This window comes from Paenibacillus sp. SAFN-054 (genome assembly GCF_051966755.1).
Classification (GTDB): domain Bacteria; phylum Bacillota; class Bacilli; order Paenibacillales; family Paenibacillaceae; genus Paenibacillus_AQ.
Genome location: NZ_JBQCKS010000006.1, coordinates 1 through 57,671 on the forward strand (window position 1 = coordinate 1; position 57,671 = coordinate 57,671).

Annotated in this window: 47 protein-coding genes (1 of these 47 running past the window's edge); 15 read left to right on the forward strand and 32 right to left on the reverse strand. The window is 52.2% G+C overall.

What is annotated here, in order from left to right; all coding sequences use genetic code 11:
- Window positions 1–462: 462 nt before the first annotated feature.
- Window positions 463–1,104, reverse strand: a complete 642-nt coding sequence (locus ACTHPM_RS23100; RefSeq protein WP_440397585.1) for an NAD(P)-dependent oxidoreductase — start codon at window positions 1,102–1,104, stop codon at window positions 463–465.
- Window positions 1,105–1,310: 206 nt separating this feature from the next.
- Here ACTHPM_RS23100 and ACTHPM_RS23105 point away from each other — a divergent pair, with 206 nt between their 5' ends.
- Window positions 1,311–1,745 carry an Rrf2 family transcriptional regulator gene (locus tag ACTHPM_RS23105; RefSeq protein ID WP_440397584.1) on the forward strand — a complete coding sequence of 145 codons (435 nt, stop codon included), beginning with the start codon at window positions 1,311–1,313 and terminating at the stop codon, window positions 1,743–1,745.
- Window positions 1,746–1,875: 130 nt separating this feature from the next.
- On the opposite strand, the gene ACTHPM_RS23110 is transcribed toward ACTHPM_RS23105, so the two are convergent.
- Complete coding sequence (locus tag ACTHPM_RS23110; RefSeq protein ID WP_440397583.1) at window positions 1,876–2,763, reverse strand: AraC family transcriptional regulator; 888 nt, start codon at window positions 2,761–2,763, stop codon at window positions 1,876–1,878.
- Window positions 2,764–2,864: 101 nt separating this feature from the next.
- Between ACTHPM_RS23110 and ACTHPM_RS23115 the strand changes: the two genes are divergently transcribed.
- The 4 genes from ACTHPM_RS23115 to ACTHPM_RS23130 are packed head-to-tail and all read left to right on the forward strand — an operon-like array spanning window position 2,865 to window position 7,056.
- On the forward strand, window positions 2,865–4,028 hold the full coding sequence (locus ACTHPM_RS23115; protein ID WP_440397582.1) for a Gfo/Idh/MocA family protein: 1,164 nt from the start codon (window positions 2,865–2,867) through the stop codon (window positions 4,026–4,028).
- A 25-nt stretch (window positions 4,029–4,053) separates the two neighbouring features.
- Window positions 4,054–4,911 (forward strand): sugar phosphate isomerase/epimerase family protein, encoded by an 858-nt coding sequence (locus ACTHPM_RS23120; protein ID WP_440397581.1) that lies wholly within the window; start codon window positions 4,054–4,056, stop codon window positions 4,909–4,911.
- Complete coding sequence (locus ACTHPM_RS23125) at window positions 4,908–5,987, forward strand: Gfo/Idh/MocA family protein (RefSeq protein WP_440397580.1); 1,080 nt, start codon at window positions 4,908–4,910, stop codon at window positions 5,985–5,987. The genes ACTHPM_RS23120 and ACTHPM_RS23125 overlap by 4 nt, the downstream gene beginning before the upstream one ends.
- 46 nt (window positions 5,988–6,033) lie before the next feature.
- Entirely contained in the window at window positions 6,034–7,056 is a 1,023-nt protein-coding gene (locus ACTHPM_RS23130) for a Gfo/Idh/MocA family protein (protein ID WP_440397579.1), read from the forward strand.
- Window positions 7,057–7,225: 169 nt separating this feature from the next.
- On the opposite strand, the gene ACTHPM_RS23135 is transcribed toward ACTHPM_RS23130, so the two are convergent.
- On the reverse strand, window positions 7,226–8,536 hold the full coding sequence (locus ACTHPM_RS23135; RefSeq protein WP_440397578.1) for an S-layer homology domain-containing protein: 1,311 nt from the start codon (window positions 8,534–8,536) through the stop codon (window positions 7,226–7,228).
- A 402-nt stretch (window positions 8,537–8,938) separates the two neighbouring features.
- The gene (locus tag ACTHPM_RS23140) at window positions 8,939–9,208 is read right to left on the reverse strand and encodes a NifU N-terminal domain-containing protein (protein ID WP_440397577.1); all 270 of its coding nucleotides are present in this window, start codon (window positions 9,206–9,208) and stop codon (window positions 8,939–8,941) included.
- Between the two features lie 235 nt (window positions 9,209–9,443).
- On the opposite strand from ACTHPM_RS23140, the gene ACTHPM_RS23145 reads away from it, so the two are divergent.
- Window positions 9,444–10,208 carry an SGNH/GDSL hydrolase family protein gene (locus ACTHPM_RS23145; RefSeq protein WP_440397576.1) on the forward strand — a complete coding sequence of 255 codons (765 nt, stop codon included), beginning with the start codon at window positions 9,444–9,446 and terminating at the stop codon, window positions 10,206–10,208.
- Between the two features lie 50 nt (window positions 10,209–10,258).
- Here ACTHPM_RS23145 and ACTHPM_RS23150 read toward each other — a convergent pair whose 3' ends face one another.
- The 10 genes from ACTHPM_RS23150 to ACTHPM_RS23195 all read right to left on the reverse strand — a co-directional run bounded on the left by ACTHPM_RS23150 (window position 10,259) and on the right by ACTHPM_RS23195 (window position 25,974).
- Complete coding sequence (locus ACTHPM_RS23150) at window positions 10,259–12,700, reverse strand: glycogen/starch/alpha-glucan phosphorylase (protein ID WP_440397575.1); 2,442 nt, start codon at window positions 12,698–12,700, stop codon at window positions 10,259–10,261.
- 27 nt (window positions 12,701–12,727) lie between these two features.
- Window positions 12,728–13,831, reverse strand: a complete 1,104-nt coding sequence (gene glgD / locus ACTHPM_RS23155; RefSeq protein WP_440397574.1) for a glucose-1-phosphate adenylyltransferase subunit GlgD — start codon at window positions 13,829–13,831, stop codon at window positions 12,728–12,730.
- Window positions 13,832–13,876: 45 nt separating this feature from the next.
- Window positions 13,877–15,052: a glucose-1-phosphate adenylyltransferase gene (locus tag ACTHPM_RS23160; protein ID WP_440397573.1), complete on the reverse strand. Its 1,176-nt coding sequence runs from the start codon at window positions 15,050–15,052 to the stop codon at window positions 13,877–13,879.
- A 567-nt stretch (window positions 15,053–15,619) separates the two neighbouring features.
- Window positions 15,620–16,762, reverse strand: coding sequence for a YecA family protein (locus ACTHPM_RS23165; RefSeq protein ID WP_440397572.1), 1,143 nt, complete (start codon window positions 16,760–16,762; stop codon window positions 15,620–15,622).
- Between the two features lie 288 nt (window positions 16,763–17,050).
- Window positions 17,051–18,931, reverse strand: a complete 1,881-nt coding sequence (gene htpG / locus ACTHPM_RS23170; RefSeq protein WP_440397571.1) for a molecular chaperone HtpG — start codon at window positions 18,929–18,931, stop codon at window positions 17,051–17,053.
- A 216-nt stretch (window positions 18,932–19,147) separates the two neighbouring features.
- Window positions 19,148–20,203 (reverse strand): peptidyl-prolyl cis-trans isomerase, encoded by a 1,056-nt coding sequence (locus ACTHPM_RS23175; RefSeq protein WP_440397570.1) that lies wholly within the window; start codon window positions 20,201–20,203, stop codon window positions 19,148–19,150.
- A gap of 16 nt (window positions 20,204–20,219) precedes the next feature.
- The gene (locus ACTHPM_RS23180; protein WP_440397569.1) at window positions 20,220–22,226 is read right to left on the reverse strand and encodes a right-handed parallel beta-helix repeat-containing protein; all 2,007 of its coding nucleotides are present in this window, start codon (window positions 22,224–22,226) and stop codon (window positions 20,220–20,222) included.
- Window positions 22,227–22,410: 184 nt separating this feature from the next.
- Window positions 22,411–24,051 (reverse strand): extracellular solute-binding protein, encoded by a 1,641-nt coding sequence (locus ACTHPM_RS23185; RefSeq protein WP_440397568.1) that lies wholly within the window; start codon window positions 24,049–24,051, stop codon window positions 22,411–22,413.
- A 54-nt stretch (window positions 24,052–24,105) separates the two neighbouring features.
- Window positions 24,106–25,002, reverse strand: coding sequence for a carbohydrate ABC transporter permease (locus tag ACTHPM_RS23190; protein WP_440397567.1), 897 nt, complete (start codon window positions 25,000–25,002; stop codon window positions 24,106–24,108).
- A gap of 24 nt (window positions 25,003–25,026) precedes the next feature.
- A complete protein-coding gene (locus ACTHPM_RS23195) occupies window positions 25,027–25,974 on the reverse strand; it encodes an ABC transporter permease (protein ID WP_440397566.1) in 948 nt (315 codons plus the stop codon).
- Window positions 25,975–26,358: 384 nt separating this feature from the next.
- Between ACTHPM_RS23195 and ACTHPM_RS23200 the strand changes: the two genes are divergently transcribed.
- Together ACTHPM_RS23200 and ACTHPM_RS23205 are read left to right on the forward strand one after the other, a co-directional pair.
- The gene (locus ACTHPM_RS23200; protein WP_440397565.1) at window positions 26,359–27,792 is read left to right on the forward strand and encodes a response regulator transcription factor; all 1,434 of its coding nucleotides are present in this window, start codon (window positions 26,359–26,361) and stop codon (window positions 27,790–27,792) included.
- Window positions 27,789–29,606 carry a cache domain-containing sensor histidine kinase gene (locus tag ACTHPM_RS23205; RefSeq protein WP_440397564.1) on the forward strand — a complete coding sequence of 606 codons (1,818 nt, stop codon included), beginning with the start codon at window positions 27,789–27,791 and terminating at the stop codon, window positions 29,604–29,606. Before ACTHPM_RS23200 ends, ACTHPM_RS23205 begins: the two co-directional genes overlap by 4 nt.
- Before the next feature lie 96 nt (window positions 29,607–29,702).
- On the opposite strand, the gene ACTHPM_RS23210 is transcribed toward ACTHPM_RS23205, so the two are convergent.
- The 7 genes from ACTHPM_RS23210 to ACTHPM_RS23240 all read right to left on the reverse strand — a co-directional run bounded on the left by ACTHPM_RS23210 (window position 29,703) and on the right by ACTHPM_RS23240 (window position 43,198).
- On the reverse strand, window positions 29,703–31,022 hold the full coding sequence (locus ACTHPM_RS23210) for a D-arabinono-1,4-lactone oxidase (RefSeq protein ID WP_440397563.1): 1,320 nt from the start codon (window positions 31,020–31,022) through the stop codon (window positions 29,703–29,705).
- Window positions 31,010–32,203, reverse strand: a complete 1,194-nt coding sequence (locus tag ACTHPM_RS23215; protein ID WP_440397562.1) for an amino acid deaminase/aldolase — start codon at window positions 32,201–32,203, stop codon at window positions 31,010–31,012. Before ACTHPM_RS23215 ends, ACTHPM_RS23210 begins: the two co-directional genes overlap by 13 nt.
- 376 nt (window positions 32,204–32,579) lie before the next feature.
- Window positions 32,580–33,986 (reverse strand): alpha-L-fucosidase, encoded by a 1,407-nt coding sequence (locus ACTHPM_RS23220; RefSeq protein WP_440397561.1) that lies wholly within the window; start codon window positions 33,984–33,986, stop codon window positions 32,580–32,582.
- A gap of 64 nt (window positions 33,987–34,050) precedes the next feature.
- Window positions 34,051–39,567, reverse strand: coding sequence for an S-layer homology domain-containing protein (locus tag ACTHPM_RS23225; protein WP_440397560.1), 5,517 nt, complete (start codon window positions 39,565–39,567; stop codon window positions 34,051–34,053).
- Window positions 39,568–39,683: 116 nt separating this feature from the next.
- Window positions 39,684–41,375, reverse strand: coding sequence for an extracellular solute-binding protein (locus tag ACTHPM_RS23230; protein WP_440397559.1), 1,692 nt, complete (start codon window positions 41,373–41,375; stop codon window positions 39,684–39,686).
- Window positions 41,376–41,438: 63 nt separating this feature from the next.
- Window positions 41,439–42,329 carry a carbohydrate ABC transporter permease gene (locus tag ACTHPM_RS23235; RefSeq protein WP_440397558.1) on the reverse strand — a complete coding sequence of 297 codons (891 nt, stop codon included), beginning with the start codon at window positions 42,327–42,329 and terminating at the stop codon, window positions 41,439–41,441.
- Between the two features lie 23 nt (window positions 42,330–42,352).
- Window positions 42,353–43,198: an ABC transporter permease gene (locus tag ACTHPM_RS23240; protein WP_440421691.1), complete on the reverse strand. Its 846-nt coding sequence runs from the start codon at window positions 43,196–43,198 to the stop codon at window positions 42,353–42,355.
- A gap of 354 nt (window positions 43,199–43,552) precedes the next feature.
- On the opposite strand from ACTHPM_RS23240, the gene ACTHPM_RS23245 reads away from it, so the two are divergent.
- Both ACTHPM_RS23245 and ACTHPM_RS23250 read left to right on the forward strand, forming a co-directional pair.
- Window positions 43,553–45,796 (forward strand): helix-turn-helix domain-containing protein, encoded by a 2,244-nt coding sequence (locus tag ACTHPM_RS23245; RefSeq protein WP_440397557.1) that lies wholly within the window; start codon window positions 43,553–43,555, stop codon window positions 45,794–45,796.
- Window positions 45,797–45,958: 162 nt separating this feature from the next.
- Window positions 45,959–46,585, forward strand: coding sequence for a DUF3298 domain-containing protein (locus ACTHPM_RS23250; RefSeq protein ID WP_440397556.1), 627 nt, complete (start codon window positions 45,959–45,961; stop codon window positions 46,583–46,585).
- A gap of 95 nt (window positions 46,586–46,680) precedes the next feature.
- Here ACTHPM_RS23250 and ACTHPM_RS23255 read toward each other — a convergent pair whose 3' ends face one another.
- Window positions 46,681–47,181, reverse strand: coding sequence for an RDD family protein (locus ACTHPM_RS23255; protein WP_440397555.1), 501 nt, complete (start codon window positions 47,179–47,181; stop codon window positions 46,681–46,683).
- A 237-nt stretch (window positions 47,182–47,418) separates the two neighbouring features.
- Between ACTHPM_RS23255 and ACTHPM_RS23260 the strand changes: the two genes are divergently transcribed.
- The gene (locus ACTHPM_RS23260) at window positions 47,419–47,994 is read left to right on the forward strand and encodes a DUF4256 domain-containing protein (protein ID WP_440397554.1); all 576 of its coding nucleotides are present in this window, start codon (window positions 47,419–47,421) and stop codon (window positions 47,992–47,994) included.
- Window positions 47,995–48,175: 181 nt separating this feature from the next.
- Here the strand turns inward: ACTHPM_RS23260 and ACTHPM_RS23265 are convergent, their stop codons facing one another.
- From ACTHPM_RS23265 to ACTHPM_RS23285, 5 genes are all read right to left on the reverse strand, one after another.
- Entirely contained in the window at window positions 48,176–48,619 is a 444-nt protein-coding gene (locus ACTHPM_RS23265; RefSeq protein ID WP_440397553.1) for a hypothetical protein, read from the reverse strand.
- A gap of 18 nt (window positions 48,620–48,637) precedes the next feature.
- The gene (locus ACTHPM_RS23270) at window positions 48,638–49,378 is read right to left on the reverse strand and encodes a polymorphic toxin type 30 domain-containing protein (RefSeq protein WP_440397552.1); all 741 of its coding nucleotides are present in this window, start codon (window positions 49,376–49,378) and stop codon (window positions 48,638–48,640) included.
- A gap of 8 nt (window positions 49,379–49,386) precedes the next feature.
- Window positions 49,387–49,716: a hypothetical protein gene (locus ACTHPM_RS23275; RefSeq protein WP_440397551.1), complete on the reverse strand. Its 330-nt coding sequence runs from the start codon at window positions 49,714–49,716 to the stop codon at window positions 49,387–49,389.
- A gap of 194 nt (window positions 49,717–49,910) precedes the next feature.
- Entirely contained in the window at window positions 49,911–50,309 is a 399-nt protein-coding gene (locus tag ACTHPM_RS23280) for an Imm10 family immunity protein (RefSeq protein ID WP_440397550.1), read from the reverse strand.
- A 362-nt stretch (window positions 50,310–50,671) separates the two neighbouring features.
- On the reverse strand, window positions 50,672–51,610 hold the full coding sequence (locus ACTHPM_RS23285) for an aldo/keto reductase family protein (protein ID WP_440397549.1): 939 nt from the start codon (window positions 51,608–51,610) through the stop codon (window positions 50,672–50,674).
- Between the two features lie 153 nt (window positions 51,611–51,763).
- Here ACTHPM_RS23285 and ACTHPM_RS23290 point away from each other — a divergent pair, with 153 nt between their 5' ends.
- Window positions 51,764–52,108: a winged helix-turn-helix transcriptional regulator gene (locus ACTHPM_RS23290; protein WP_440397548.1), complete on the forward strand. Its 345-nt coding sequence runs from the start codon at window positions 51,764–51,766 to the stop codon at window positions 52,106–52,108.
- Window positions 52,109–52,127: 19 nt separating this feature from the next.
- Here ACTHPM_RS23290 and ACTHPM_RS23295 read toward each other — a convergent pair whose 3' ends face one another.
- The 4 genes from ACTHPM_RS23295 to ACTHPM_RS23310 form a co-directional block, all read right to left on the reverse strand.
- Window positions 52,128–52,493 (reverse strand): glyoxalase, encoded by a 366-nt coding sequence (locus tag ACTHPM_RS23295; RefSeq protein ID WP_440397547.1) that lies wholly within the window; start codon window positions 52,491–52,493, stop codon window positions 52,128–52,130.
- 201 nt (window positions 52,494–52,694) lie between these two features.
- Window positions 52,695–52,982 (reverse strand): hypothetical protein, encoded by a 288-nt coding sequence (locus ACTHPM_RS23300; RefSeq protein ID WP_440397546.1) that lies wholly within the window; start codon window positions 52,980–52,982, stop codon window positions 52,695–52,697.
- 56 nt (window positions 52,983–53,038) lie between these two features.
- Window positions 53,039–53,485: a HEAT repeat domain-containing protein gene (locus tag ACTHPM_RS23305; protein WP_440397601.1), complete on the reverse strand. Its 447-nt coding sequence runs from the start codon at window positions 53,483–53,485 to the stop codon at window positions 53,039–53,041.
- 31 nt (window positions 53,486–53,516) lie between these two features.
- Complete coding sequence (locus ACTHPM_RS23310) at window positions 53,517–53,702, reverse strand: DUF3934 family protein (RefSeq protein WP_440397545.1); 186 nt, start codon at window positions 53,700–53,702, stop codon at window positions 53,517–53,519.
- Window positions 53,703–53,948: 246 nt separating this feature from the next.
- On the opposite strand from ACTHPM_RS23310, the gene ACTHPM_RS23315 reads away from it, so the two are divergent.
- Both ACTHPM_RS23315 and ACTHPM_RS23320 read left to right on the forward strand, forming a co-directional pair.
- Window positions 53,949–54,527 (forward strand): TetR/AcrR family transcriptional regulator, encoded by a 579-nt coding sequence (locus tag ACTHPM_RS23315; protein ID WP_440397544.1) that lies wholly within the window; start codon window positions 53,949–53,951, stop codon window positions 54,525–54,527.
- Between the two features lie 116 nt (window positions 54,528–54,643).
- Window positions 54,644–55,768: a cytochrome P450 gene (locus ACTHPM_RS23320; protein ID WP_440397543.1), complete on the forward strand. Its 1,125-nt coding sequence runs from the start codon at window positions 54,644–54,646 to the stop codon at window positions 55,766–55,768.
- 136 nt (window positions 55,769–55,904) lie between these two features.
- Here ACTHPM_RS23320 and ACTHPM_RS23325 read toward each other — a convergent pair whose 3' ends face one another.
- Entirely contained in the window at window positions 55,905–57,383 is a 1,479-nt protein-coding gene (locus tag ACTHPM_RS23325; RefSeq protein WP_440397542.1) for a methyl-accepting chemotaxis protein, read from the reverse strand.
- Between the two features lie 283 nt (window positions 57,384–57,666).
- On the opposite strand from ACTHPM_RS23325, the gene ACTHPM_RS23330 reads away from it, so the two are divergent.
- Window positions 57,667–57,671, forward strand: partial view of a hypothetical protein gene (locus tag ACTHPM_RS23330; RefSeq protein WP_440397541.1) — the start only. 175 nt of this gene lie beyond the right edge of the window; only the first 5 of its 180 coding nucleotides appear in the window; the start codon lies at window positions 57,667–57,669; its stop codon lies beyond the right edge, outside the window.

Genomic DNA, 57,671 nt, shown 5'->3' on the forward strand with positions numbered 1-57,671 from the left:
GATGATCTCGCGGTCGGTTTCGTTACCGAAACCTGTATCTCACTCGTTGTTCAGTTTTCAAAGATCAAATTCTTTCATTTTCGAAGCCGCTCAGTTAGCTCAGCAGCAACTCTTATATAATATCATGTTCTTTCGAGCTTTGCAAGAACTTTTTTTCAACTTCTTTTTTCAAGCTCTTTTTTATTTCATTTCCGATCGATTATCATCGGCCGGATTTATAATGTACCACGATTAAACATACAGTACAAGCGACAAAATTTTACATATTGTATTTTCTGCAATGGGCTCTAAACCCATGAATCAATCCTATACAACAATGGGTCCGGGCACTTAGCCCCGGACCCATTAGATATCTAAAACAGATATTGACCTCAAGCAAGAGACTCGCTTCTTCTATATAAGGATAGAACGAATTCCCGAAGTGATGAGATTTATCTTTTCGTTCATAATATTCTATTCGAATTAGTTCTTCTCGCCGACCACCGTAAAGCGTTCGTTTACATGTTTAGGGTTCTCGATCTCATCCACTACGGCAATGGCATAGTCCGCGTAACTGATATAACTCTCTCCACTGGAGTTCACAAGCAAATAGTCCTTGCCTGCACGATAGTCCCCCGTTCTTTTGCCTTCAGGATCAAAAAATGCCGAAGGGCTCAGAAATGTCCATGTAATGCCTTCTGATTTCTGAAGATCCTCCAGGTTTTTGCCCTGATTGGAGGCGGTCGGGTAATAAAGACTTGGGAAATCCGGCGTATCCATGACCTTCAGGGTCTTGGCTTCGTCGGCATACAGGCTGCCCGCCCCACCGACAACGAACAACTTCGTTTGAGGAGCCCCTTTTAAGGCTTGAATAAGCACCCTGCCTGCTTCCACGTGCAGATGTTCTTCCCCTGGCGGCGCCTGGAAGGCATTCACCACAACATCAAATGTTTTCAGATCCGATGCGGTTAACTTGAATATGTCCTTCTCGACAACTAAAGAATGCTCGCCTTGGAGTCTGGAAGCGTCCCTGACGATAGCCGTCACCTCATGTCCGCGATGAACAGCCTCTCGATAAATCAAGCTCCCCGCTTTGCCGGTTGCGCCGATCACTCCGATTTTCATTATGTTTTCCTCCCCTTTGTTCACTGCTGACGGCATTGCATACTCCATCTGCATATGACAACCTGTAACCATTAAATTTACATGTAATCATGATAGTTACACTTTGTTGTTTTGTCAACCTTAACCGCCGGGGATTCGCTTGTGTCGGTAGTATGAGCATGTTATAAATGAATATATTCGTGTAGGAAGAAAGAAGGGAATCAACCGTGTCCATCAGCAGCAGATTCTCTGTCGCGATACACATTTTGTGCTTGCTGGCAATCAATAAAGAGAAAACAATGAACACTTCCGAACACCTTGCCGGCAGCGTCAATACCAATCCCGTCGTCATTCGAAAAGTCATGAGCATGCTGAAAGCAGCCGGTCTGGTTCATGTCCGGGCAGGCGTAGCAGGAGCCGAACTTGCCAAAGGGCTGTCGGAGATTACGCTTCTGGAGGTATATAAAGCCGTGAACGTCGTGGCCGAGAATGATTTGTTCAGCTCCCACGAGCATCCCAATCCGGAATGCATTGTCGGCAGAAATATTCAGCAGTCCCTGATCAAGCCGTTTTCCGCTGCCCAAAGAGCCATGGAGCATTCGCTCGAGATTGTAACCCTTGCCGAGGTAGTTCAGGACATTTTGGATACCGATAACGTATAACATTATTCATAGAGAATAGAGCTTTAGCAAAAGGCCGACTGCAAATGCAGCCGGCCTTTTCATATGGATCATGCGATCTCATCTATTTAATAGTATTACTGCACTGCTTTTGCAAGCCGGGCTGTTCCTCCTAACGCGTGCAGGCTCTATATGCCGAAGGCGACAGCCCCGTGTGTCCTTTAAACAGGCGCGAAAAGTACGCAAGCTGCATCCCGATTTGGTCGGCTATATCCGAGATGGCTGCATCCGTGTAGGAAAGGAGACGTTTAGCCTCCTCCATCCGCTTGCGCTGGACGTAATGCATCGGCGTGACGCCCATGATCTTTTTGAAGTACGGGATAAAATAGTTCGGGTGCAAATGCACGATTTCGGCCAGCAGCTCGATTTCCATCGGTTCATGCAAATGGTTGTGGATATAAGCCAGTACGTCGCCGAGCTTGCTTGATTCGGTCTGCTGCGAAAAGTCCTTCCAAAAATCCGTATATCCTCCGTCCTCCAGACAGCTCGCAAGCATCGTCAGCAGACAAGCCTGCGTGCGCAGAACCGAAAACGGCCCTCCCTTATGAAAAAGCTCCACCAGCTCCTTGAAGGTGCGCTCGATGAATGTTGGATCGCGGGCATCGCATATGTAGAGTTTGCTGTCCGCAGAAAAAAGGGGCCACTCCCCTACCTGTGCGTCAAAATGGCAAAAGTAACGCGAATAGGGATGATCCGGCTCCGTTACAGCCATCTGGCTGGTGCCTGCCGGCATGATCATCATCTGATTCGGTTTCGGCTTATAGGTGACGCCGTTCAAGACAACCGAACCGCTGCCGTCCGCAATAAAATACAACCGATGAAAAGACGGAGCGATCTCGGTCCGATTCCACCCGGGAAACCCTTCCCTGTACTGGGCATAGCTGATATTTAACGTCAGGCTTTCCGGCAGCCGTCCGGTCGGGTCAAGCGACTGTTCTATCTCTATCCCCTCCTTGTGCTCACTCCCTCTATTGTAACATTCGATATTTATACAAAACACCTTAATTTTGTGCAAAAGCCTCTTAGTCTAATTCATTCTCACAGGCTTCGTTTCAAGCTAAGCTAAGGGGGAATAGCAGACCAGAGAGGTGGAATTCCGGCATGGAAAAAGTACGCTTTGGCATTATCGGAATCGGAAACATGGGTTCTCAGCATGCATTAAGTTTAAGTGGGGATATACGCGGCGCCGAGCTGACTGCCGTATGCGATACGAATCCCGAACGAAAAGAATGGGCAAAGAATCATCTGCCTGCATCCGTGCAGTTTTTTGATACGCCGGAAGCCTTCCTGGCTTCCAAAGCGATGGACACGGTGCTGATTGCAACTCCGCATTATGATCATCCGGGCATGGCAATTCAGGCATTTGAAAACGGTTACCACGTACTGGTTGAAAAACCTGCCGGCGTATACACCCAAGCGGTACGGGAGATGAACGCAGCTGCGGCCAAGTCAGGCAAGCAGTTCGGCATCATGTACAACCAGCGGACCAATCCGCTATATGCCAAGCTGCGCGACTTGATCCAGTCCGGCGAGCTTGGAACCGTCAGAAGAACCAACTGGATTATTACGAACTGGTACCGCTCACAGAGCTATTACAATTCGGGCGGCTGGCGCGCCACGTGGGCGGGCGAAGGCGGCGGCGTGCTGCTGAACCAGGATCCCCATCAGCTGGATCTATGGCAGTGGACGACAGGCATGATGCCTAAGCGCGTCAGAGCGTTCTGCCAGTTCGGCAAATACCGGAACATCGAGGTCGAAGACGACGTGACGGCATACGTGGAGTACGAAAACGGAGCCACGGGCGTGTTCGTGACGACGGTCGGTGAAAGCCCGGGGACCAATCGTTACGAGATCAGCGGCGACAACGGCAAAATCGTGATCGAGGACGGCAAGCTGACCTTCTGGCGCCTGCGCGTACCGGAGCCTCAGTTCAACCGTGAATATACGGGCGGATTCGGACAGCCGGAGTGCTGGACATGCGATATTCCGGTACCCGCCGGGAACGGGCCGCAGCATAAGGGCATCCTCCAAAACTTCACGAACGCTCTTTTGCATGGCGAGAAGCTGCTGGCACCCGGCGAAGAAGGAATCCTCGGCCTGACCATTTCGAACGCGATGCACCTGTCGGCCTGGACCGATGACTGGGTGGATTTGCCGCTGGACGAAGAGCTTTTCCACGAGAAGCTTCAGGAGAAAATCCAAAATTCCACCTTCCGCAAAGAAGCAGCTGCGCAGACCGTGCTTGACGTCAAAGGAACGCACTAATCCGATTAGAGGAGGAATATATACGATGAAACTTTCCGTATTTACCGTAGTCACGCCGGACCTCACCCCGGAAGAATTGGTGAAATCGGCCCGGGCCGCCGGACTGGACGGCGTCGAATGGCGATTCAAGGAGGTGCCGGCAGCTTTATCGGATGAGAAGCCTTCTTTCTGGGGGAATAACCTATGCTCGATCGATCCGTCCTTATCGGAGCCCGAGCTCCTTAAGTTCAAGGAAATCACGGCGGACGCAGGCCTGGATATGGTCAGCATCACGCCTTACCTGAACGACCTAAATCTCGAAGCCACCGAGCACGTATTCCACACGGCCCGCCTGCTCGGGGCCAAGATGATTCGGGTCGGCGCCGCCCCTTATGACGGTACGCGGCCATATTCCGAACTGTACGAGGCTACGTCCCGCTATTTGAAGGAAGCGGAACGGATGGCGAAGCAGTACGGAGTAAAGGGAATTGTCGAAACGCATCACAAAACCATTGCGCCAAGCGCGAGCCTGGCCCATCGGCTCGTTAGCGGTTGCGACCCCGATCACATCGGCGTGCTGTTCGATCCAGGCAACATGGTGCATGAAGGATATGAGCATTTCCGGATGGGCATGCAGCTGCTCGGGCCGCATCTTGCGCATGTTCATGTCAAAAATGCGCATTGGGTTCAGGATGGCCGCCGCGAGGACGGGACAGCCAACTGGCGTTCAGAATGGGCGCCTATGCGGGAAGGTATCGTGAACTTCGATACCATGCTTCGGGATCTGAAGAGCGTCGGCTACGACGGCTACCTGGGCATTGAAGACTTCAGCGGGCAGTTCGAATCCAAAGAGCTGCTCCTGCAGTTCGGCGACTTCATGCGTGAAAGGATGCAGGCGCTATGAACCAATCCAAACAGGACGGAATGAATTATGCGCCGCAGGGCAAGCCCAACCATGTCGTGCAGCCCGGGGAGTTCGTCTTCGCGGCAGCTGCGCTGGATCATGGTCATATCCAAGGCATGACCAAAGGTCTGATCGAGGCAGGCGCCCAGCTGAGATGGGTCTATGACCCGGATCATGACAAGGCCGCTTCCTTTGCGGCCAAGTTTCCTGGAGCGAAGGCCGCGGATACGCTGGAGCAGATTCTTGAGGACCCCGAGGTGCGCCTCGTGGCAGCCGCTGCGGTTCCCTCCGAGCGCTGTGGGCTGGGACTTCGGGTGATGGGCGCAGGCAAGGATTATTTTACCGATAAGACCCCCTTCACATCACTCGAGCAGCTGGAATCTGCCAAGGCGAAAGTGAGAGAAACCGGCCGCAAATACATGGTATATTTCAGCGAGCGGCTGCATGTCGAATCTGCCGTGTATGCAGGCCAGCTGATCCGTGAAGGCGCGATCGGACGCGTGCTTCAGGTCACCGGATTCGGTCCGCACCGCCTGAGCGCATCCTCAAGGCCGGAATGGTTTTTTCAAAAGGACAAATACGGCGGTATCCTTTGCGACATCGGCAGCCACCAGATTGAGCAGTTCCTGTTCTATACGGGATGCAAAGACGCGAAGGTGCTTCATAGCAAAATTGCGAATTACAACCATCCGGAATATCCGGAGCTGGAGGATTACGGAGACGCCACGCTTGTGGGCGATAACGGAGCCAGCCAATACTTCCGCGTCGACTGGTTCACGCCGGACGGCCTTGGAACCTGGGGCGACGGCAGAACGTTCATTCTCGGTACCGAAGGTTATATCGAGCTCCGCAAGTACATTGACGTTGCCAGGGAACAAGGCGGTGACCACGTGTATCTGGTCAACCAGGACGGCGAACGGCATTTTGCGGTTCACGGGCAGGTCGGCTATCCGTTCTTCGGCGAGCTGATTCTCGATTGCCTGCACCGTACCGAGACGGCCATGACGCAGGAGCATGCCTTCAAAGCCGCCGAGCTGTGCCTGAAAGCCCAGGAAATGGCGGTCCGCATCTCTTAGTCTTTCGCCATGCCTACGCCAAATTCAACAGACAGGACGGGATAACATGAGCATAACTGGAGCAGCTTTGATCGGGTGCGGGGCCATTTCGCCCCTGCATGCGGACGCGATCACGGAACTTGGACATGCGAAGCTCCGCCTTGCGATCGATACGGACCTAAAGAAGGCGCAGAAGACCGCGGAACGCTATGGCTGCGAAGCGGCTGCCGATTATCGGATGGTACTGGAGAGGGACGATATTCAGGTGGTGCATCTGTGCACCCCCCATCATCTCCATGCGGAAATGGCCGTGGAACTGCTGGCGGCAGGCAAGCATGTCCTGACCGAAAAGCCGATGGCCGAGAATGTGGCTTCAGCCAAGGGTATGCTCGAAGCCGCGCAAACCAGCCAAGCTCAGCTGGGCGTTACGTTTCAGAACCGGTACAACGCCGCCTCGCAAATGATTCATGAGTATATTGCTTCCGATCTATTGGGCAAGCTCGTCTGCATGAAAGGCATCGTTACCTGGCACCGGGATCAGTCCTATTACGGGAGTGCGGCATGGAGGGGCAAATGGGCCACCGAAGGCGGAGGAGTTCTGATCAACCAGACGCTGCATACCCTGGACCTGCTGCAGTGGTTCGGAGGCTCTATTGCCTCCGTAAAAGGCAGCGTTACGGCGGATTGTCTCGGCGATATGATCGAAGTGGAAGACACCGCGCATGCTTGCATCGATTTCACCAATGGAGCAAGGGCGCTCTTTTACGGGACGAACGTCTATCGAACGGATTCTCCCGTGGAGCTTGAAATCGTGTTCGAGAACGGAACCTTGCAGCAGCGCAGGGATACCTTGTATCTCTGGAAGGACGGCAAGGAAACGCGGCTGTGCGAACCGCCGGCGGCCCCACAGGGAGGCAAGTCGTATTGGGGGACCAGCCACCAGAAGCTGATCGCCGACTTTTACCAGCATATCGAGGAAGGGCGCCCTTTCTGGATCAATGCGGAAGAAGGCATGAAAGCGCTCCGGCTGATTACCGATTTATATGACGATACCCGAAGCCGCCAAGGCCTGCGATTTCCTCCTGCATAAGTTCAGGTATGGCAAGACCTCAGCAGCAAACGGAAGCACAATACCCTGGCCATAAGCCCGGCAACCCTATATTTAATCGTACAAAAAGCTCCCAAACAGACGGCCTGCCAAGCAAGGGTCTGTCGGGAGCTTTTTATCGTGTATAGCATGAAGGAGGTCTACCCCCGGATTACTTCTTCGCCGCGACCGAGAACACGACCGTTCTCTGCGCGTTATCCACGAGTGCATTGACCGTATACCCGCCCACGTTCGCTTGTTTGGATGCAAGCGCGCGTCCTGCCTCTACTTCAGTGCATATCGAATCGAACCATCGTTGAAAGAGTGCCGCATCGTAGCTGAATAGCTGATTCGCGAACAGATCGATCGATTCCTTGTTCCGGGCGATGGTACCCTCACGGAGACGTACCGTGATGCCGTAGGTGTTAAACGTCGGATCCAGCCATATGGCTGCCTCCTCCTGCGGCACAGTCGTGCCGGCCCCTACGTTGCCGATGCCCGAGCTTTGCTGAACGGCCTTCTTCTCCTTCTCGTCCTTATACAGCCGCAGCGTCGTTTCGTATAAATCATAATTGGTGCCGCGCAGCTTGCCCGCCTTGATCAGCGTTTCGTAGGCGTCCCACATCTGCTTATCCGGGAAAGCCACGATTTTCTGACCGCCGCCTGCCGTTGGCACGAGGCGCTGAAGCTTGTCCGATTCCGGCTTGATCGGAACGCGCTTCGCCTTGTCCGTCAAACGGTTAAGAAGCACGAGCGACTCCGCTCGGGTCACGTAACGGCCAACGCCGAAGCTGCCGTCCGGATAGCCCTGCATCACGCCCTTGATGAGCGACTCGGCAATAAACTTTTGCTCGCGGTCATTGGCACTCGTCAAGTCGCCGTAAGCCTGCGCCACCTGGCGGCTGAACTGCTCATCCTCCAGAAATTCCGTTTCCTGCAGCGTATAATACAGGATTTCGGCGACATTCTCCCGGGTCATATCGGCCTGAAAGTCGCTAAAGCGGCTTTTGCTCAAAAAATTCAAATCGCTGGCCACGTCGATGTACGGTTTGGCCCAGTATCCGGTCATCGCCGGCTTGAAATTATAATAACGGTAATCCTGCTTCAAAATAGTACGGTTTTCATCGGATAGCGAATCAAGAAACGCTCCCTTCCAGCTCCGTTCCAGATTGGGATGAAGATCGCTGAAGGACAATATCAGCATTTTAATGAATTGGTCCACCTTCACCGGCTCGTTCGGCCGGAAGCTGCCATCGGGGTATCCATCCAAAATCCCCTGCCGCACCATAGCTTCGATCTGCTCCTGGGCCCAATGCCCCTGGATATCCGTAAAAGCAGCCCGCTGTGCGGTCGCTGCTGCAGCTTCAGCGGCAGGCAGCCCTCCGGTCATCCCCGCGCCGCTCACAAGTCCCGTCAAAAATAAGGCGGAGAGCATGATCCGCACGGAAAAAGAAAGCTTTTTTCTAACTAAAGATTCATTCATTGCTAGGCCTCCTGCATTAGTAAGGTCTCCTGCTTGCCAAGCAAGCCAGTTACCAATCGTCACTATTATTCAGAAAACCACAATTGCCCCGCCTTGTGAATAGGCCAAACGGGTACGACGATTGATATCTGCAATCAGGAATACAAGACTAAGACATGATAACCAGAGGCGCCTTCTCAGCATATGGAATATAGGCTATCAGTCTGTGGATTGCAGAACTTTAAGCCTATTAACAGACGGAGCCCTTTTTCAGGCAGAGGATTTTGCTACGTTACGTATAGGTGATACAAATCGAATGATACAGCTGAGGCTAAAAGGGGAGTTTGAAAATGAAGAATAACGCAAACATCGCTGGTGCTTAAGGCACCAGCGATGCGGATTGCAGGCACATTCATGCCGTACTTATGCGTAAACCGAGTTAAAGGCCGCTTCCACCTGCGGAAGAATGTCGTCCCAGTCCGCTTCCGGCGTCTTGCTGATCGTCACAAAATCCCGGATACCGAAGATGTTGTCGATACCTTCAATGCTAAGAAGCGCACTGGCCAGCGGGTGATCCGTTTGATCGCCGCTCTTCAAAGAGGTGCTCTTTGGGCCTTCGAAGATCGTTGTATTCGTGTTGATTTTGATGGAATTCGGATTGGGTGTGGCTTGAACATGGAATTGCACGGTCATGTCATCACTCCTTTTTGTGGTGATTATACCATGCCGGGACAAGACTTACGAATCGCCGGGTTGCTGCAAGGAGGCATTCTCCCCTTCTCGAGCACCCCAGGTCCCCCTAGAAAACCTCGCGTCACATGTCAAAATTGCCCATGATGACCCGTTTCCTTCCCTTGCGACACTTGCTTTACCGGAAGCGACTACACTACAATAGAGGAAGAGTAAAACATGGAAACGGGGTGAAGCTGTGGGTGGATTTAATCTGGACTTTGGGGATGACGGTGCCAAGTACATCGTATCCGGAGATTCGATCTCCAAAGGGGTCATTTACGACGAGACGCGTAAAAAGTACGTGATTCTGGAGGACAATTACGTGTCTCTTCTCCAAAACAAGCTGAAAGGCGCGGTCCGCAATACGGCAAGGTTTGGTAACACGCTGCTCAAGGGCATAAGCAACCTGAAAAAGGATGTGCTGAAGGAAAAGCCGAACATTGTGCTGATCGAATACGGCGGCAATGATTGCGACTTTAACTGGAACGAAATCGCGACGGATCCCGATGCCGAGCATCACCCGAAAACGGACTTTAATACGTTTGAGGCGATGCTCATCGAAACCGTGAACGAGCTGAAAAGCCAGCAAATCATTCCGGTACTCATGAGCCTTCCCCCGCTGAATGCGGACAAGTATTTTCAATGGGTCAGCCAGAACAACCCGGAGGCGGAGCGGAACATCCTGAAATGGCTCGGCAGCGTCACTAAAATTTATTGGTGGCAGGAGCGTTATAATTCAACCATCCTTAAGGTGTCCGAGCTGACCAAAACCAAGTACATCGATGTGCGGGGCGCATTCCTGGCGCATCCCGATTTCACGAAGTTCCTGTGCTCCGACGGCATACACCCGAATCGGGAGGGCCACCGCATCATTTGCGACAAGGTCGTGGAATTCGTCAAATCGAATTACAGACACTTGCTGCGGGACGGCGGTACAGGTCCGATCGCATACGAATCATAGCAAGCATAAGAACGGCAGCCCTCGGGGCTGCCGTTCTTCGTTTAACGTCATTACACTTGGATTGCCGGGCGCGTCGGACGGATATTCCAGATGTCAGCGGCATAACGGTTAATGGTGCAATCGCTGGAGAAGTGCCCCGCATGCGCAATGTTGACGATGGATTTCGCTGCCCAGGCCTGTGCATTCCTGTATGCCTGCTCGACGGCAGCCTGCGTATCCGCATAGCTCCCGAAGTCCCGGAGGACGAAGAACTCGTCATTATGATCCATAATGGACTGATAGATCAGGCCAAACTCGCGTTCATGACAGCAGAACGGGCCGGCGGACACCAGCTGATCCATCACCCGCTTGATCTTCGGATCCCGGTTATACATCTCCCTTGCCAGGTAACTGCCGGTGCGGTAATACTCGAGCACTTCCTCCGACCGCAGACCGAACAGGAACATGTTATCGTCGCCGAGCATTTGGTGCATTTCCACGTTGGCTCCGTCGAGCGTGCCGATGGTCAGCGCTCCGTTCATCATGAATTTCATGTTGCCCGTACCGGAAGCCTCCTTGCCGGCCGTGGAAATTTGCTCACTCACATTGGCGGCAGGAATGATCTTTTCCGCTAAGGATACCGAATAGTTCTCCAGGAACAGCACCTTCAGCTTGCCGTCCATGTGAGGATCCTTATTCACGACGTCCGCGACGACGTTGATCAGCTTGATGATGCTTTTGGCCAGATAGTACCCTGGTGCCGCCTTCGCGCCGAAAATAAAGGTGCGCGGTACCCGGTCCGCCGACGGATGATCCTTGATGTCATTGTACAGATGCATGACGTGCAGGATGTTCATCAGCTGCCTTTTATACCCGTGAAGCCGTTTCACCTGGACATCGAAGATCGAATCCGGATCGACCGCGATCCCCTGCTTCTGCTGGATGTAGTCGGCGAGCCGCAGCTTATTGCTTCGCTTGATCTTCATGATTACCTCTTGGAAGGCCGCATCATCCTTTAACCGCTCAAGCTCCAGCAGCCGATGCGGATGCTCAATCCACTCTGGGCCGATGCTCTCGGTAATGGCATGGCTGAGCTCCGGGTTCGCGTGCATCAGCCAGCGGCGATGGGTAATGCCGTTGGTCTTGTTATTGAACCGCTCCGGGAACAGCTCGTAAAAGGGCTTCATCACATCGCTCTTCAGCAAATCCGTGTGCAGCTGGGCCACGCCGTTCACGCTGTAGCTGCCGACGATGGCCAGATGAGCCATTTTCACCTGATCGCCTTCGATGATCGCCACCCGGGAGACAAGGTCCTGCTGTCCCGGGAAACGTTCGAGCAGCATGCCGCAGAAGCGCTTATTAATCTCTTCAATGATCATATAGATGCGCGGCAGCAGTTCCCGCACCATGTTCACGGGCCACTTCTCCAGCGCTTCACTGAGCAGGGTATGATTGGTATACGATACGGTCCGCGTCGTGACCTCCCAAGCCTCATCCCATCCGAAGCCCTTGTCGTCGATCAGGATCCGCATCAGTTCGGGAATGAGAAGGGTCGGGTGTGTATCGTTAATGTGAAGCGCCACTTTTTGCGGCAGTTCACTGTAAGGAAGCCCCAGCTTCTCGAACGTCCTCAGCACGCTTTGCAGTCCTGCCGAGCACAGAAAATACTGCTGTTTGAGGCGAAGCAGCTTGCCCTCATAGCCGGAGTCATCCGGATACAGAAATTCGGAAATCGATTCCACCGAGCGGTTATAATCCAAAAATTTATAATAGCTGTTCTGGCCCTCCATCCGCATTTTGGCCGGATCGATCGCCGATTCGGCGCTCCACAGGCGCAGGGTATTCACGTGAAGATCCCCGTATCCGATAATCGGCACATCATACGGTACGGCCCAGACCTTTTCATAATTGACGGTATGAAAGACGGTTCTGCCGTTCACTTCCGAAACGTCGACCTGGCCCCAAAAACGCACCTCGACCCGCTTGTCGGCCCGGCGTTCTTCCCAAACGTTGCCCTTCTGAAGCCAGTCGTCCGGCAGCTCCACCTGGTGGCCGTCGATGATCTTCTGCTCGAACAGGCCGTATTTATAACGGATGCCGCAGCCGTGGCCCGCATAGCCAAGCGAAGCGAGGGAATCGAGGAAACAGGCGGCAAGGCGCCCCAATCCTCCGTTGCCGAGGCCTGCATCCTGCTCCTGCTCCTCGATTTCCTCCAAATTCCATCCGAGTTCGAGCAGTCCCTCCCGGACCGTCTCCAGCAGCCCCAGATTCAGCAGATTGCTGCCGAGCAGCCGGCCGATCAGGAACTCCATCGAAAAATAATACACCTGCTTCTCCTGCTGCGCTTTGTATTCCTGATTGGTCTCTGCCCACTCGCGCCCGATCACTTCGCGGATCAGGTTGCCGAGAATTTTGTAGATGTCGCCGGCCGTCGCTTCTTCCATGCTTTTTCCCAGCCGGCTGACCAGCTGTTCCTTGAATGCAGTTTTGAATAATTCCTTGTTGTTAAACAAAAGAAGTGTCCTCCTGACGCATAGGGTTTAGATCGCGGTATCTTTGGCGACCACGAATGGCTTTCTCACATCGCCCTGGAGCTTGCGCCCCCGGGAAATGACGACGTCTTTGTCCAAAATCACGTTTTCGAGCACCGCATTCTCCTCAATAACGCATTTTTGCATAATGATCGAGTTGTGGATGCGCGCCCCTTCCTTTACTTGTACGCCGCGAAACAGAATACTGTTCCCGACCGTTCCGCCGATCTGGCATCCGTTCGCCACGAGCGAATTGTTCACGTCGGCCGTTTCGAGATATTTGGCCGGGACCTCATATTTGATTTTCGTGTGCACCGGCTGCTCCCGGAACAGGGAATTGTACTTTTCCGGCTCCAGCAGGTCCAGACTGTTGCGGTAATAGCTTTCCAGCGAGTTGATCACCGCATGGTAGCCCTTGTATTCGTAGCCGGCGATGTTCAGCTTTTTACGGTTTTTCTGGATCGCGTCCCTGAAAAAATGGCTTTCTCCATGCGCGATGCACTGTTTGACAAGGTGAAGAAACATCTTCTTCTCCATGATGAACATCTCCATGTAGACGTTGGGATGCTCCCTTTCCAAATGAATATCGGTCACCCGGCCGCTTTCGTCCACGTCGAGGCGGGCGCAGGCCTGATGCTCCGGCAGAAGCTGGTTCACTTTGGTGTAGATCAGCGTTACGTCTGCCCCTTGCTTCAAATGGTAATCATAGGCTTCGCAAAAATCAACGTTGCTTAAATGCTGGCTTCCGGAATACACAACGTATTTCGCCGAGCCCCGCTCAAAAAAATCCTGGTTGTTATGAATGTGCTGCAGCTCGCCCGTCGAGACATCCGTAGGATCATTCCAATCGGGAGGAAGGATAAACAAGCCGCCCCGCTTTCGGTCCAGATCCCAGGGTCTGCCCTCGCCCAAGTGATCCATCAGCGACCGGTATTTACGGCGGACGAACAGCGCGATATCCAGCACGCCCGCATGCATCATGTTGGACATTACAAAATCGATCAGCCGGTACCTTCCGGCAAAAGGCACGGCAGCGCCGCACCTGAAATACGTCAGCTCATTCAATTGGTCAAGCTCATGATCGAGATTGATCACGCCCATGAGATCCTTCATATCGTACACCGTCCTTTTTCTTCGTTCAGGATTTTGTGCCACGCCTTAATGGGTAGAAGCTGTAGATGTCAGCGGACTGCCGCCGGCCGTTTCCTGTTCATTCGTGACCAGCAGGATCTCGCTGTCCTCGCCCAAGTCTTCGCCGATGACCGTGCCGTCCTCAATCACCATGTTCTCGGTAATGATGGCGCGGTGGATGCGCACGTTGCGTCCGATCTTCACCTGAGGCATAATCACGGAATCGGTCACCACGCTGCCTTCCCCGACTTCAACCCCGTAAAAAAGAACGGAATGATTGACTTCGCCGTATACGGAGCATCCTTCATTGATCATGCAGTTCCGCACTTTCGCTCCGGGAGCGATATATTCCGCAGGCTGGTTGGGATTGCGGGTATAAATCCGCCAGGACGGGTCATTCAAATTCAGCTCCGAATCCTCGGACAGCAGATCCATGTTGGCTTCCCACAAGCTGTTGATCGTGCCGACGTCCTTCCAATACCCTTGGAACGGATAAGCATACAAGGTTTTTCCCTCACCCAGCATCAACGGGATGATGTCTTTGCCGAAGTCATGCGTCGTATCCTTCTGCTCGACGTTTTGCAGCAAATACTTTTTGAGCATATCCCATTTGAACAGGTATACGCCCATGGATGCCAGCGTACTCTTCGGTTTGGCCGGCTTCTCCTCAAACTCGTAAATGCGCAGATCGTCATCAGTATTCAAAATCCCAAAGCGCGTAGCCTCCTCCACGGTAACGTCAATGACCGAAATGGTGCAGTCCGCATCCTTTTCCTTGTGGTAATTCAGCATGCGTTCATAATCCATCTTGTATATGTGGTCGCCCGACAAAATCAGCACGTGCTCCGGGTCATATTGATCAATAAACTTCAGGTTCCGGTAAATGGCATCCGCCGTCCCGCGGTACCAGCTCGTTCCATCCTCGCGCTCGTACGGCGGTAAGACGTATACGCCCCCGCTCCGGCGGTCCATGTCCCAATCGCTGCCTACTCCGATATACGAATGCAGGACTAGCGGCTCGTACTGCGTCAGCACGCCAACCGTATCAATCCCCGAGTTAGAGCAGTTGCTTAGCGGAAAGTCGATAATCCGGTATGTACCTCCAAAATAAACCGCAGGCTTTGCCAACGTTTTCGTCAAGCCTTTAAGACGTTTACCTTGCCCGCCCGCTAGCAGCATGGCGACAACTTCTTTTCTCTTCATGGCCGATTCTCCTTTAATTAAGAAATAAGGATTCTGCTGCATAAACTGAACTGAAGAATAGGTGTCGCACTTCGTCCGTATTCCGAATGGAAACAAGGGGAAGCAAGGCTTACCTTCAGTTCATTCTATATACATTGATTAGCAGTAAATAAAAGAAACCCTATGGGAGAACCCACGATGTTCTTCTTGCCAGACAGGCCGTACGGTCAATCACCCTATCTGTTATTAAACGAGAAAACGGCTTGATAATCCTAAAAGGAAAAAAGTGGTTGATTTATCATGATGAAGAGATCGTCATGCGGTGTTGAGAGATCGGAATCACAAGCGTCCGCTAGAAGCGCGGCAATCTTGATGAGGATGGAAGAAGCGAAGTGCGAGAGGCTGTAGTTCCTATATTATATCTTATAGAAAGCGACTATAGAAGCGGAGGGGCTGAGGATGACGCATCAGCTACGAAGAAAATGATTCCATGCAAAAAACACCCTGCAGATCATCGGACGCTCCACCATTTTGGCGTGTCCCATCATCTGCAGGGTGTTAATGAAATCCCCATCGTGTTAGAGGATATTATTTACCGTGGCATTTCTTGTACTTCAGGCCGCTTCCGCAAGGGCATGGCTCGTTTCTTCCGACTTTGGGAACAACGTTTTCGGTTTCGTCCACAAGACGGACAAGCCCTTTCTGCGGATCCTTCCCCTCAATCGCGCTCAGCTCCACAAGCGTATATCCGCCATTCGACCACATTCTGGTGTGGTTGTACACTTCGGCTAACAGCGAAATCACGCGCTGTGCATGAACCGGCGTTTTGAAAGAAACCTTGCGGTTCTCGAATTGGTTGATCAAATCCTGCATGGCGCACTTATGAGTGCAGGCGAGCTGGACATCGTCCATCAGAGCCTCGACGAGCTCTTTGTCCTTGGACATGTTATTCAGCACGAATGCCTGCAGTTCGGCAAGCTGTGGCGTCATTTCGAAGTAGCTGGAATCCGCATAGCGGAGAAGCTCCTCTTTTGCCGGGATGTAGTACGGTTTGCTGTCCAAATCTTGCGTCAGCTCGGCAAGCTTGGCTTCGTCATCGCCGCTGGCTACAAACCCGTTGAACAACACGCCCTCGTGAATAAAAATATTCTGACCGCGTTCGATCATTTCACCGGCGGCATGGGAAAGCTCTTCTTCCGTGACGGCCTCATCATGCTGCGAATTGAATATATGAACAAGCTTGTCCAGCTTGATAACACCATACAGATGCGCGGCGGCGGCGATATATTCGTAAGCTTCCTGCTTGGAGCCGTGCTCCTGCTTCAGCTCGGACAGATTGATCGTGGATGCGGCGGCTTTAACTTCCTCCGGCATCACAACATGCAGCTTGCCCTCGCTGAAAAAGCTGAATACCAGTCCGCGTTCCAGAAAATAAGAATATTGTCCGAAAGGAAGCGAATTTTCCTGTATGGATGGTTCCTTCATGAGCTTCTCGAGAAGGTTCCATTCATCCGCATCCGTGACAACAACGATGGACTTCAACTGTTCGGGATCGGTCAAATATGCTGAAAGAGCATCTGCAAGCTCTTCCTTCTTCATCTTGGAACGTCCGGAAATTTGATTGACGGCGGCAAGCGAAGAAAGTCTTGATTTGGTCAAGCTGTGCAGAATTTCCGGCAAACGGGTCATCACGTCTCCAATGATGGCGTGCTGTATATTACGTTCTTCCATTTGTAACCTTGGGTCTTCCAACATTTACACCTCTTCCAGATTGATAAGCATGCGCAGCGAAAAAAAAGGGCCGCGCCTTCATCATTATACACTATTCCGACAAAATCATCTTCTATGGAAATAAAAGAGAAACGTCTTTTGTCGTACTTTCTAAGCAGACAACCTCATTTTGAGGTTGTTGTTCTTGCGGAACAAGGATGGTTAGCCTCGGCTACACTTTCTTATCCTAAAACAAACGCACCCGGCCTTCCGGAAGGCCGGGCTGCGCATCTTTATCTTCTTAATAGACTACACCATGATTTTACAAATGTCATTCGTAAAATCGACAGGATCTTGCAGCGGGAGGCCTTCGATCAGTAGAGCCTGATTATAGAGCAGGCTGGTATACAATCCCAGCTTCTCTTTATCCTGATCAAATGCAGCCTTCAACGATTGGAACACCTCGTGGTGCACGTTGATTTCCAGCACCTTGTCAGCCTGGATGCCTTCGCCGTTCGGCATAGCCTTAAGCACCTTCTCCATCTCGATCGACAGGTCGCCTTCCGCCGTCAGGCATACAGGGTGGGACTTGAGTCGTTTAGAGGCTTTGACGCTCTTCACCTTGCCCGAGAGCAGGCTCGACATCGCTTCGAACAGCTCCTTGTTCTCGGCTGCTTCCTCCTCGGAAGCCGCGTCATCCGCATCCGCTTCAATGCCGAGATCCCCGCTCGATACCGATTTGAATTCCTTTTCCTTATAAGTCATCAGCATCTTGATGGCAAACTCGTCAATATCGTCGGTGAGGTACAGGATTTCATAGCCTTTATCGGCAACCAGTTCGGTTTGCGGCAGCTTCTCGATCCGCTCTACCGATGTGCCGGAAGCATAGTAGATGTACTTTTGGTCCTCCGGCATTCTCGAGACGTACTCGTCGAGGGAAACAAGCTTTTTCTCCTTCGAGGACGTGAACAGCAAAAGATCGGACAGCGTATCCTTATTCGCCCCGTAATCGTTGTAGACGCCGAACTTCAGCTGTCTGCCGAATGCCTTGAAGAACGTTTCGTACTTCTCGCGCTCATCCTTCAGCAGCGATAGCAGCTGGCTCTTGATTTTGCTCTTGATGTTCTTGGCGATCAAGGTCAGCTGGCGGTCATGCTGCAGCATTTCCCGGGAGATATTGAGAGACAAATCTTCCGAATCGACCATACCCTTCACGAAGCTGAAGTAGTCGGGCAGGAGATCGGCGCATTTGTCCATGATCAGCACGCCATTGGAGTACAGCTCCAGGCCTTTTTCATATTCCTTTGTGTAATAATCGAAAGGCGTATTTTCCGGAATGAACAGGATGGCATTGTACACGACGGCACCATCCGCTTTGACGTGCACGTAAGTGAGCGGCTTATCGAAGCCGTAGCGTTTCTCCGCATAGAAGTTCTCGTAGTCCTCCTGCGTCAGCTCGCTCTTGTTTTTGCGCCAGATCGGCACCATGCTGTTCACGGTTTGCTCTTCCTTGTACTCCTCGAACTCGCCATCCTCGCCTTCCTTCTGGCGGTGTCCGGTTACTTCCATTTTGATCGGATAGCGGATAAAGTCGGAGTATTTCTTAATGATGCTGCGGAGACGATACTCCTCAAGGTAAGCATCGTACTGGTCATCCTCGGTATTCTCTTTGATCTTGAGCGTGATTTCCGTTCCGACCGCATCCTTCTCGCAAGGCTCGATGGTGTAACCCTCCGTGCCCTCGGATTCCCAGCGGTAGGCTTGGTCGCTGCCAAGCGCCTTACTGATGACCGTCACCTGATCGGCAACCATGAACGCGGAATAGAATCCGACTCCGAACTGCCCGATGATGTTATGTCCGTCCTTGGCTTCGTTCTCGGTTTTGAAAGCGAGCGATCCGCTCTTCGCGATAATGCCCAGGTTATTCTCCAGGTCCTCCTGCGTCATGCCGATGCCGGTATCCGTAATCGTTAACGTACGGTTCGTTTTGTCGGCCGTGATGCGAATATAGTAATCGTCCTTATTGAAGACTAGCTGATCATCCGTCAGTGCCTTATAGTAAATTTTGTCGATGGCATCGCTGGCGTTGGAGATCAATTCCCGCAGAAAAATTTCCTTCTGGGTGTAGATGGAATTAATCATCATTTCCAGCAATCGTTTAGATTCGGCTTTAAACTCCTTTTTAATCATGAGTCGGGCTCCTTTCAATTCAAACGATTCGTTAGCACTCTATCATCCTGAGTGCTAATTCTTCCTTTTATATATCATATCTTGATTTTGGAAGTCAATATGTAAGGGGTTAACACAGGAACAAGCGATATGAAAAATACAGCACAAGAGGACCCCTCCGCATTCAACAGAAAGGGTCCTCTTGTGTTTAGACCATCCGCTTCCTAATCGGAAGACTTAATCCCTGATCTCCAGCTTTTCGAACTCGTCCTCGTTCAGCTCCACCTTCGCCTGCCGGATCTGCGCCTCCAGCCAGGCTTCATACTTATGCTCAAGCAGTCTGCTTCTTATATCTGCCTCGACCTGCGGCAGCGGGACATATCCGCCGCCGCTCCGTTCCAGGCATTCCAGTATGGCATAGCCTTCCGCCACGGGAACAACACCGCTCCGCTCTCCCGGCTGAAGGTGCTGCGCCGCCGTCAGCAGCTCCGGCTCATACCGCGAGTCATCCCGAAGCGACCGTTCGTCGAATACCTGCTCGGACAACTTCATGCCATGATCCGCGGATATGCCGTCCGCTCTCAGGCTGCTCAGACTCTTGCCCTGCCGAGCAGCCAGCTCCGCCTGCTGCAGGGAGGACGCGGTACGCCCGGACACCAGCAGCTTGATCACGCGGACCGTCGGTGCGGCTTGATAGAGCTCATCCCGATTCTCCCTGTAATAAGCATCGATCTCGCTTGGCGCCGGCGACAGCTCCCCAGATGCGAGCCGCTCCAGCAGGCCGGTCCGCAGGCGGCTGAATGCATATTGTTCGTACTCTTCCACGCCATACTGCTCCGGGCCATAAATGACCCGGCCTGCCCGAACGTCAGCCTCCCTTCTCCGGTTCTCCTCCTCGCGTTCCAGCATCAGCGCTTCGTACGATATATTATCCGTCAGCCCCTCCCGCTTGGCGGCAATCTGCTGAACCTTGGTTCGTACAAGCTGATCCATGGCCCGCTGCCGGAGCTCCTCAAGCGGAGTCTGACCCTCATAACTACGACGCCAAAAACTCGCATCATACGCAGCTCCGTATCGGGTCTGAAAATACCCGATCGTATCAAGCCGTTCGCGGGACATGAAGGATTCAAATTCCTCTGCCGTAACTTCTTCTCCATTCACCGTCATTACGGGACCGTTCGCTGTCTCACCGTCCCTGGCAAAGGCGTATCCGGCTGCGGCCGCAGCCAGGAGGCAGCAAGACGACAGGAGGATCCCAAGCTGTTTCCACCGCTTTACCGGGATGATTCGCATCGCGATTTTCAACTCCTTATGGCGTAGTAACGGCGTATACTTCGGCCTCCACGACATGATTCCAAGCGTTGGCCGTGCTGCCATTAGACCAGAACCGCACATACCTGGCCTGCACGGGAGCAAACGAAATTTCTTTGCCCGCGGCCGTTTCCGCATACTCGGCATCCGTGCCTGCGCCAAGCCCCGCGCTGTTATTGGCATCGTTGTTGAACACCGTCGTCACGCCGCTTGTGAAATCCGGCGTCGTAGACAGCTGTACGACAACGTCCCGGTATGTTCTGCCGTCGAAATAATGCCACAGCTTGATCCGGCTGACCGGAACGGAAGCCCCGAGATCCATCTTCATCCACTGCAGGCCGCTGTCGAGTCCCGCATACTGCTCCTTGTTTCCAGCCTGTCCGTCCGTTACACGCTCCGGATTATTAACGAAGCTGCCGGACGTCACCGTTTTGCCCAAGGCTACGTTCACTGGTGTAGATACAGAACCTTGATGCTCATAGGCTCCCCGGTCGGGAGTACCCACGTACAGCGGATTGCCCCAGAAGTCCTTGCCGCCGTTACCTGCGATGCTGACACCGCTGTTGATCGCCGGCGATGTGCTCTGCAGCTGATAGCCGGCCACCGTGTTTCGGCCATTGCCGCCCGTACCCGGGTTCACGAATTTCGGGTCGGACGTGATCAGGCTCGGATCGCTCGGCAGTGAAGCGTAATTGCCATACACGACGTTATTGCTGTATGTGTAACCGGCCCCCCAGCCGCCGGTCGCTGCCGTGCCCTGGTTGTAGAAGATGTTGTTCTTGAAGGCTGCCGTGCCGCTGCTCGTATTGAACACCTTGGCCGACACCCCGCTGCCGGTATAAAAGACATTGTTGTAAATGCTGGCGTTTACGGGATTCGTCGCCGTGATCAGGAAATTCCGGTCGTTCTGGCTGATGTTGTAGCGGAACACGGCATCCCGCGAATATTCCGTGCCATAGCTGATGAACAGCATGCTGCCGCCTTCGTTGTCATGGCTGTAGTTGTACTGGAACACGGTCCGGTTCGTTCTCGCGTCCGCATCCCACGGCATACCGTCGCGCGTCGATTTGCCGTTCATTCCTTCGTTGTATTGGAAAACGGCATCGTCCGTCGAATAGGCCCACAGCCCGGCGTTATAGCTGACGTTGTAATTGCGTTTATTGAAACCGTCGATCGTGTTGTACTCAACGAGCGGCGACTGCAGCCCCTGAGCCACCAGTCCGTCTCCGCCGATGTTCGAGAAGTAGTTGTTCCGTACCACGACGTTCGTGCTGCCTGTCCATGGCCCGGCGCCTCCCGTCTCTCCCTGGCGGTTCGACCAGGAGCTCCAGGTGAGCGTGATGCCTTCCCGGTCCAAATCGCGGATGGTGTTGTTCTCAATCCGGATGTCGTTAAACTTGGTTACCGTCGTGCCGCCCGTAATGGAGAAAAAGATGCCTCCCGTATCTTTGGCCGTGTTGTTGTTCGTATGTGTAATGTTGGGCCACACGTCATGGATGACGAGGTTGTTGAAATAAAGGTGGTTTACGGTCCCGTAATCGCTGGCGTGAACGTAAATGCCGCGGCGTGTAAAGGAATCCGTATAATTGGCTGAAATGTCCAGATTGCTGATCTCCCAGTACTCCTGATTATCCAGGCGCAGCGTCTGGTTCGCGGTCTGGCTGCCGGTAAATGCCGGCTTGCTGCCCGTTCCGTACATATCGATCTTGATGGGACTTCCGCTGGTTCCCGATCCCTTCGGCCACAGTTCCCCGCTCCATACGCCCCCTGCCTTGAACAAAATGCGGTCTCCCGGCTGGAACGTGGTGCTGTTCACCTTGGCTACCGTTTTCCACGGAGCCGATTCGCTGAGCCCGCTGTTGGCGTCATTGCCGCCCACGGCATCGACGTAATACGCCTTGTTGTCCGCGTGTACCACGGCTTTGCCTCCCGGCAGGCTCAGGGATAACAGCAGCAGCCCCACCACCAGCGTCGACAATACCTTCGCCAGATGTTTTTTCCTCAATTGCATTCCCTCCTCGTTTGGATAAAAGAGTACGTCCGGTGCGGACGCCTTCGGCATATGGAAAGGGCGCCCCTCTTCCGACTCTGGATCAATGGTTCCGTGGGGAACATTTCCAACTCGTCTAAAGGGGCGCCCGGTGCCGCGATTAAGGCTGCGTTTAATGGCTTGGCTGTGTCTTTTGTCGTTATTCGATGCCCTGTTCCTTCGCCTTGGCGTTGACCTCTTCGATCATTTTATCGAGGCCCTTCGCCTTGTAGTTATTCAGGATGCTTTCCCAAGCCTTATCGACTGGGTCCTTGCTCAGCATAACGTTGAGCAGGTCGTCATGGTCGAGCACACTGAATTTATCTTTTGTTGGCGTGGACATATAGGTCAGTCGGATATCGTAATCCGGCACCTTGGAGTTTTTGATGCTCCAATCGACAAAGTCGACTGCCTCCTGGCGGATCGCCTTGTTCGCGATCGTCGGATTGTTGATGTCGTAAGCGTTCGACGTATTGTACGTCACCAGATTCATCATGAAGCCTTTTGCCGGATATTTCTCGTTTAAGGAAGTATCGTGAAGCGGTACTTTCTTGTCGCCTTCCACTTTGTAATCCACGTCCTTGATGCCGTAGGTCAGCAGATCATTGCCTTCCGGAGACAGGATGTAGTCATAAAGACGAAGAATGCGGTCCAGCTTTTTGTCATCAATTTTGGCGTTGAAATAGCTTTCGGACCAATAAGTTTTGAATACAGGATGATAACGGTTGCCGTCCGGCCCCACCATCGGCTTCAATACTTTAATGCTTTGTGTAAAATCAGCGTTCGGATAGGCGTTTTTCCAACGTTTTTCATAGATGTTCTGATCGATGCCCAGGAATCCGCCGCCCGCCAGAAGTGCAGCAGACTTACCCGAAACAAATTTATCGTACGCTGTGTCCGGCTTCGTGAGTGCGATGTCCGGATCGACGAGTTTATGTTCAAACATGTCTCTCATATTTTGCAGGGCAGGGAGCGCATTTTTGGAGAATACGGCTGGCACGAACTTGCCGTCTTCTTTGATCCACTTGAAATCGCTGCCGCTTCCGTCGCTCGTCGCTGCCGCGTTGCCATACAGCCAGAAGAAACCGCCGAGCATTTTGGTCGTGGAGGATGTCAGGCCTGTTACGTTCTTGCCTTCCGGATCCTTGTCCACGATAGCCTGCATCATGGCTTTGAATTCATCCCAGGATTCCGGTTCTTTGGTAATCCCGGCCTTCTGCGCCAAATCCCAACGGTACAGGACGACCCGGTCAAGCACGCTCCAATCCACGGTCGGGAACATCCGCCGCGGGATGTTGTAAAACTTGCCGTTTTCGCTGAGGCCCTTCACGTCCGGCGTTTCGAAGTACTCGGCCAGGTTCGGGTATTTGCTCATATCCTCCGGCAGCGCCTTCACGATGCCCTGATTGACCCAGTTGCGGTAATACTGCGTACCGATGGCATCCGTCGCGAAAACATCCGGGAGCTGGCCGGAGGCTGCCCACATCTGATATTTCTGCACATAGTCATCCCATGTCACGTTGACGGGCTTGATCGTAATGTTGAACTTTTTCATTAAGTCCTGAAAAATTTGGTCCTTCCCCCACTTTTCGGCCACATCGTCGACATCCCAGAATGCCACCGAAATGTCCAGATGCTCCTTGAACGGATCGTCATCCGATGCCGCCGTGCTGCTCTTGCCGTCGGTCGTAGTGCCGGTATTGCCTTCACTTGCATTGTCTTTGCTGCCGCAAGCTGCGAACAGTGTCGCCATCATGGCGAGCGTCATCAGCAGGATGCTGAACTTGCGTGTTTTTTTCATGCCAAACCCTCCTCTTTGTATTTGGATGAAGCGGTGACTGTATGTGTTGGTGCTTTATTCTTTAATGGAGCCGACCAGAATGCCTTTGGCGAAATGCTTTTGCAGGAACGGATACACCAGCATGATCGGAAGACAAGAGACGATAATGGTCGCCATTTGCAGGCTCGGGGTGTATATCTTCGCGGTAGCCGTCTGCTCCGCCTGCGTCATCGCCATACTGTTCAGCGAAGAGTTCGAGGTGATCAGCACCTCCCGCAAATAGATCTGCAGCGGCGCCTTAGCGGAATCGCTGATGAAGATGAGCGCATGCCACCATTCATTCCACCGTTCCACCGCATAGAACAAGGCGAAGGTCGCCATGAACGGCGCGGAAATCGGGATGATGATCTTGAGCAGAATCGTGATATCATTGGCCCCGTCCAGCTTCGCGGATTCCTCCAGGCCTTCGGGAATCGTATTGAAATAGTTTTTCATGATAATCAAATACAGGGTATTGATGCCTGCCGGAATGATCATGACAAGAATGTTGTTGACGAGCCCAAGGTTTTTCACGATCAGGTAAAAAGGAATGAGCCCCCCGTTGAAAAACATGGTGATGAGGATCATCGTCAAGAACAGATTGCGGCCCGGCATGCCTTTTTTGGACAACGCATACGCTCCTGCGACGGAGACTACCATGCTGAATGCCACTCCCGCCGCGGTAACAAGAGCCGTTACGCCGAAGGCGTTCCAGAACTTCCCGTCCCCGAAAATCAGCTTGTACGCTGAAAAATCGAAGGAGAGCGGAAGCCAGTACAAATTCGACTTGCTGATCACGTCGAAACGGGCGACGGAAATGATAAGTACATTATAAAACGGATAGAACGTGATGATCGCCAGAATGCCGAGGATGATGTACACTGCCACATCGTAGGCACTGATTTTCTTTTTCGGAGCCAAGGCGTGATCCATTTGAGAAAAGTCCCCCTTTGCGCGTTAGTACAATCCCTGCTCGCCCATTTTTTTCACGGTCATGTTGGCCACAACGAGCAGCACCAAACTGATTGCGGATTTGATTAATCCGACGGCCGTCATATAGCCGAAATCGGCGCCGACCGTAAACGTGGTGCGGTAAACATACGTGTCGATGGTGTCTGCGACGGAATATACCGGCGAGCTGTACAGGTTGAAAATCTGTTCGAAGCTCGAGCCCAGGCTGAGCAGGTTGCCGATCGTCAGGATGAAGAGAATCGCCACCGTGCTCTTGATGCCCGGCCAGGCAATATACCGCAAACGCTGCAGGCGGCTGGCCCCGTCCATTTCGGCGGCTTCGTACAGCTCCGGATTGATACCGGTGAGTGCCGCCATATAGATGATGGAATCCCACCCGATCTCCTTCCACACATGACTCAGGTAGATCATCGGCCGAAAGCCGTTCACGCTCACAAGCGGTGAGGAGGCATCGAAGCCTAGCAGCGTCATCAGCTGGATGTAAACACCGTCGTTACTAAAAATGTTGGTCAATATTCCCGCCAGTACGACCCATGATATAAAATGGGGGAAGGTAAACAGCGTCTGAAAAAACTTTCTCGCCTTCGTCCGCGAAAATTCGTTCATGACCATCGCCAGGATGATCGGAAGCGGAAAGTGGATTACCAGCTTCGACAAACTGATAATGACCGTATTCTTGAATGCGCTCCAGAATTCCGGGTCATGGGATATGTCGCGAAAATGCTGAAGGCCAACCCAAGGACTGCCGAGGATGCCTTTACTGAAATCAAAGGTTTTGAAGGAAAGCGTGATCCCGTACATGGGCAGATAGCTGAAAAGAATGTACCAGACGAGGACTGGCAGAACCATTAAATAATGGTACTTGTACTGCCGCATCGTGCTCAGGAGTCCGCCTTTCGAAGAACGGCCGCCTGCTTCACTGCTTCGTTTCATCTCGTTTCGCCGCCTTTCGTGAGGATTGAATTTAGCCATGTGCCGGTGGCAGTCAACCGTTTTCATTTATGTGTATGCGCTTGCAATCTGTTGATCCGTACCCTGCTCCTTCCGGCCGCTTGCTTATGTCCATTATATTCAGCGGCAGAATAGCCGCATATAGACATAATTCCGCAAACATGTGGACTCCGCTTCCCATGTAACGGCATGTGCGGAGTCGAATCTGAGTTTTGTATATATTTTTCGTAAAAATCTCTATAGCTGCATGCTTCACCTTCGGTTTACCAAATTATGAAAGTCATGTATCCTGACGATAGAGCCATGAATGCGCTTTCCTTTTTGACTCAGGATGTCACGTTTCTAACCATTCAAGGGGGGAAGATGATGTATACAGCATTGATTGTGGATGATGAAAAATGGATCGTCGAGGGCATTAAATCCGGCGTTCACTGGAACGCCCGCGGATTTGAAGTCATCGGCGACGCGGATAACGGACAAGACGCGCTCGACCTTGTGAAGAAGCACCGGCCCGATGTCGTGCTGACGGATATCAAGATGCCCGTGCTGAACGGACTGGAGCTGATCAAACGCGGGAAGGAAGCTTCGCCCGAGACCCTCTTCGTCGTGCTCAGCGCTCATGCGGAATTCGCTTACGCCCAAAAGGCGCTTAACTACGGAACCTTCGGCTATTGCCTCAAGCCCTTCGAGATCGAAGAGATCGACAGCATGCTCGGAAGGCTCGCCGAGGTGCTGGGATCCCGACACAAGGAGACGGGACCTGCTCGGAGCCCGGATCTATACGAGGCGATCTGCTCCGGAGACATGGAGCTTACGGGGCAGGTGCTGCAGCAGTCCGGCATGACGGCAGGCCCCGGTCAGCAGCTGCTGCCGATCGTAGTCCAAAGCGCCAAGCCTGCCGTGCTGCAGCAGAGCATCAAGCATCTCAGCTTTCAGATGAGTCCGCGCCGCGCCGGATATCTCGTCCACGAGGAGTCAGCCGGGGAGCTTCTGCAGGATATCAGCGGGGCGCATGACGGCACGATGTACAGCATCGGCACCGGTTTTTCCATCTCTGGCCTCACGGAGCTGAATGCCTCGCTGGAGGCGGCTTCACTCGCCTCTTACGGCACGTTCACGACAGGCAAACCGGGCATATTCAGCCCGCCGCCGCAGACCAACCCTGTATTGGAAGAGATGCTGAAGAGCATTTCCGACGCGCTCGCCCGCAAAGACCGGGTTCAATTCCTCTCCTGCATGAATGCGGCAAAAAAACACTTCAGCGACGGCCGGTTCAGCATGAAGGATGCTTACCTGATCTTCACGGCGCTGATCTATCATTTTTTCCGGGCAGGCGTGCCCGGCAGCGGAAGAATGTTCGAAGGGTATGAGGAGCTGTCTTATCATTTCGGACATGCCGGAGCCATGATCGATTATTTGGTGGAGCATACGCTCCATGATCTGGAGAGCCAGGCGGGTCCCGTTCGCCCTGACATTTCCCATAAAACGATCCGCGAAATCGTGAAGTATATCCATGACCATTTTACCGATGACCTGTCGATCCAAGGCATGTCGGAGAAATTTTTCTTAAGTCCGAATTACTTATGCCACCTGTTCAAAAAGGAGGTCGGGGAAAACTTTATCGAATACGTCTCCAACCAGCGGATCGCGTATGCCTGCAAGCTGCTCACGGAAACGGGCGATCCGATCAAGCAAATCGGCGATCGATGCGGCTTCAACGACTACTTCTACTTCACCCGGATCTTCAAGCGCATTACCAATATGACCCCGACCCAATACCGGGAGAAGCACAGCCGATGAGTTTTTTCAGAAAGCTGTCCATCCGTTATCAATTCATCGTCATCGGTCTGGTCATCATCGCAATCATTCCCGTCGTCGTGCTCGGGGTCTATCGTCAGTCCAGCAAATTCATTATCGAGCAGAACACGCAGTATAATGAAGAGCTGATTTCCATGATGAAGCAGCGGATTTCCTCGAATTATGCCAATATTTCCGAGCTGATGATCAACCTCGGATACGATGCCACGGTTCAGAATCTGCTTGCTGAAAGCGACAATTTGCGGATCTACGAGCTGTCTAAAAAGGTCCAGGGGCTGATGAGCGTCATTAAAAGCACGTATCCCAACATTATCGACATCGCCATCGTCAGTAATCACGGCAAGCTGATCTCCATGAAGGGCGGCATCCGTCAAACGGATGCGGTCGGTGCCGGGATCGGCAGTGACGGAACCGTGCATTATGCCGGGTTCGTGCCGGGAGACATGGTCAATGAGCGGGATCACTTTCTGTTCGGCATGAATATCTTCTCTTCCGGAAGCAAAATCGCTTATGGCGAAAAAGCCGGTTTTATCGTACTGGCACTGGATGTGCAGGACATCAATAAGGAATTTCAGAAGTTCCCCCGCCTCGCCGGGACAAGCTTCTACCTGTACGATGCGCAGGAACTCGTCTACTCCAATACCGAGCCGGGGGCCAAGCAGCAGGAAGAAATACGCGCCGTACTGCGCAGCGGTAAGCCATCCGAACCCGTCAAGACGATAAAAAGCAGCCGGTATATCATTCAAGTCCATGCGCTTCCGGAAATCCGGGGCAAAATCGTCACCGTGACGCCAATCAGCATCCTGATGAAGGGACTCGACCGGTTAAAGCGGACCAGCTATACGTTAGCCGCCGTGATGCTGCTGCTCATCTTCTTTCTCTACAGCATCATGAAAATGAACGTGCTCAAGCCGCTGTCCCTGCTGATGTCTTTCATGAAGAGGCTGAAGACGCAAAATCTCGATGCGCTGCATTCCCGCGTTCACCTTCAGGGATACGCCGAAATCGAAGTCATATCCAATGAGTTCAATACGATGCTGGAACGCATTCACGGCCTGACCCATCAGCTGATCGAGACCAATTCGGAGCTGTATGAATCAGAGCTGGAGAAGCAGCGTATCGAATTCGCCTATCTGCAGAGCCAGATCAACCCGCACTTTCTGAGCAATACGCTCGACACGATCAAGGGCATCGCGATCGTCGAGGGCAGCAAGGCAACGTACGAGATGGCCGGGGCCCTCAGCCGCATGCTTCGTTACAGCATCAAGGGCGGCGACGAGGTACCGCTTGGGGAAGAGCTGCAGATCGTCAGCAGTTATATGAAAATCCATCAGCTTCGCTTCTCCGGCCGCATCCAGTACGAGCAGGACTGCCCGGAAGAGCTGCAGGGGCTGGCGGTTCCGAAAATGATCCTGCAGCCGATCGTGGAGAACGCCATCAATCATGGCCTGGAGAGCATCGGCAAAGGGGGCGTGATTCGGGTCGAGGCACGGCAGAACGATGCCGGAGAACTCGGCATTATGATTTCGGATAACGGCATCGGCATCCGACCGGAGCGCCTGACGAAGCTCCGCCAGATCCTGCAGTCGGAGGATGCGCTGCTGAGCGAGCATATCGGCCTTCGCAACGTCCACAACCGGATCCGTTTGAAATACGGGGAGCCCTATGGCATTACGCTCGCAAGCGAGCCTGGACAAGGAACGAAGGTCCATATCCGCCTGCCTGCCAAGCCGGTGAGAGTTCCGGAGATGCTCCTCGGCCCGGCTGCGGACGCCCGCCAGGATTTCAAGCAGTAGCATCGGCCCCTTCACCATCTCGTGTAAACGATTGTCACAATAAGAGCCGCCCCAGATCACATGACCCAGGGCGGCTCTTTGGTTAAGCACTTATAGCTATTTCACATCAAACAGTTTGCGCAAATAATCATTCTGAAAAATACCTGCCGGGTCCAGCTGCTCCCTGACTTCACGGAAAGCCTCCCACTGCGGATACAGTCCTGACAGCTCCGCTGCGGTCCGCGTGTGCATTTTGCCCCAATGCGGCCGGCCTCCATGGCGGCGGAAAATGGCCTCGATATCCCGGAAATACACTTGATGCTCCATGCCCTTGTACATATGTACCGCGATATAGGCAGAGTCGCGTCCATACGCCGGGCTCAGCCAGATATCGTCGCCCTTGACATAACGGCATTCCACCGGAAAATGCACCGCATGGCTTTGCGCCGCGACGCTGGCCCGGATCTCGCTGACGACCTCCTCCATGCTGCCGGCAGGCACGCTGTATTCCATTTCATTGAACCGGACCAGACGCTGCGTGGTAAACAGCTGGTGGCTGTACGCCACGTCCTTGCCCGTCGGGACAAACCGCGCCGATAAGCGGCTGACCGGCTTGCACAGCCCCGGAAAGGCACGGCATCCTGCCGACATGAGCCCGAACAAGCCGTTTTCCATCACCATTTGATTCATATGAGTCCAGAAGCGGCCGCCTCCCTCCGGCTTTTCGTCCGTCCCATCCAGCCGTTTGACCTGCACGGTATCCGTATGGGGGAACCAGAAAAACTCGAAGTGGTCATGGTTGTCGCGGAATTCGGCTAAACGCCGGAAGCATTCGTCGATCGTGAAGCGTTCGCTTCTGTAATGCAGCACCGTCAACGGCACGACGCGGATCTTGACCTTCACGATGATGCCCAGCATGCCGAGGGAAACCTGAAGCGCCTTGAACAGGTCGCGGTTCTGTTCCTCGCTGCAGGTCAGCAGCTCGCCTGACGCCGTCACAACCTGAACCTCCAGCAGCTGGGTGGATAAGGAGCCGAACCGGATTCCCGTGCCGTGCGTACCGGTTCCGATGGCGCCGCCGATGGACTGGGTATCGATATCGCCCAGATTCTCCTGCGCCCAGCCCTGCCGGTGCAAATCCTCGCTCAAATCCTTCAACCTCGTTCCGGCCCAGATCCAGACGCTGCGCGTTGCTTCATCCACTGGCTCGACGCCGGCCAGATGGTCGAGCGACACCAGCACATCCTGCGTCTGCACGAGCGGCGTGAAGGAGTGCCCCGCTCCGATCACCCGGATGCCCTTGCCATCCCTCGCGCAGGACTGCACCAGAGAAGCAACCTCATCCACGGTCGAAGGATAGGCGATATGCCGTGGCGTGCTGCGGACGATTCCCGACCAATTTTTCCATACCTTCCGATTTTCATTCAGAGAAAGCATTGTCCGTCCCCCCGGTACGTTGAGATTAGTTCCGTGATTTCGCCCTCCGAAACGCCATACAGCCCGTTAAACCTCTCGCATATTTCTCCTGCCTTCGCATGCCGGAAAAAGACCGGATCTCCCAGTTCGAGCCGCTCCTCCCCTTTGTATAAGACGGGTGTCTGCACTTCCCCCGCTCCTTCCAGCGGCAGCAGCGCAGCGCCTTGCGGCAGGTACGGCTTCGGCAGCTTATCCTTGCCTGCAGCTCCCGAGGCCACATAACCTCCGCCAAGGCAGGTGTAGAGATGCTCCGCCGGCCTGCGCACGATCTCTACCGCATAACCCGCCGCCGGCTGGTACCTGAAGTCCTTGTAGTAATCGAACAATCCCGGCGAAAAGAACCCTGAGCCGACGGTCACCTCGGTCACCGCCTCCTCCAGCGTCGTCGTATGCAGGCTGCCGGTGCCGCCGCCGTTCACGAACCGCAGGGGCGCGCCCAGCGCGTCCTCGATCATCGCGACGAGCTCGGCCCGCTTCGCAAGAATTTGCTTGACCGAACGCTGCTTCAGCTTGCGTACCAGCGCATTCTTGGCGGCCATGCCCGGCGCCTGGTCCCCGACGCCGGCGATCTGCGCTTCGTATCCCATCACGCCATCCATCAAGACGCCGCCGGAAGACAAAATTCGGGCTACAACCGGCCTCGCATCCTCTATCGTGCGGATCGGTGATCGCCAGACGCCAAAATGAAGCCCCGGAACGTCCATCGACATATCCATGTCGAGACAGACCGGAAACCGGACGCCGCAGCGCTCCGCAATCCGTTCGATATGTTCGATGTGCGGGATGGAATCCGCCATTAACGTGATGGATTTGCCCTGGCGGATCAGCTCGGCCAGCCCCGATAAGGCCGCAGGCTCCCACACCGGATACCCCATGACGATATCGTCCAGGCCCTGCTTAACTAAATAAACGGCCTCCTGCGGGGAATAGCACATCAAGCCGCAAAAAACCGGGCTTTGATGCAGAATTCTCTTGATCAGGGCGACGCTGCGAACCGACTTGGTCGCGATGCGGATGTTCTTGGCCCCCGCCCGGGAGATGATTTGCCCGACGTTCGCATCCAAAAGATCCAGGTCCACGAACCCGAACGGCTTGGGCTTGCTTTCGAATATCTTTTTATAGTAGGAATAATCCCTCTGCATCTTCTCCCCCCTTGTGTTAACATGCATAGGATTAGCCAAGAAAGCGCTATCATAACGAAGTGGACCTATGCTGGGCTTTAGCGGTGAATCCGTCTTTTTCATGAACAGGAATGAATACTGGCAGGATGCTAAGAAAGCGGAAAATCATGCTGAATATGAAGCGAAGTGGTTTACAACGGCTGAGGTGCATCGATGCGCGCAAGCCTTGGAAGCGGAATGCCGGAGTGAATTATCCTTATTTTAGACGAAAAATTTTTGGAGGGCAATGGCTGATATGTAAATACGATACCTCTGCAAAAGAAAATAAAAACCCACCTCAAGCGGTTTTGCCGCAAGAGGCGGGTTGCCAGGATTTTATCCTGCTATCTTACCTGTTTCATTCCCGTTCATTGGATGCATGGCCGCAATCGATGCGGAACACATCGGCATACGGTGCAGCATGCGAAGTTCTGGATAACACTTGGATCCGGATACGGCCATCCTTCCCCACTTCTGCCGCAACCTCAGCGTCATCGCTTAACAGCGAAACGGCTCTTACCGCTCCAAAATCCGGAAGCATAAATTCACTACGGACCTCGGCCGAATCATCATATAAGTAAAAGGCATATATCGTATGTTCCTTCCTGGTAAAGGCCCAGCCGTCCTTAAAATAGGGCGCGCACGCACGTGTCCCGTATACGGCTTCCCCGTTACGCTTCAGGAATGCGCCCAGACCACGCAATGCCTCCATCCCTCTGCGGGGAAGCCTTCCGTCCGGCTGCGGCGCAATGTTCAAGGCCAAATTACCGCCTTTGGCTATGATATTAACGAGGAGATGAACCAATTGCCTAGGTGACTTGAATTCGTCGTCGTAATTGAACGAGAACCGGTTGCCGATCGTGACGCAGCTCTCCCAAGGAACCGGGATCGGCTCTTCCGGAACGGTCTGCTCTGGCGTAATGAAGTTTTCATACGGCCCTCCGACGGTTCGGTCAACCGCCATCAGGTGCGGCTGCGAGGTCTCGCGGATCCGCTCGACGATTTCACCGATTCTGACATCCTGACCCTTATGATCCGGACGGACCCATCCGCCGTCCAGCCATAACGCTTCAATGCGTCCATAATTCGTAAGAATCTCGGTAATTTGACGATGCGTGAACTGCACAAACTTCTCCCATAAGTCGGGATGCTGCGCTACGTCGTAGTTTACATTGCGCTGCGTCCTGCCATCTCCCGCTGAAGCAAATTCAGGAGACCAATAGTAGGGAGTGCTCCAGTCGGGCTTGGAAAAGTATGCATGCACATCCATCCCCCGGTTCCTGAATGCATCAAACAAATGTCGGCAAATGTCTGCATAGCGATGCTTGCTGAACGGATGATCGGGATTCGTAATTCTGTAATCTGTCGTCTCCGTATCCCACATACAGAATCCGTCATGGTGCTTGGTCGTGAATATCAAGTATTGAAAGCCGCAGTCCTTTGCCAAATCTGCCCACGCATCCGGCTGGAACCGGACGGGATTGAAGGTCTTTCCCAATTCCCTATACTGCTCCCTGAATTCCTGCATATCGTCGGTCCAGTCCACATCTTTCTTGGACCAAGCCGCACTATCGTCCGACATGCACCAGGACTCGTAAATGCCCAATTGGCTTGCCGGAGACCAATGCATCATGAGCCCAAGCTTATGGTCTTGAAATTTGCTCAAGGACTTCCGTACTTCCGGTTTCTCCGGCCAAATATATCGGTCCGCTTCCGTATAATGATGCACTCCGTTATTCAAAGCGCCTTTTTTGGTTCCAACCATGCTGCTGCTCCTCTCACAGTGCGCCCAACGCTTCATGCATCACGAAGATCGCGCCTGACTCCATCTATGGTTTGTTTGACCCTAATTCAAGAAAATTGGATATGGCTTGTGCCGCTTCTGCCCGGGTCGCTTGACCCTGGGGTTCGAATCGGCCGGACGGCTTGCCTTGAATGAGCCTGAGGCTGGCAGCCTCCGATACGTCCTCATATGCCCAATCCGAAATCCGGTTTCCGTCCGCGAACGCCGTATTGCGGTCCGGGGCTGCTTCTCCTGCATTAGAATTCCGGTATGCCCGCATCGTCATGACAACCATTTCTTCACGCGTAATGGACGCGTGAGGCTCAAATAACGACGTGCTTTTCCCCTGCACTATGCCCGCCTTCACGGCGATGGCGACTTCCTCCGCATACCAATCGCTCGGCTTAACATCCACAAACTCTGATGTTCCCGCTTTCGTAAGCTTAAGCGCCCGGACCAGCAGCGCGGTGAATTCCGCGCGCGTCAGGCTTCGTTCCGGCGAGAATGTCGTTTCACCTGTTCCTTGGATAATCAGCTGCGACGTGAGCTTCCCAATGACGCTGGCTGCCCAATGATCAGCCGGGACATCCGCAAATGACTTGGATACTTTCAGCACGGCGTAGCGGCTGAAGTGATTCACCTGCGTAGCGAATTGACCGCTAACGTATTCGCCGCCGATGTAATCCAGCCGGCCATGGTCCGAAAGATGATAGATGGCTGCTACCCCGGAAGCCGATTCGTCCCCCGCTTGCAGCCTTATCGTGATTGGCTGTTCAAATTCCGATAGGACGGCCGAGCTGCCGCTCTGTCCCTTAATCGAAAGGGCGAAATCATAGGCGGCGCCCGCAAGCTGCATGTTTATCCCCGTGGCCGTCTGTGCCTTCTCCAATGACTGTTTAATCTGCAAATCAGTTAATGGGACGAATTGCAAGGAAATGACGGCATTCTTACGAGAATCGGCAGCCAGCAGGTTCAGCAATTGCGACACAACGGCCGGCGGCAAGGTGATCGCAGCCTGACCTGCCTTTACTTCAAACCGGTTCTCGCCCAGCTTCCGTACGGCATCGGCAGGCAGCCGAACCTCCGTCGTTCCCGTCGGCGCCTCTACCGTTGCCTGGCCGTCGACGATCCGGATTTGTCCCGGCTGCACAGTCAGGACAGAGGACGATACCCCGCCAATGGTGCCGCCACCCGGTTCGCTGGGATTCGCACCTGGATTTGTTCCTTGATTTGTTCCTGGGTTTGTTCCCGGATTCGTACCTGGGTTTCCTGGATTCGTGCCGGGATTTGTCGATTGGTCCTGTTCCGGCAGCTTCGCCGCAACCCATTTGCTGGCATGCTGGCTCAGGCTTGCGAGCAGCCCGTTATTCCAGGTCCCATCCCGAAGCGCCGGCATCAGCTTGCCTTGCACGATTTCGCTCCACACGCCTGTTCCTTCATAGGCGTCCCATACGCCTTCCTTCAATCCGATTCTCTTGAGCGTACTCACGTCGTTCGACCGCTGGTTCAAATACTTCTTCAGGAAGCGGGTGTATTCGACCCCGACGTACTCTTCGCTCAACAGGTTCCAGACATACGCCGCATCTTCGGGATGTTCCGAAGAGGACAGCATAACCGGGTAAGCCGGATTATCGATCAGCGCTTTGTAGCCATCAGCCGACGGTCCTTTCGGGAACATCAGGAACACCCAATCTGCGCTTGGCATGCTGAATTCTCCAGCAGGCACCACCGTATCGTACGCATCCACGATGACGGGCACCTTCATCGGCTGGCCGAGGAACACTCCATCCTGCATTTCAATCGTCGCCTCTTGGTGCTTTTCCGATACTCGCAGCTGTTCGACCGTCTGATTATAAGGCGCCGCCAGCAGCAGCACTTTTCCTTGTCTGAACGCCTCGATCGGCCAATTCTCGTCCGCTCCCTCCGGCTTCGCCATAATCAGGCCAGCTTTATACCACTCGCTGTAAAGTGCCGCCGCTTCCTTGAAGCTCTGCGAATCCATCGCAAACTCATCCTTGATGGAAGGGTTTAGCGTCCCCCGCGCGGCTTGATTGGAGTAGATCATCTGCTTGAACAGGTCATCTGTATCTGCAAACAAATACTTGTTGCCTGCGGCTGTGGAATTTTTCAGCGTGTCCGCCATTTGCTTCAGCTTGTTCCAATCCCACGCATTGCTCTGCTGCAAGGCCATGAGATTGTCCGTCATGCCAAGAGTCGCCTGCAGCGCCTTATTGACGAACACGCCCGTACTGTTCATCGTCGGTCCGGCATAGAGACCATAAATATCACCGTTATAAGCAGACATCGCCTTATACGCCGGGTTCCACTTGCGTTCCCCGAAATCAAACTCGTCGAATTGGCTGGCAGGCAGGATCTGCTCATCCTTCATTAAGCCGTTCCATACCCATTCATCCGGCACAATCAGAATATCGGGCATACCTGCCACTGCTTCCCCGGCTTTCTTCTTCTGGATATTCGTGATCAATTGCTCCTTCGTCCAATCCATGTCGCCCGTCAACTGAATCGTGACATTGCTATCCTGTTGAATTCTGGCGACTCGGCGATTCCATAAGTTCTGTTCGTAAAGCCGCGTGAAGTAGGCGCCGATTTGACCGCCCGGCATGGTCTGCAGCTTGCCGTTCGCATCTTTCGTGTAGCTGAAGCCGATATGGCTAAGGGGCTCCGGTACCGGGCTGTACGTATCCTTGATCCAGCCGATGGATACCGTCCGCCCGTCCAAATCCCTGATCTCCCGGTCATTCGCATATGCGGGGTTTCCGGTTAATCTCACGTCATCGGCTTCGGCTCCGGCAGGATGATCCGCCTGCCCATTCCGGTCGCCCAGCTCCCAGAAATACAGATCGGCCATTCCCCCGCCCAGCACCGTCGTCATTTCGTATTTGCCATCCCCCAGGTTCCGTAGAGGTACCTGTACGATTTCCCCGGTTATGCGGCTGACCTTTTTCAATTGGTCCGGCGCTACGCCGCTGCCGCTCAGATCGAACGTCACTTTAATTTGCTGACGCGTCTCGTAGCTTGAGCCGTGCTGCTCTTCGGCAGGCAGTCCATCACCGCTGGTGAGGCCGTTCAGGATCATGAAATAATCAGGTGCCGTCGTCGTGAAGAAGTCCTTCGTATCCAGTCCCGGAAGGGGCTCAAAGTAAGAAATGAACACATCGCCTTCCAATCCGTCGTTCGTTGCGCCTTCATTGCTGACTTCAATCTGATGCATAAAGGCTTCGTCGGTGGCCGGATTCCATTCCTTATTGTCCTCCGGTCTGGCGTTTTGGACAGGCTTGCCATTCTCCATGTGCTGGCCGGGGAGGATAACAACGTCCTTATTGTGAATGCGGACCAGGTGCTCTCCCAAATTTTTGCTTTGCCGGATCATTTCCTTGAATTGATCATAGATATGGTAAGGCTGCGGGTTGCCATTCTCGTCCACACGGGAATCCGTGAATAGATAACCCGGCGCATCGTCGATCCAGCGGAAGATGCTCATCCACTTGCCGCCGAAGGTCCAGTTGGCGAACGCGCTGAGATAGACCTGGGATTCGGTCATTTCATACCAGCCGTCGCCTCTTTTCTCGTAAGTCGCGGCGCCCGGCCCCGTTCTCCAGGCTTGCATATAGTTGCCGAACGGAATAGGCGACAGCCCGGTTCCGTCATAGCCCTCCGAAGCGATAAGACGATAGCGGTTCAGGTCGTCGTAAAAGGGAATGACCGTCCCGCCGATCTCCTGCGATTGCCTGTTCTCCCGGAAGTAGTACATATCGTAAGTGATGAAGTCCGGCTTGGCCGTCCGGACATACTTGCGGAGCATGTCCTTGTTGAACGTCGAGATCAGGCTCATCTCCGGCGTCGGCGTATTGCCCACTTCATTGTGATGGACAAGCACATCCGGATATTTCGCTTTGGAAAGCGCGAACCAATCCTTTAAATTTTGCGTAAGCGTATCGGAGTAATCCTCCTCATCGCCGAACCCGACGCTGACGAGGTTGTTCAGATTGGCCTGCTGCTCCGGCGTCAAATATCCGCTCTCCTGCTCCTGCGCGGTAGGTGCTCCGGTTTTACCGCTGTCATGCTTGGACACCGTCTGGCTGTCGAAGTAGGATGAGGAAATTTTGGTCGCTTTGGGACCGTAAGCAATGGCCCATTTCAAATCGGGATCCTGTGCATGCAGAACGTCGTTATAGTTAGGGGCGTCATTGTATTGCACGGCCGTCAGGCCTAAATCCCGAATTTGTTCGGCCGAAGGATAATACATCCACTGTTTAAGCCGCTGTATGTCGTCTGTCGGCACCCACGATTGAAATTGCAGGCCGTTCTTGATGAACAGCTGGCTCCCGCGGGACAAGGCAGGCTCGTTCTGTACGGGCGAAGCCGCCCCTCGCTCTTCTACGTTCACATCGTCGATATAGGCCTGGCTGCCTGCAGCAACGCTAAAATCGATATATGCGTTGGTTACGCCAGCTGTCTCGAAGTCGTAGTGAAAGACCGACCAATCCGTATTGCGGATTCGCGTATGCTCGATATAGTTCATCACGTCGGTCTTATCTTCGGGAATTCCGTTCTTATAGCCCGATATCCGGAAGGATAACGTCTGGTCAGCCCCGCCAACCTTGGCCGCGAACGATACCCGATATTCCGTGTTTGGCTTCAGATCCGTTTTCTCATAGCCGATGGTCTCCGTCCATGCAGAATCCTTGTTGAGAAGCAAGGAATGGTTGCCGGTATACTTCTCCGCGTCTGTCAGTTCATAGTTATTGTTTTTGCTGAAGAATTGATTTTTCACCGCCTGATCCGAGGAAACCATGTCGGCCCCGGCCTCAAAGTGTCCATTATTCACGGAAAGGACAGCTGGCGGCTCAGGCTCCGTCGGAGGCTGCGGCTCTGTATCGGAAACCTGCTTCAACTGCATCTTGCCCACGAGCACTTGAGTCTTGTTGGCGGAACCCCAGAAATTGATTTTGGCGTGCGGATAAGCCGTAACGAAGCTTAACGTGTATGGAAGCCATTCCTCCGTCAGGGTATTGAAAGGCACCGAGACCGAAGCACCTGCTGAAGTGAAATTCGAGGTGTCGTAGTTTTTGACGGAAAGGGAGCCGCCTCCCACGGGAACGCCGGGAACCTTCTTCATCATGACCGTCAGCTCATAGGTTGCTCCGACTTGCAAACCATCCACCTTATAATTGAGGTTCAGCGGTCCTGTGATCCCGTCGCCGAAATACAGGCTGCCCCCTCCCTCGTATACATTTTCCGTGACGGTCGTCATATGAGCCGTTGTAAAGCCATCCGCTGACGGTGTGCCTTTATCAACGAAAAACGTATGCATCGGCTCGGTATCGTCACTGGTCTCTTTAAGCTTCATATGGAATGAAGCAGGATCGCTGAAGTCAGCTCCAGTAAGCGGAACATCGATGTAATACTTTCCGTTTGGAGGATCGCCATCGGATGATTGCGCTTTCACTTGATCGAAAATAAAACCGAGCCCTCCTCCCCATTGGACGATCATCATCAGAATCATGAGCATGGATACCCGCTGCTTCATTTTTGTACGCATTCCTGCACCTCCTAGAATGATAAAAATAGAGAGCTGCCCATCCGTCCCTTTGAATTGGACAGCGGCCGCCATGCTTCTTTCAAGCTTGCAGGCGGCCGCCGTTTCATAGAGGTTCGTTACTTGCCGGAAATCCGATCGTATGACGCCTGCATGGAAGCGATGAAATCATCCAGCTTCAGCTGCTTCAGCTTGGCCAGGTACGCGTCCCACTCTGCATCGATTCCGCCGTTCAACAGCCATTTCGTTTGGGAATCCTTCACGTAGTTTCCGATATCCAGACCTTCTGTCGTGTTGGTTTTAATCTCATCCGGCGTATAGTTCATCGTCGGCAGCGTGCTGTTCTGCTTCGCATTCAAATAGAACTCGTTGATATAATTGGCTTTCTCTTCATCGGCTGACGTCACGGGAACCACAGTGCCGAAGGTTTTGGCCGTAATAAATTTAGGCGATTGGTCAAATGGCGCATTCTGATGCCAGACATCCATGAAGCTTACGCCTTGAGGTGTATCCTTCGTGTTGTAATCGTACGTGCCGTCGCCCTTATCGATCAGTCCGATCCCCACAGGTCCATACTGGGATTCAATACTGGTCAGCTGCGAATAGAATTCGTCCACCCATCTCATCGTAATTTCCGGATTTTTGTTCTTATGCGTAATCGCAAATCCGTTACCGCGTACGTTGATGTTGTTCTCCCTCTTCATGACGGGCGCATCTTCGCCGCTTGGCCCTTTAAGCGGCTTGATCGCTACATACTGCTTCGCTGTTTCCGGGGAAACTGCTTGCGTCGACCAAGCGTAGAATGAACCGACGATGCCTTTCGGATCCTTCATCTTCGCGTCGAACTGCTTGGGATCTTGCGTGAAGCCTTCCTGGTCGAACAGTCCGTCCTTGAAAAATTTATGCAGCGTTTGAATCGCTTCCTTGTATTCAGGCTTGTCCGCAGTAAAGATCAGCTTGCCGTCATCGCCGACAACGATATGATCGACCGGATTGCCGCCATAATTGTGCACATCAACCCTGCCGAACGCTCCGAAAAGTTGGCCGTATCCGTTAATATGGTTGAAGTTCACGAAGGTGTACGGAATTTCATCGTTTTTATTTCCGTCGCCGTTCGCGTCCTCATCTTTAAACGCCTTCAGCACGTTATAATACTCGTCGATAGTCGTAGGCACTTGAAGACCGAGACGATCCAGCCAGGTTTTATTGATGTATAGAAGTCCGGGATAGCTCCGCTGAACCTGTTCGATAACGGTGCCCATCGAGTATTTGTTGCCGTCGAATGCTGTACTGAGGCCTTCCAAAAGCGGCTCCTGCTCCATTGCTTTTTTATAATTCGGCGCATACTTCTCGATCAGGTCGTTAAGGGGGATAACAATGCCTTGCGGGCCGTACTTATTCGCATCATCCATCGTGAACGACTCCGGTCCGAAGAATGCGTCCGGCACCTCGTCCGATGCGAGCAGGACATTTTTCTTCTCGGGGTAACTGCCTTGCTGATACAGCTCCCATTCAATGTGTACATTCGTTTTCTCTTCAAGTTCCTTGAAGAACGGCATGTCCGCGTAATTTCCGGTCTGTGGACCTTGAATACCGATCATCTTCAGCGTGACCTTCTCCTTCACGATCGGCAAACCCGAGACATACATATTGCCGATCATTTCGCGGCCCGTCTCGTCCTTCTTCGGCGCCGCGTCATCGGCTTTGCCGCTCGAGGAACCCGAATCGCCTCCCTTAGAGGAACATCCGACTAGCAGAACCAGACTCAGGACACCTGCCATTGCGGCTTTTCCCAGGTGTTTCATTTTCACTTAAAGCCCTCCCTTTTTCTCTTATTATGTTGAACAGGCTTTGCCTGATAACAACACTTCACTTCAGCCTTTGATCGAACCGATCAGGGCGCCTTTCACGAAAAACCTCTGCAGGAACGGATAAAGGATCAGCAAAGGGAATGCGGCAACGATAATGACCCCGTATTGGATCAATGCCGCCACCTCCAGCTGCTTGCTGGCCTGCTCGACGTTCTCCATCATTTCCGGAGATATATTGTTCGCGAGCAAAATATTCCGAAGCACCAACTGCAGCGGATACAGCGCTTCGTCTTTCAAATAAATCATCGCGCTGAAATAGGTGTTCCAGTAGCCTACCGCATAAAACAGCACCATGATTGCAAGGAGCGCGGAGGATAGCGGCAGCGCGATCCGGATGAAGAATCGGACCTCGTTGCAGCCGTCGAGCTGGGCAGACTCCCGGAGCTCGTCAGGAATCGACGTCTGAAAAAACGTCCTGGCGATAATCAAATTCCATGGCACGACGGCGACCGGCAGCAGCAGGGACCAGAACGTGTTATACATCCCCAGATCCTTGATCAGAATAAAGGTCGGGATCAAGCCGCCGCTGAAGAACATCGTAAAGACGACCAAATACATCACCAGATTTCTGCCGCGCAGCTCGCGTCTTGATAATGCGTAAGCCGCGGGAACCGTCACCGCGACGCTGATCAGCGTGCCAAGAACCGTGTATAATATGGAGTTTCCATATCCTGTAATGATCATGTTGTCTTGGAAAATCCGGATATATCCTTCAAAATTAATCCCTTTGGGAATCAGGGTAATCTGCCCCGAATTGACCAGCGTCGGATTGCTGAAGGAGGCGATCACCACGAAATAAAGCGGATACAAAACCAGGAGCAGCACAACCGTCAATATGCCGTAATTTACGATATCAAACCAAAGGTCTGAACGGCTTCTTGCTTTTGCGTTCACAGAGATTCACCTTCTTTTTTCATTTACCATAATGAGTTGCTGGTTACTTTCTTGGCCAGCCCGTTTACCGAGACCAGCACGATCAGGCAAATCACAGATTCGAACAATCCGATGGCCGACGCGTAGCTGAAGTCCGCCTGCTGGATGCCCACTTTGTAGACATAGGTTGAAATGACCTCCGACGCGCTCCGGTTCAGGTTGTTCTGCATCAGAAACACCTTCTCAAAGCCCAGCGACAGTACTCTGCCCGATTCCAGAATAAGCAGAATGACCGCGGTCGGCAGGATGCCCGGAATATCGATATAACGCACCCGCTGCCACTTGGAAGCACCGTCAACGACGGCGGATTCATGCAGTTCCGGGCTGATCGATGCGAGCGCCGCAAGGTAAATGATGGTGCCCCAGCCCGCATGCTGCCATATCTCCGAAATAATATAGATCGCCTTGAAATATTCAGGCTTGGCCATAAAGAAGACGGGATCCATCCCGACCGCTGTCAGCAGCGTGTTTATGACGCCGCTGCGCGGCGACAGGAACAATGAAATCATGCCGACAATAACCACTGTAGAAATAAAATGCGGGGCATAGATGACGGTCTGCACGAATTTCTTGAATTTCACCCGCATGACTTGATTGATCATCAAGGCCAATATAATGGGGACCGGAAATCCGAAAATTAAACTAAGCACATTAAGCAGAAGCGTATTTTTGATAATCATCAGAATTTCGGTCGAACGGAAAAACCTTTCGAAATGCTCGAACCCTACCCATGGACTGTCCCAGATGCCTTTCAGAGGATTAAAATCTTTGAAAGCGATCTGAACGCCGTACATCGGAAAATAACGGAAGATGATAAAATACGCGATCATGGGAAGTACAAACAGATATAGTTGATAATGCCTCAACATGTGTTTCAAACTGCCCAAAACTTTCAACCGAACCTCACCCCTTTCTCGAATTTCGCTGCGCTGCCTGAACGTCATCAGATTATTCGGTTTGGGGGCCTATGTATATGAACATATTTTTTCGTGCTGTGCTGCAATTGCTCCGCGAAGCGAAAAAGGCTTGAATTGACAGCGTTATCATGAGCAATGTGCAGTTTTTTCGGTCATATGCCATATTTTCGTATTGCATAAAACCGTCACAATTAAATTGATATAGCTTAAATATTACGTTATATTAAGTCTACTATTTTGATAACAGAGTTCGGGAGTGGACGTTTCATGCTCAGGTCGAAACTATTTATCCGTTACGTAACTTCGTACACGCTCATGTTTTTTATCCCGCTGTTCATCCTGGCCGTCTATGCTTTTGAAAACTTCAACGACGTATTGAATAAGGAAATCAATCAGAACAATACCCAACTGCTGGAGCAATCCAAAAAAGCGATCGATGAGCGAGTGGAAGAAATGAACAAGCTCTCCATTCAGCTCTCGAACAATCCCTACCTTTCCAGCTCCCGGCTTGGAACCGACAACTTCCTCAATGTCGTGCAAGCGATTAAGCTGCTTGAGAATTTCAGCACGCCGAGCAATTTCTACAGCAATTTTTTCATTTATTACTTTGATCAGGAACTTATTTATTCTCCGCAGGGCACGCTTACGCCCCGTTTCTTCTCGAACGCCATCTACAAATACGAGAATTGGGATCTCAATCAGCTGCAGGAGCGCCTGCGATCCGTTCCTGAACGTTTTGTGAGACCCGCCGAATCCGTACTGATCAACAATGTGCCGGGAAAATATATGACCTATGTAGCACCGCTCCCGTATTCCAGCGAGCAGCCAACCGGAGCCGTCATATTCACGATCCGCGAAGCCGCCCTCTACAATATGCTGAGCGAAACGCTTATTCCGAACAAAAGCAGCATTCTTATTCTTGATAACGCTTTCAACCCCGTCTCGCTGCTTGGCAGCCTGAAACTTGAAGACATCACGATCGATCAGGAAGAGCTTCGTCAGAACAAAGCCCAATTCGCGATGCGGACCTCGATTGACGGACAATCCTACTTCATGTCGAGCATCACGTCGGAGAGCACGGGTTGGACTTATATCAGCTATATGCCTACGGATATCGTCACCGACAAGCTGCACAAACTGAAGCAGACCTCGATCGGGTTATTCCTGTTCTTGTTTCTCTGCGGCATCATCTTGATATACGTGTTCATGCATATGAATTTCAAGCCCCTGCACGAGCTGGCCAAATTCTCGGCGCGCATGATCGGAAACGATGTGTCCGGTCGATCCGCGGGCATCGAGTCCTTTCAGTCGGCGGTGGTCCATATGAGCAAGAAAATAAATCTGCTCGAAGAGAAGGTTGAATCGGCTGCCCACGCCATGCGGTTCCGGCTCATTCAGCAGCTTCTGAAAGGCCGCTTCACCGATTCCGAAGAATTTAATATCCAAGGCGCGGAATATGGTTTAACCATCACAGGTGCTCATTATGCCGTCTTCATCGTGATGTTCGATCACGGGAACAAAGGAAATCTAGAGCGGTTCTCTGAAGCGCTCGAAGAGACCTTCCCCGATTCCTATCGCATCTTTTTGCTGGAGAACGTGCAGGAAGATCAAATCATCGTCATTCTGAACAGCGACACCAACGATGCAGGAGGTTGCGAGGCATTATGCGCCAGTTTGATGACTAACCTCAAGACCCGCATCGGCATTCAGTGTACAATCGGAATCGGAAATTGGCATTCTTCGTTGTCCGATATATCGAGGTCTTACCTGCAAGCTTCCTCCGCCATCGATTATTGGCCCATCCGAGGCAAGCATACGATCATCGCCTATCAGGAAATGGAAGAGGGCAAAAATTACGTCTCCCATTATCCGCATCAGCAGATCGAGCTCTTGAAGGAGTATATCGCCAAACGGGATGCCTCCCGTTTCTCTGCGCTGCTCGATACGATTATCAAGCATATCCAGGACAAGCACCTCCCTCTCATTACCGTGCGCCTGCTATTTTACAATATGATTCAGGCCATCATACGGGCGATTTACCGGAACAATTTCGAGCTCAGCGAGGAGATCGTGCAAAGCCTGGACATTGTCTCCATCGCGCGGGATGATTCCGTCGACGATCTGTCGGCCCGGATCAAAGCCATCTGCTCTGAATTGTTTGCCAGCCTGGAGCACGACGGTCTTACCGAAGATAAACAAATCGATAAAATCAAAAAATATATCGAAACACATTATTATGAAAGCGACTTCTCCCTGCAGTGCATGTCCGAGCATTTCAACTTCTCCGTCTCTTATTTAAGCAATTATTTCAAGGCCCAGACAAACCGCACGATCTCGGAATACGTAAACGACCTGAGAATGGCCAAGGCGAAAGCCGAGCTCACACAAACCGATAGTAACCTGCAAGAAATCGCCCAAAGCGTGGGCTACTTAAACCAATCCAGCTTTATTCGCAAGTTTAAGCAAACGACGGGGATAACGCCGGGGGCTTACAGGGAGCTGCATAAGTAGAAACCGGCACACAAAAGCCTGGTAACGCCGAGGACGAAAGCGTCCGCAGCAGACCAGGCTTCTTCAGGGCAAGGCTTCAAGCGATACATTTGCTTGGTCACGCAATACCGCGCTTTTGAATAGGCTGATGTAACCATCAAGAAACAGAGGGGAGCAAATATCATGCCTCTTTATCAGCCGCCGGTGAATGTACGCGCGCAAGTCTATACGGTTCCCGGCACGGTTATCCACTATCCCCAGGTCAGCGGTCTTGCGAACCGGCAGGCGGAGGAACGGATCAACCACGCCATCATTTTACAAATACAGGATATGCAGCGGACCCAGCAGCACATGCAGACTGGAACAAATCCGACTACCACGGGTACGTTCGAGATCAAAACCAATGAGCGCGGCATCCTCAGCCTCGTGCTCAGCAACTACACCTATTCCGTTCCGATGGCACATGGCTACACGGTCGCGAAAGGGCTGACCTTCAGTACCGCTACCGGCGCTTCCTATGCCCTCTCGGATCTGTTCAAGCCCGGCTCGGATTACCAAGCGGTATTGACCGCGGAAGTCAACGCGCAGATCAAGAAGCGCAGCCTCCCCGTGCTCGAAGACACGACCGTTACGGTGCAGCCGAATCAGGACTTTTACCTGGCGGATAAAGCGCTTGTCATCTTCTACCCGCTGTATGCCATTACGCCGTACTACGTGGGTTTTCCGATGTTTCCCATCTCCGTCTACGACCTGCAGAACATTGCGGCCGAAGAAGGGCCGCTGACGGTGCTGGCAGCGGATATCGCGTAAGCTGGGCTTTCAATAGGTAGAGAAGGCCGCCCTAAAAGTCCATTTGACTTGGGACGGCCTATATGACGCGCTTTGGCGGCTTATTCCAAATATCTTTAAGGAAAATCATGATGATCATGAAAAACGCCATACGTGGTGGCTGGCTGCTTCGCGCGCGCATGCTTCTCGGGCTTGGTGTCGCTTTTTAGAGCTACATACGTTAAGCTTATCCTATCGTGCAGCGTTTGCTTTTTTTTCGAAAAAACGGCAATCAAATTTCCGATCATAAGAATGTTGTCCAGGTATCTGAATATGTATCTTACCGTCGCCTGCGCCACCGTAATCTTGCGATATCTGTAATTGACCACCTCAATGCCCATCAGCTGTTTGCCGAACGTCCCTCTTTTGCTTGAAGCCTCGAAACCGATCGTATAAACGGCATCCAAGGCAAGGCAAACGATAAAGGAAGATAATCCCATCCCATCCTCAATCGAACGGCCATCTGCGCCGGAGAAGAATAGAAGCTCCCCGATGCTGTTCAGCACCACCACGACCAGATAGATCGCGATAGAATAAAGGATGTTATCAATCAGCTTCGCAAGAAATCGTTTGGACATCAAATCCAGAAACATGTTTGTCCCCTTTCACCCCATCGTCTTTCGGATAACATCCGCTCTTTTTGGGGATTCGTGCATTCCAGAATATGTATAACTACATTAAAGCACAGCAGCATCCATTTAAAAATCACGTCGCCGCACTAGCCCGATAAGGTTAACCCGGATGGATTGGACATGCATACCCTTAACAGCTAAAATGACATACCAAATACCCCATATCCGCGAGGAGGAAGGAACATGAGCAAGCAAAAGGAAATAGTGAACAGTTTGTCCGCAGAACAACGCGAGCAGCTTGTCGAAACATTAAAATCCCGATTCGGGAAAAACCCGAACCGCCATATAGGCGTCGAATGGGCTGACGTACAAGCCAGGCTTGAGGCGAACCCTGAAAAGCTGTGGTCGCTTGGTGAAATGGAACGAACCGGCGGTGAACCGGATGTGATTGGTTACGATCCATCAACAGGCGAATACATTTTCTGCGACTGTTCAGCGGAAAGCCCTAAGGGCCGCAGAAGTGTATGCTATGACCGTGAAGCGCTGGACACAAGGAAGGCCAACAAACCGCAAAACACCGCAATCGACATGGCCGCTGCCATGGGCATTGATCTCCTGACGGAAGACCAGTACCGGGAGCTGCAAAAATTAGGATGCTTTGATAACAAGACATCGAGCTGGGTGCAGACGCCCGGCAGCATTCGAAAACTCGGTGGGGCCCTCTTCTGTGACCGCCGCTACGACACGGTCTTCGTATACCACAACGGAGCTGAATCGTACTATGCCGCACGGGGCTTCCGCGGGACATTAAGGGTGTAGGCTTCGAATTCAATGCTAAATCATGGTGAAAATAATCAGTTAAGACTAAAAAAGCTCATTCCTACTCATGGTTTAAGTGGGAAAGAGCTTTTGAATGTTTGTATTAAGTGCTTGTTAATTGTTTAGTGTTTTGTTTGTTGGTTGTATTGTACGATCTTGTTCTGGGGTCTGTAAACACTAATTACAATTCCATTTTTTTAATCCTAAAGTCAATTTCACAAAGTGCCTCTTGCGCAGCTACCTTTATCTCCTCGTCATCGTAAATTAAGTATTTCTCTAATAGAGGTTTGTACTCTTGTTTACCTGAAAACCCGAGAAACGATAACACATACGATAAATGCGCTTCGCTAAAGTCTGAAAGATAAGGTAACAATATATCAAATGAAACCTCTGTACCTACATTTTGATAAACCAACGCGTTATTCACAGTATTTAAGAGATTCTCTCTTACTGAGCTACCTATATCCTGAACTACAAATGATAACATTGAATTTACTACCTCGATTACTTCATCCTTCTCAACTCTACTGTATTCAAAAATGTCTCCAATCTCACTAATTTCATTTTCTTGCTCTAATTCAGTTTCTAAAGTAAAAATTCTATTTGTTTTTTCAACTAGATTCATGGATATCCTCCTACTATTCTATTCTGGAGTTTTAATGGGAATATGAGTCCGGTTAGCAATGTCCTCATTATAAAACGGGCTATCAATGTTAGATATTCCTGGTGGCTGGAATTCTCCAGTAACAGGATCATAGTACTTTTTCCCTTCCTGGACTCGAATAATCCAACCATTCGCAGCGTTACTTCCCGCTGGGGCAGAGACATCAGGACCATGAGCACGAACCCTCATTGTTTTCCCATCTTGTACCCACTTATACTCAAACCCTTCCGTTACCTTCCCCTCTATCTGAGTCAGTTCCCTTCTTGTTGCATTTTCAGGGATTCGAGATAAAATATCATCTATTGAAGCTCCTTCTATGTCACTAAAGTCTCCAACCTTGCCTGTCCCAAGTTTATTCGTAGCTTTTGGCATCCCCTCATTTTCAGGAAGCCTTGGAACCTCACCCTTCCCCTTCACCCCCGGCGATTCCGCAGCCCTCGACTTCAAGCCAGGCACGGGCGCAGGCTTCATCAGCGATTTGGGAGCTTTTACGAATGCGCTCACGGAGGTGCCACCTGCTACAACGCTCGTAAGACCCAGCATGCTCGCCCAGTGATCCGTCGACCAGGCATCCTGCGGCATGACGGCTCCCTGGATCATACCATACATGCCAAACGAAAAGTGATCTACAAAAGCTCCCGGAGAATCCAGCCAATGGTCCGCCCGATCCATGTAACCCGTTACCAGCGATTTGGGAATGCCAAATGATAAATAGTCCAAAAAACTCCCTATAGAATCGAATTTCTTCTCATCTCGTTCTGCAGCTGCTGTATAGATTCCTGTCCAAATTCATATAAGCTGTCTTTGGATTTCTCGAGCATATTCCGATCGTCTTCCGGTGCTCTGCACAATTTTGGGACGGGTTTCACTTCCAGCATGTCCGCAGCCCTGAAACGTTCCGCGTGCCGCGCCAACTCTTGTGAAATGGAGTGAACCAACATCATAAAGGCTTCCATACGCCCATTCGCCATACGGTAGTCCTGGTAAAATCGCTCCCTCGTCAATCCATACCATAACGATTCCAGCATCATCATCTGGTGGTCCAAGGTGGAATTCATCTGCCGTGCCCATTGGCCTGCCTGCGTGAATTGGTTCGAGACTACTAGTTAGCGTTGTCATTGTGACCGATCTGAACAAGTATGAGAAAAAGAAGATAACAAAAAACAGGGCAATCATGGGGGTATTGACCATAATCGACCTGTTTTATGTAACGCTAACAGAAGACCTAAGAAAGCATAAAACGTAGTTAAAATCAAAAATCGTAACTGTATATTTCCTGTTCATTCGAAAACATCTGAAGAAGGTAGTTATGGAATTCGCTCATATCTATGTTCTCTTGATCATAGTGAATGACAATGACAGGGCTGCTATGTAATACTTCGGCGGCATTTTCCTTCAGGGTTATTTCAACACGATTAGGTGTGAGGTAAAATTGCGAGATCCCCCCGTATAAAGACTGCGACTCATCGTTATACATCAAATGAACCTCATCAAATCCTGCCACGACATCCTCTTCGCTAGGATTTAGTGTCTTTTGCAGCAAAATATATTCTTGTGGATCAAACTCATCATCCGCAAAACCAATCATGAGTACATCAATGTCTTCATCAATTTGTGCATACAAGAAATTTGCATTTAATACTGTATTCATGTTTACCTCCATTTGGCTTTTCTTTTTATCCCGTTGCCGGAAGCATCCGTTCCGATGAGTACATTGCCTTTACCTTCGATACTGTTATTTCCATTTTAATCAATTCGGAAGTTTCCACAAACTATTTTCAGACTCTTTGTTTTTTGTGCTGCTGTTCTATCAAATCTTCTGGTGCGATCCATTCCCGGTAAGCCATCCAACCGAAGCTCTTGGGTCTTGGCGTCTCCAACAAATCACTTAAAAAGATCCCCAGGAGTATCCCCTGGAGATCTTTTATGGCTTCAGCTTTCTGTTAGCGTTTCACCTTTTCCCGCCAACGTGCTTCGGCTACCAGCCAAGTATGTTCATGCAACGATTAGATGCTATTTCAAAATCTCCTCAATCCGGTCGATAACCTCCGCGCTCAGTTCCACGTCGGAAGCTTTCGCGTTCTCCGTGACCTGCTCCGGACGGCTTGCGCCGACCAAGGCGCTGGCTACGTTGCTGTTGCGCAGAATCCAGGCCAGGGCCAGGTTGCCTACAGAAACGCCCAGCTCGCCTGCGATGCCTTCCAGCTGCTTCACCTGGCTGATTTTCTGCTCGGTGATGCCTTTGCGCATCCACTCAAGCTTGGCGGCGCGGCTGCCCTCAGGGATCTCTGAAGCCGATGTGTACTTGCCTGTCAGCAGGCCTTGAGCCAGCGGCGAGAAGACGACCTGTCCGATGCCGGAGCGCTCGCAGAGCGGCATGATTTCTTTTTCGATGTAGCGCTCGAACATGTTATATTGCGGCTGGTTCACGACGATGCGATCCAGCAGGTAGCGGTCGGCTACGCCCAGCGCTTCCGCGATTTGCGATGCCTGCCATTCGCTTACGCCCACGTACAGCACTTTGCCCTGGCGAACGAGATCGTCGAGCGCGCGCAGCGTTTCCTCCAGAGGCGTCTCCGGATCATGACGGTGGCAGTAGAAGATATCCATGTAGTCATGCTGCAGGCGCTTCAAGCTCGCATGAGCCTGCTCCATGATATGCTTGCGGGAGAGGCCGCGGTCGTTCGGACCGTCGCCCATCGGCCAGAATGCTTTGGTCGCGAGTACGTAAGATTCGCGCGGATATGCCTTCAGCGCTTCGCCGACCAGCACCTCCGCCGCTCCTCTTTCGTAAACGTTCGCTGTATCAAAAAAGTTAATGCCCAGATCGTATGCCGTCTTAATCGAATTCACTGCATTTTCGCGTTCCACATAACCGCCGTATGTAAGCCAGCTTCCCAAGCTGATTTCGCTGACTTTAAGGCCGCTGCCGCCTAATCTCCGGTATTTCATGTTAACATTCCTCCTTGAGGTTATCCTGGTTTCACAAGTTCATTCTATAGAAGTTCATATCCGATTTAAAGAAGTGAAATGTTTTTCACTTAATTATACCGAGGATATCTAGTATACTTGAGTATAGTTAGTACATAGGAAGGGGATAACCAGATGACACCTGTGAAAAAAGCGAGCAGCTATATCCCGAAAAACCCGGATTACATCGAATGTAACATCGAAAAAACGCTGGATGTTCTCGGCGGCAAATGGGCCTTTCTCGTCATCCGCGAGCTCTTCGGCGGCACCCTTCGTTTCGGCGAGCTGCAGCGGCGGATTCCCAGCGTGAGTCCGCGGGCGCTGACCAGCACCCTGCGGCATCTCGAAGAGCATGGCGTGCTTGAGCGAGAGGTGTTCCCAACGGTTCCGGTGACTGTGGAATACACCCTCACGCCGAAAGGCCAGGATTTGCACGTCATTTGCCATGAAATGAAGCTGTGGGCGGCGCGGTGGACGTAAGAGGTCTGCCCGCCTCTTTTCATTTTACAGCCATTCCAGGAATTCTAGGATCGTTCAGGTAAAACCGCTTCACACCCTCATCAGCGCGTGCCTCGTCCTCGATGACAGGGATATTTCTTCGCAGCAGCATATCCCGTAGCGCCTGAATGCCCTGCACCTCAAAGGCCGGATGGGCCTTGACCGCCGGGACAAAATCCTTCTGCACGCCGATATGCACCTGATGCCTGCCGCAAACGAACCACACGCCGCCGCGCGCCCGCAGGCTTTCCGGCTTCGGAATCTCCTTCCAACCCAATGCATCCCCGAAAAAATTCCTTGCTTCTGCTTCGCAGCCTTCCGGTGCGGCCAACTGGACGTGATCGATGCCTCTGTAGGTGTAGGACATGAACATGGCCTCCTCATTTGTTTCGTATAGTGAAACGAAGTTCCAATAATTGCGCAACTGTTTTACCATTTTATCACAGTTGGGAAATCCAGCATATGGCTCCCCAGTTTCTATAATAAAAATGTGTAAATAAAAAAGAGCACAGCGTTATCGCTGCACTCTTTGTCGTCCATGTTTCGTATTTTCACGCTCAAACGCTGCTTATTTCGCCTTATAATCCGCATTCGCCTGATCCAGCATGGATTTCCAGTCGGCGAAATCCGTCTCCCTGGAGACATGGCGGTCGAACAGCTCGTCGGGAATATTATCGATATCTTCGTATGTTTCAATCTGAAAATTCCCTTTTTCGGCGAATTCCTCAAAGCTGCTAAAAGAAGAATGCTTCCGCATAAACGCTGCATTGAACAGCTCTTTCAGCGCAACATGATCCGGGTCCTCCTGAACTGTTTTCTGACCCTTCAGCTCCAACAACAAGTCGTCAAATGACATCGGTTTTTGTTTTCTCAGAATACCACTCCTGAACTTTTATTTTTTTTACCTCTAGTTTAAAGCTTCTTCCACATGCCCTCAAGCCATGCATCGAATTCGGCGCCTTTATCGCCTTCATACGTATCGTAGACATCGACTCTCATTTTTCTCAGCTTTTCTTTAAAGTCCTCGTACGAATGCTCCCGCGGAAGGCTCTTCTTCACGCGCAGCAAAATTTTCTGAATGCCCTTAATGACATCATACCTGCTGCGGACCGGCTTCTCAACCTCTTCTCCCCATGCCTTCAGCTGCTCATAAGCCGCTTCCTGCACCTGAAATACCGGATCGGTGTGCAATCTGCGCGTCAGAATATCGATCGATTGCTGGCTTTTCCACTGGCCGAGCTGCTGGACCGCATCCAGCCGCTCTCTCCAGTTCGCCGTGCGGTTGGCGGAGTTCTTAAGCTCATTGTAATTTTCCGGCAGATCGCTTGCCGCCGTCACTTCCTGTTCCGTATGTTCCAATTCCAATTCCAAGTCATCTCCTTATAATGGGTCAGCTGCGCTTCGCGTCGTTGTTTTTTGGGGTGCCTTCGCCTTTGGCTTCACCGGCTTTTTTCGTACCTTTACTTGTATAAGGCTTCGGGGCGCTTTTCGCCCGGCGGGCTTTGGCATCCCAGCGGGTCCAGCCCTTCTTGCCCGTTCCCCGGCCCGTACCGCCCTTAACTTTGGATTTGCTCAATTGATCACTCCGTTACCGTGTGTAGTGGTCCTGGTATAGTCATTTCCATTTCTTCTGATTAATTAACCAGCAAGTTGAAATATACACCACAATCCTCAATATGTACATGATACGCTTGGAAAAAGGAATAAAGCATCTCAAGACGCCCTCTATTTGACTAATTTTTACCAGCGTGTTATTTTATTTTTGTACTGACCAGTCAGGTTAACTTTATCGAAAATCAAGCTTTTGAAAGGTAGATCCACGTTGAGCAAAGAAAAAATCATCCGGGCAGCTATCGAAGTTTTCTCCGAAAACGGCTACCACCGTGCAAGCATGGACGAAATCGCCCTGCGGGCGCAGGTCGCCAAAGGAACGCTTTACTACAATTTCCCCGGGAAATCGCAGCTGTTCAAAACGATCGTCAAGCAGGGCTTTGAGGACATTATGCAGCGCACCCAAACGGATCTGAATGCCCCGCTCCCGATCAAGGAGCAAATCCTGCGGATCATCCGCCATCATTTGAATTATTTTCTGGAGTCGCGCCACTTCTCGCATATCGTGTTCAACGAGCTCTCGAATGGGATCGAGCAGGACGTCCTGGAGGAGCTGAAGCAGCTCCGGCGCGAGCATCTGCACTTTTTGGCGTCGATTCTCGAAGAAGGGAAATGCGAAGAGGGTCTGCTCCGCGACGTCGATGCGAATTTGGCGGCTGCGAGCATGATCGGCACGCTGGAAAGCACCTGCAACTATTACCTGAGTCATCCCGAAGCGTATTCGAGAGACGATTTGGAACGCTTCGTCTTCACCATCGTTACCAAAGGCCTGTTTATTTCGATCGACTAGAGCGGCCTTCCAGGCTACTCATCACTCCGTATGCGGATGATTCTTCGTATCTCTGTTGTCTTTAGTTCATTTGATTTAAGCTCACAAATCCCAGATGAAAGCGACGGTGTCTATCTATGGAATGGAACGAAAACGGTCTGCTGCCTTTGGCATGGTTCAAGCAAATGCGCGACGCCTCCCCGGTTCTTGCAACGGAAAACAACATGGTCTGGAACGTATTTAAATACGAGGATGTCAAAGCCGTATTCACGAATTATGAGGTCTTCTCATCGCAAGGCTTACCCGATTCCAATGATCCGCTGGAGCACAGCCTGCTGCGGCAGGATCCGCCGAAGCACCGTCAACTGCGCAAGCTGGTTTCCCAGGCCTTCACCCCGCGCGTCATCGAGTCGCTTGCCCCGAAGATCGAAGCCATTGCGGAGTCGCTTCTCGATGAAGCGGAGAAGAAAGGACAAATGGATGCCGTTGCCGATTTCACCAGCCCTCTCCCAATCACCGTGATCGCGGAAATGCTGGGCGTATCCATGGACCATCGGGAAAAGTTCAAGGAATGGTCCGATGCGCTTGTAGGCGATCATGCAGAGGACTTTTACCAGTGCCAGCGGGAGATGAGCGAATATTTCTCGGTCATCGCCGAGGATCGGCGCCATCATCCGCAGGAGGACCTCATCACCAAATTGGTGCAGGCACGCATCGACAACGAGCATCTGAGCGATCTTGAAATTATCGGGTTCTGTATCCTCCTGCTGGTCGCCGGCAACGAGACGACGACGAACCTGATCTCGTCGGCCATGCTGGGCATCGACAGCCTGCCGGAGGTACGGTCGCAGCTGCTGGCGGACCCTACCCTGATTCCAGGAGCAATCGAAGAAACCTTCCGGTATTTCTCGCCGGTCCAATTGATGTTCCGCCATGTCAAAGAGGACACCGTGCTGCGCGGCCAGGAGCTGAAGAAGGGGCAATTCGTCCATATCTGGATGGCATCGGCCAACCATGACGAAGAGGTGTTCGAGCAGCCGGAGAAATTCAATATTCACCGGAACCCCAATCCCCACCTGGGGCTCGGAAGCGGCATTCACTTCTGCCTTGGATCCCAGCTTGCCCGCCTTGAATCCAGGATTGCCATCGAAACGCTGCTAAGGCGCTTCCCGGATTTCCACCGGGACCGTTCCGCCGGGCTTACCCGCATGGACAGCACGATGATGTTTGCGCTGAAGGAGCTGCCGATCATTTTGCGCTGAACTGGCGCTGAACGAAGGAAGCATTCCATAGGTCGCTGTTGCCCCCGATAAGACCGTGCCCAAAAAGATAAAAATGGCGACGCAGGATCACATCCTAACGTCACCATTGTTCATATATGAATCTCCTCGCTCGTCCCTATTTCTCAACCGCGACCAGCTGCTTGACCGCATTGTCGGTTTCCTGAATACGCTCAACCATCGGAGCGTTCCTCGCCGTCAGCGTATCCACCGTCGCCAGCAGCTGCTGGATCGTCGCCGTCGACTGCTCGATGATCGCGGCAAAATCGTTCATGGACTGCTCAATGCCTCCCGAGCCTTGCTTGACGGAGACGGCCATCTCGGTCATATCCCCGGCACTCTGCGACAAGACGTCGATATGGCTGTTAATCGAGGAGAACGCCTGCTTCGTCTGTCCTACCAGCTCCATGCTCTGCTCCATGTGGTGCACGTTCTCTTCAAGCCGTGCATTGGACAGATCCGCTTGACGCTGCACTTGCCCGATATTGTCCGTAATCTGTGCCGCCGAGGTGTTCGTCAGATCCGCCAGCTTGCGGATTTCCTTCGCCACCACTTCGAATCCGCGTCCCTGCTCTCCCGCTCTGGCGGCTTCAATGCTGGCATTCAGCGAGAGCAGGCTCGTCCGGCTGGAAATTTCCTGAATGGTGCTCGTCAGTTCGCCGATATGCTGGATGCTATCCGTGAGGGCTCCCATCTCGGTTTTCATTTCATTCATATTTTGCTGAAAATGATGGATCGCAGCGGTCAGCTGCCCGATAATTTCCGATCCCTCGCCCGACATGTGCTGGGTCTCTTTCACGGAATCGGCCAATTGCGTTATGGATTCAAGCATCCGGTCCAGGTGTTGGTTCGAGCTTGTAATGCTCTCCGAAATATGGCTTACCGTTTCATTCTGCGCCGTAGATCCCGAGGCCATTTCCTGAAAGGAAACGTTCATTTCTGTAAAAGCCTGCTGGGTTTCCTGGCTCGTCTTGCGGATTTCACCAATGCTTTGGGAGATCGTTAACGTGGCCTCGGCCGTGACCTTTTCGCGTATCAGCTCCTTCGCAAGCGTATCGGACGCGTTTTTATTCATCAGACTGACTTGATCAAAAAGCTTGCGCCCAAAGATGAATTGGGCAATCAGAACGGATGCCGTCATCACGTAGAAGAAAGCCACCATCAAAAAGTTGACGTTGGTCGCTTCCGCGCCAGGCTTCATGAAGAAGTTTGCATACATCAGAACGACGCCGCCTGCCAATGAGCCCCATACCGCTGCGGGCCTATTGTTCATCAGTCCGATGCCGAGCAGGTAGAATGCCGCCATCGACACGGCCGGACCGCCTCCGTTAAGGAACACCCCGCCAAAAGAAATGCCGAAGATAAACACGATGGCGATGATGGAGAGCCATTGTTCCAGTTTCCGCGCAAAATGTCCATACCAAAGTACCGCGAGAAGCAAAATGCAGGGGGTAAACATGTAGAGCAGCTGCATGCCGACGACGTTGACGTTAATAAACAAAAAGAAAACCAACGCAATCGTCGCGGTGACGACATAGCAAATCATCCGGTTGCGTCTTCGCAAATCCAGATATTCAAAGTGTTCCTGTTGATCCATCGGTAGAGAATGCCCCCTGAAAATAAAATGAATGTATATAATGAACTTCAAGATCATTATCGGTATTTCAAAAACCAATGTGTAGAAGTTGAATGAAATAACTTACATATCCTGATTTTGTGCGAAAACGTTCACCAAAACAGCGCAAAAAAGCCGCAATTTCAGAGTAGCATGAAACAAAACCCCGTTTGCGGTTTAATGAAGAGTAGAGCACGATATTTTCTTGGAACTTTTCAATCATGTAAGCGTTATATAAATGAAGAGAACATGAGGCGGTGAAATTGTGAA

Coding starts and splice junctions, on each gene's coding strand:
- ACTHPM_RS23100 (WP_440397585.1), bottom strand. CDS start 1,104: ATGAAAATCGGAGTGATCGGCGCAACCGGCAAAGCGGGGAGCTTGATT.
- ACTHPM_RS23115 (WP_440397582.1), top strand. CDS start 2,865: ATGGAAAAAGTACGCTTTGGCATTATCGGAATCGGAAACATGGGTTCT.
- ACTHPM_RS23120 (WP_440397581.1), top strand. CDS start 4,054: ATGAAACTTTCCGTATTTACCGTAGTCACGCCGGACCTCACCCCGGAA.
- ACTHPM_RS23125 (WP_440397580.1), top strand. CDS start 4,908: ATGAACCAATCCAAACAGGACGGAATGAATTATGCGCCGCAGGGCAAG.
- ACTHPM_RS23130 (WP_440397579.1), top strand. CDS start 6,034: ATGAGCATAACTGGAGCAGCTTTGATCGGGTGCGGGGCCATTTCGCCC.
- ACTHPM_RS23135 (WP_440397578.1), bottom strand. CDS start 8,536: ATGAATGAATCTTTAGTTAGAAAAAAGCTTTCTTTTTCCGTGCGGATC.
- ACTHPM_RS23140 (WP_440397577.1), bottom strand. CDS start 9,208: ATGACCGTGCAATTCCATGTTCAAGCCACACCCAATCCGAATTCCATC.
- glgD (WP_440397574.1), bottom strand. CDS start 13,831: ATGAAGGATCTCATGGGCGTGATCAATCTCGATCATGAGCTTGACCAA.
- ACTHPM_RS23160 (WP_440397573.1), bottom strand. CDS start 15,052: ATGAAGAGAAAAGAAGTTGTCGCCATGCTGCTAGCGGGCGGGCAAGGT.
- ACTHPM_RS23165 (WP_440397572.1), bottom strand. CDS start 16,762: ATGGAAGAACGTAATATACAGCACGCCATCATTGGAGACGTGATGACC.
- htpG (WP_440397571.1), bottom strand. CDS start 18,931: ATGATTAAAAAGGAGTTTAAAGCCGAATCTAAACGATTGCTGGAAATG.
- ACTHPM_RS23175 (WP_440397570.1), bottom strand. CDS start 20,203: ATGCGAATCATCCCGGTAAAGCGGTGGAAACAGCTTGGGATCCTCCTG.
- ACTHPM_RS23185 (WP_440397568.1), bottom strand. CDS start 24,051: ATGAAAAAAACACGCAAGTTCAGCATCCTGCTGATGACGCTCGCCATG.
- ACTHPM_RS23190 (WP_440397567.1), bottom strand. CDS start 25,002: ATGGATCACGCCTTGGCTCCGAAAAAGAAAATCAGTGCCTACGATGTG.
- ACTHPM_RS23195 (WP_440397566.1), bottom strand. CDS start 25,974: ATGAAACGAAGCAGTGAAGCAGGCGGCCGTTCTTCGAAAGGCGGACTC.
- ACTHPM_RS23200 (WP_440397565.1), top strand. CDS start 26,359: ATGTATACAGCATTGATTGTGGATGATGAAAAATGGATCGTCGAGGGC.
- ACTHPM_RS23205 (WP_440397564.1), top strand. CDS start 27,789: ATGAGTTTTTTCAGAAAGCTGTCCATCCGTTATCAATTCATCGTCATC.
- ACTHPM_RS23210 (WP_440397563.1), bottom strand. CDS start 31,022: ATGCTTTCTCTGAATGAAAATCGGAAGGTATGGAAAAATTGGTCGGGA.
- ACTHPM_RS23215 (WP_440397562.1), bottom strand. CDS start 32,203: ATGCAGAGGGATTATTCCTACTATAAAAAGATATTCGAAAGCAAGCCC.
- ACTHPM_RS23220 (WP_440397561.1), bottom strand. CDS start 33,986: ATGGTTGGAACCAAAAAAGGCGCTTTGAATAACGGAGTGCATCATTAT.
- ACTHPM_RS23225 (WP_440397560.1), bottom strand. CDS start 39,567: ATGCGTACAAAAATGAAGCAGCGGGTATCCATGCTCATGATTCTGATG.
- ACTHPM_RS23240 (WP_440421691.1), bottom strand. CDS start 43,198: ATGATCGCGTATTTTATCATCTTCCGTTATTTTCCGATGTACGGCGTT.
- ACTHPM_RS23245 (WP_440397557.1), top strand. CDS start 43,553: ATGCTCAGGTCGAAACTATTTATCCGTTACGTAACTTCGTACACGCTC.
- ACTHPM_RS23250 (WP_440397556.1), top strand. CDS start 45,959: ATGCCTCTTTATCAGCCGCCGGTGAATGTACGCGCGCAAGTCTATACG.
- ACTHPM_RS23255 (WP_440397555.1), bottom strand. CDS start 47,181: ATGTCCAAACGATTTCTTGCGAAGCTGATTGATAACATCCTTTATTCT.
- ACTHPM_RS23260 (WP_440397554.1), top strand. CDS start 47,419: ATGAGCAAGCAAAAGGAAATAGTGAACAGTTTGTCCGCAGAACAACGC.
- ACTHPM_RS23265 (WP_440397553.1), bottom strand. CDS start 48,619: ATGAATCTAGTTGAAAAAACAAATAGAATTTTTACTTTAGAAACTGAA.
- ACTHPM_RS23275 (WP_440397551.1), bottom strand. CDS start 49,716: ATGAATTCCACCTTGGACCACCAGATGATGATGCTGGAATCGTTATGG.
- ACTHPM_RS23280 (WP_440397550.1), bottom strand. CDS start 50,309: ATGAATACAGTATTAAATGCAAATTTCTTGTATGCACAAATTGATGAA.
- ACTHPM_RS23285 (WP_440397549.1), bottom strand. CDS start 51,610: ATGAAATACCGGAGATTAGGCGGCAGCGGCCTTAAAGTCAGCGAAATC.
- ACTHPM_RS23290 (WP_440397548.1), top strand. CDS start 51,764: ATGACACCTGTGAAAAAAGCGAGCAGCTATATCCCGAAAAACCCGGAT.
- ACTHPM_RS23295 (WP_440397547.1), bottom strand. CDS start 52,493: ATGTCCTACACCTACAGAGGCATCGATCACGTCCAGTTGGCCGCACCG.
- ACTHPM_RS23300 (WP_440397546.1), bottom strand. CDS start 52,982: ATGTCATTTGACGACTTGTTGTTGGAGCTGAAGGGTCAGAAAACAGTT.
- ACTHPM_RS23320 (WP_440397543.1), top strand. CDS start 54,644: ATGGAATGGAACGAAAACGGTCTGCTGCCTTTGGCATGGTTCAAGCAA.
- ACTHPM_RS23325 (WP_440397542.1), bottom strand. CDS start 57,383: ATGGATCAACAGGAACACTTTGAATATCTGGATTTGCGAAGACGCAAC.